The sequence below is a fragment of the Streptomyces marianii genome, assembly GCF_005795905.1.
Lineage (GTDB): Bacteria > Actinomycetota > Actinomycetes > Streptomycetales > Streptomycetaceae > Streptomyces > Streptomyces marianii.
Window position 1 is genome coordinate 4152556 of sequence record NZ_VAWE01000001.1, and the last position, 57671, is coordinate 4210226.

Genomic DNA, 57671 nt, shown 5'->3' on the forward strand with positions numbered 1-57671 from the left:
TCGCCGACTTGACCCTGGAGCCCTGGCCCGAGGCCGACGCGCCGCTGGCCCCCGGCCAGATCCGGGTACGGATGCGAGCGGCGGGACTCAACTTCCGCGACGTCCTGCTCGCCCTCGGCGTCATCCCGCCCGCCGTGGACGTCTCCGCCGAGAACCCCGGCCAGGGCGGCGAGGGAGCCGGCGTCGTCCTCGACATCGGCCCCGGCGTCACCGGACTGCGCCCCGGCGACCGGGTGATGGGCCTGTTCTCCGGTGTCGGCCCGGTCTCCGTGACCGACCACCGGCTCGTGTGCCGCGTCCCCGAGGGCTGGTCCTTCACCCAGGCGGCCGCGGTCCCCGTCACGTACCTCACCGCCTACTACGGTCTGGTCGACCTCGCCGGACTGCGCGCCGGGGAGTCGGTCCTCGTGCACGCGGGCACCGGCGGCGTCGGCACGGCCGCGCTCCAGATCGCCCGCCACCTCGGCGCCCGCGCCTGGTCCACGGCCAGCCCCGCCAAGTGGGACGTGCTGCGCGCCGCTGGCCTCGCCGAGGACCGGATCGCCTCCTCCCGGAGCCTGGACTTCGAGGAGCGCTTCCGGACCACCACCGGCGGCGAGGGCTTCGACGTGGTGCTCAACTCCCTCGCGGGCGAGTACGTCGACGCCTCGCTGCGGCTGCTGCCGCGCGGCGGCCGCTTCCTGGAGATGGGCAAGACCGACCGGCGCGACCCGGCCGCCGTCGCCGCCGCGCACCCGGGCGTCAACTACCGGGCGTACGACGTGCGCGAGCCCGGACCCGACCGCATCCAGGAGATGCTGACCGCCCTGCTCGGCCTCTTCGAACAGGGCGCCCTCCAGGCGCCGCCGGTCTCCGTCTGGGACGTGCGCCGCGCCCCCGACGCCTTCCGTCACCTCGCCGAGGCCCGGCACATCGGCAAGGTCGTCCTCGCCCTCCCGGACGAGACCGGCCCCTGGGACCCGTCCCGGGCCGTCCTGATCACCGGCGGCCTCGGCTGGCTCGGCCGGCTGACCGCCCGCCACCTGGTGACCGACCACGGGGTGCGGCAGTTGGTCCTGCTGGGGCGCAGCGCGGCGACGGCCGCGTCCGGCGAGACCGCCGACGCACTCGACGAACTGCGCGACCTGGGCGCCGAGGTGCACACGGCGGTGTGCGACGCCGCCGACCGTGACGCGCTCGCCGCCACCCTGGCGGATCTCGCCGCGCGCGGTGTCCGCGTCGGCGGCGTGGTCCACGCGGCAGGCGTCCTGGACGACGGCCTCCTCACCTCCCTGACAACCGAGAAGCTCGACCGCACGCTGCGCGCCAAGGTGGACGCCGCGCTGCACCTGCACGAGCTGACGGACAGTCTCGACCTGAGCGCGTTCGTCGCCTTCTCCTCAATCGCCGGCACCCTCGGCTCGGCGGGCCAGGCGGGTTACGCCGCCGGGAACGCCTTCCTGGACGGCCTGATGGAGCGGCGCCGCGCCGCCGGACGGCCGGGTCTGTCGGTGGTCTGGGGCCTGTGGGAGGGCTCTGGCGGCATGGGCAGCGGCCTGACCGACACCGACCTCGCGCGCATGGCCCGTACGGGTGTGGCGCCGCTGCCGGTGAAGCACGGCCTGGCAATGCTGGACGCGGCGCTGCGCCGCGATGTGCCGGTGGCGGTCGCCGCGGAGTGGAACGCGGACGGTCTGCGCGCCCGCAGCGCCGCCGGTACGCTCCCGCCGCTACTGCGGTCCCTGGTCCCGGCCTCGGCGCCCGCACCGGCCGCTGCCGCCGCGCCCGCGCCGGTACGAGTTCTCGCGCCGCGCCCGGCGCGGCCGGCGGGCGACCTGATGGAGGTGGTGCGCCGGGAGATCGCGACGGTCTTGGGCCATGCCTCCGCCGAGGCGGTCGACATCCACGGCGTCTTCGACCAGATCGGCTTCGACTCCCTCACCGCCGTCGAACTGCGCAACCGCCTCACCAAGACCACCGGCATCAAACTCCCCGCCACCTTCATCTACGACTGGCCCACCCCCACCGACCTCGTCGACCACCTCCACACCCAACTCGGCCACCCCACCCAGGAATCGGCCCAGGAGACGGCCACGACGGCCACGGCGGCCGAGGCGGCGCTCGACGAGATCGTCCGGCTCGCCGCCGAGCTCACCGAGGAGCCGCTCAGCGACCTGCTGCGCGACGCCGCGCGCGACCGTCTGCACGGTGTGCTCGCCGCCATGGGCACCGGCGCGGGCGGCGGTGCCGCGTGACCACCGCCGCCCGCACCTCGGCGCGCTGCCTGCGCGCCTTCCACCCCCGGCCGGACGCCGCCGCCCGCCTCGTGTGCTTCCCGCACGCGGGCGGCACCGCCCGGGCCTTCGCGGAGCTGTCGGCCGCGCTCCCGGCGGACATCGCCGTGGACGCCGTCCAGTACCCGGGCCGGCACGAGCGCCGCTCCGACCCCCACCCCGGGCAGATCGCGGCCCTGGCCGACGAGGTGGCCCGGGCCCTCACGGACCGCGCCGACGACCGGCCGCTGTTCCTCGCGGGCCTCAGCATGGGCGCCCTGGTGGCGTTCGAGACCGCCCGTCGGCTCGCCGCGACGGACGCCGCGACCCGGCTGATCGTCTCGGCCGCGCTGCCGCCGTCCCACGACTGGCAGGAGCGCGACCTGGACGCGTGCACCGACGCCGAGATCGTCGCCGAGCTGCGCCGGCTCGGCGGGGTCCCCGAGGAGCTGCTCATCGACGAGGAGGTCCTGCGGCACGTGATCGACCTGCTCCGCACCGACCACCGCGCCCTGCGCCGCTACGGCTGCCCGGCCGACGCCACCCTGTCGGTCCCGGTCACGGTGCTCCTCGGCAACGCCGACCCGAAGGCCGACGTCGTCCGGACGCGCGGCTGGGCGGACCACACCACCGGCGCCGCGCACACCGAGGTGCTGCCCGGCGGCCACTTCGCCCTGGCCGACCCGGCCACCGGCGCGGCCCGCCGGCTCACCGAGCTGATCCGGGCGGACCTCACGTGACCAGCCGCCCCGACACCACCCCCACCCGTCATCGACCCCCCACCCCCACGTCCCTGAGAGGAGACGCCATGCAGGCAGCCCCCGCCGAGCTGGTGCGAGAGATCTACCGAGCGGGCTGCGAAGGCCGCGTCCCCCGCCTGCCCACCGACCTGACGGCCCTGGAGGACGCGGCACGGAAGGTGATGACGCCGGCGCGAGCGGATACGTCATCGGCAACGCGGGGACGGGCCGCACGGGCCGGGAGAACCGGGAGGCGTTCGACCGCCACCGGCTCGTGCCCCGCATGCTGCGCGGCGTCAGCACGCGCGACCTGTCGGTCTCCCTCTTCGGCCGCCGCCTGCCCGCCCCGGTCCTGCTCGCGCCGATCGCCTCGCAGACCGTGGTCCACCCGGAGGGCGAACTCGCCACCGTCCGGGGCGCGTCGGACGCGAACGTGCCGGTCGTCCTGTCCACCGGCTCCTCCCACAGCCTGGAGGAGGTGGCCGAGGCCGCCGCCCCGGAGGGCGAGCGCTGGTTCCAGTTCTACTGGCCGTCGGACCGGGCGGTCGCGGAGTCCCTGGTGCGCCGCGCGGAGGCCGCCGGCTACACCGCGCTCGTCCTCACGGTCGACGCGCCCGCCTTTGGCTACCGGCCGACGGACCTGGACCACGGCTACCTTCCGTTCCTGCACGGCGCGGGTCTCGCCAACTTCACCTCGGACCCCGTCTTCCGGGCGGGCCTGCCGGCTGGCGCCGACGGCCGGGCCGTCGTCGAGCACTGGGCGCGGGTCTTCGGCAATCCGTCGCTGACCTGGGACGACCTGCCGTGGCTGCGGGAACTGACCCGGCTGCCGATCCTCCTCAAGGGCATCCTCCACCCGGGCGACGCCCGCCGGGCCCGCGCGTACGGCGTCGACGGCCTGGTCGTCTCCAACCACGGCGGGCGTCAGCTCGACGGCTCGGTCGCGGCGCTCGACGCGCTGCCCGCCGTGCGCGCCGCCGTCGGTCCCGACGTCCCGGTCCTCCTCGACTCGGGGGTGCGCACGGGCAGCGACGTCCTGAAGGCGCTGGCGCTCGGCGCGGACGCGGTGCTCTACGGCCGCCCGTACCTCTACGGGCTCGCCCTGGACGGCCGGGACGGCGTGGCGCACGTCCTCACGTGCCTGCTCGCCGAACTGGATCTCGCGCTGGCCCTGGCCGGCTGCCCGACCGTCGCCGACGTCACCAGCGACCTGCTCCTGCCGGCCGGAGGTGAGCGCCGATGACCACGGCGACCGCGACGAACCCGACCATGACCACGACCACGTACAAGCCCGGGCACGGCGGCTGGATCCGCCAATACCACGAGCCGGGCGGGGACGGCCCCACCCTGGTCTGCTTCCCGCACGCGGGCGGCTCGGCGGCCACGTACCACTCCCTCTCGGCGAAGCTGTCCGCCGGGAACCGGGTGCTGCTCGTGCAGTACCCCGGCCGCCAGGACCGCCTGGCCGAACAGCCCCTGGAGGACCTGCGGCAGCTCGCCGACCAGGTCGTGGAAGCGCTCACCCCGTGGCTCGACGGCCCGCTGGTGCTCTTCGGGCACAGCATGGGCTCCGTCCTCGCCTGCCACCGCCTGGGCCTGTCTCCCTGGCCAGGCCCGCTACCTCTTCCGCCCCGCGAGCCATGCCCGGGGCACGAACACCGTCACCAACTTCCTCGCCCGTACCAAGCGCACCCCCGGGACACCGGCCCTGGTGATGGGCCGGACCCGTGCAACCTGGCTCGTCGACGCCGTCGAGGCCCGCATGTACCTGCCCACGCTGATGGCCGCCGCCGGCCTGACCACTCTGCGTTCGATCGACCGGATCCTGCCCTACGTCCGCAACCTGCCGCCCGACCAGGCCGCCGCCATGTTGAGGGAGCTGTAGATGACCAGCAGCCTCGACCGCGAGGATCACATCGCCAAGCTCCGTATCCACCGCCCGTCTGTCCCCGACGCCGAGGTCTACGAGGTACTGGCCGCGCTGGACGCCTCCGGCCTCGTATCCGAGGTCGAACCCCTCGTCGCCCAGTCCACCGGCCGCAACCGGACACTCACCGTGCGAGCGCTGTTCCTGGGCATGTGGCTGGCCGCCGCGCGCAACAGTGGCACGGTGACCCTCACAGCGGTGGCCAACCTGCTCTTCTTCGGCCTGTCCGACAAGGTGCGCGAGCAGCTCGGCATCTCTCGCTATGCCGACCACTACCGGGGCTTCGAAGCCGGTTACCACGTCGTCCGCCGCCTCTTCCACCGCATCAAGAGCGCGGTGGACCCCTCGCCGGTGCCCAAGAACCACCGCCTGGACCGCGAGCTCGTCGCCCGCCTCTTCAGCGAGGCCGACCTCGACGAACTCGCCGGCAAGCACTCGCTCATGGTGCGGGTCGCCAACCGGATCACCGTCATGTCCCTCCTCGATGCCCACCCCCTGCTGGAAGGCCGCTGGAACGGTTCGGTAGCCCTGGACGCCACGGTCATCGGCACGTACGCGAAAGGCATGTCGGCCAACAGCCCGGTCACGGCGAGCGACCCCGACGCCGGCTGGTACGTCCGCACCGCCAAGCACAAGGACCCCCTCGTGACCGACGCACCGCCACAGGAGCGGGTCAAGAAGCGCCTGTACGGCTACGACGCCTGCCTCGTCGTAGCCCGTGACCCCAGCCACGACGGCGCACCGCTGCCCGACGGCTCGGCCAACCTCGGCGTCGTCCCTTCCCTGATCGTCGCCTTCTCCCTCGACAAGCCCAGCCACCGCCCTGCCGAAGTCGCCCTCGAAGCCCTCCAGCACGATCCCCGCTACCCCCGCCGCTACCTCGCCGGCGACCGCCTCTACCCCGACGAGAAGCCGGACAAGTCCCAGCCCCCCATCCGCGCCCTGGGCTACCAGCCCGTCTACGACTACGCGAAGGATCAGCTCGGCGTGCAGGCCCAGTTCGCCGGGGCCGAACTCATCGAGGGCAACTGGTACCGCCCTTCCATGCCCCAGTCCCTCAAGGACGCCACCAAGGACCTCGTCGTCAATAAGATCGACAAGCAGACCTGGATCAACCGGATCCGGCAGCACACCATCTACCCCTTCCTGCCCAAACAGCGCGCCGATGCCGAAGGCCACCGCCGCATGATGTGCCCCGCCGAAGCCAACCGCGGCCAGTGCTCCCTCAAGCCCTACACCCTCGGCCGGGGCATCCACCTGCCCCTCATCGACCTCGCCCCCGCCCCGCCGGCTCACCCCTCGCCTGCACCCAGCGCACCATCACCCTCCCGCCCGAGGCCGGCGCCCAGCTCTGGCAGCCCCTCCAGTACGGCACCGCGGAATGGCAGCGCGTCTACTTCCGGCTCCGCAACGCCATCGAGGGCATGAACGGCTTCGGCAAAGACCCCCTCTACGAACACCTGGAGTCCGGCGGCACCCGCCGCATTCGCGGCATCGCCGCCCAGGCCTTCCTCCTGGCCTTCCAGCTCGCCCATGCCAACAAACGCAAACTCGCCACCTGGGCCGGCAGCATCGTTCTCCACGGCGAACCAACCCCACCGTCGGCCCACCCGCCGCCGCAACACCAAACCCTCGGGCACCCGGACCCCAAGGGATACCTCACCAAGGCGACCGCATAGTCGAGGTCACACCTCAGTCAGCCACGTGAAGCTCGACAACCGAAGACGCGAAACCCGACTGCCCGGCGGCTCCCCAGCCGCCGGGCAGTCACGCGTGCAAGCCGCACCACACCCCACCTGACCAGCACAGAAAAGCGAAACAGTCGGCATCGTGATCACGATGCCGACTGTTTCGTCGGTGCTACCAGGACACTTTCGTCGGTATCCCTTGGTGCGCGAGGGGGGAGTTGAACCCCCACGCCCTTGCGGGCACTGGAACCTGAATCCAGCGCGTCTGCCTATTCCGCCACCCGCGCATTTGGGTGTTTGCCCCCTGCTCCCTCACCTGTTCGGTGCGAGCGCCTGGCGACATGCAGAAGATTAGCACGGTGCGGAGGGTGGATTCACATCCGTTGTTTCGGGCGGCTCCCGGCGGCGGAGAACACAGCAGAGGCCTGCCGGGCACACCGCGCACCGCCTCCGGTGCCGGGCCCCGGGCACCGCCTCGGCCGCGTGAGGGGCACCCTCACCGGCCCCCGCGACGTTGAAGGAGCGAAGGCGGCGGACGGGCACCGGCCACACAAGCGGAACCCGCGGAGGAGAAGAGGCAGGGCTGGAGGACGAGGACACGGACAACCGGAGAGGGACAGACGAGGAACGCAGCGCGGCCGCCGGCACTTCTCCCGGGTGCACCTCCCCCCGCTCCCCCGGGGTGCACCCCGAGTGCGGGACACTGTCAGGAGGCCGCCTCTACGATCCGTGTGAGAGGTGACACTCATCGACGGGGCAGACAAGGGGAACCAGCCGATTTCCCGACGCGTGGATACGATCAGTAAGCAGTACCAGGACGACATCGACGGAGGAGGTGCCCCATGGGAGTTCTGAAGCGTTTCGAGCAGCGGCTCGAAGGTCTGGTCAACGGCACCTTCGCCAAGGTCTTCAAGTCCGAGGTCCAACCGGTCGAGATCGCGGGCGCCCTCCAGCGCGAGTGCGACAACAACGCGACCATCTGGAACCGGGACCGCACGGTCGTCCCCAACGACTTCATCGTGGAGCTGAGCGCGCCCGACTACGAGCGACTCAGCCCTTACTCCGGCCAGCTCGGCGACGAGCTCTCCGGACTGGTCCGGGACTACGCCAAGCAGCAGCGCTACACCTTCATGGGCCCGATCAAGGTCCATCTGGAGAAGGCCGACGACCTCGACACCGGTCTGTACCGGGTGCGCAGCCGCACCCTCGCGTCGAGTACGTCACAGTCGCCCGACCGCGCCCACGCCGGCCCGGAGGCGGGTCACCCGGGCGCCCCGCAGGGTGCCCAGCGCGGCGGGTACGGCTACCCTCCTGTCGGTGCACCTCCCATGCCGCCCGCTCCGCCGCCCGGCGGAGGCAGGCCCGGCCCGGGAGCAGCCCATGGCGGGCGTCCGACGGCACCCGGTCCGACGCCGGGCGCCCCGGTGCGCCGCTGGATCGAGATCAACGGCACACGCCACCAGATCTCCCGCCCGACGATGGTGCTGGGCCGCAGCACCGACGCCGACGTGCGGATCGACGACCCCGGCGTCTCCCGCCGGCACTGCGAGATCCGGACCGGAACGCCCTCGACGATCCAGGATCTCGGGTCCACCAACGGCATCGTGGTGGACGGGCAGCACACCACCCGCGCTACGCTCCGCGACGGCTCGCGGATCGTCGTGGGCAGCACCACCATCGTTTACCGGCAAGCCGAAGGGTGAAGCGGGGGCAATGTCAGAGCTGACCCTGACGGTCATGCGGCTGGGTTTCCTGGCCGTTCTGTGGCTGTTCGTCATCGTGGCCGTCCAGGTCATCCGTAGCGACCTGTTCGGCACCCGCGTCACGCAGCGCGGCTCGCGCCGCAACGCCGACGCGCGGCCGCAGCAGGCCGCGCGCCAGGCGGCCGCGCCTCCGCAGCAGCGCCAGCAGGCGACGCGCCAGCGCCGGGGGGCGCCCACGAAGCTGGTCGTCACCGAAGGCTCACTCACCGGCACCACGGTCGCGCTGCAGGGGCAGACGATCACGCTGGGCCGTGCGCACGATTCCACGATCGTGCTGGACGACGACTACGCCTCCAGCCGGCATGCCAGGATCTACCCGGACCGTGACGGCCAGTGGATCGTCGAGGACCTCGGGTCCACCAACGGCACGTATCTCGACCGGACCCGGCTCACCACCCCGACACCGATTCCGCCGGGCGCGCCGATCCGCATCGGCAAGACCGTCATCGAGCTGCGGAAGTAGTACGACAATGAGCGAGCGGAGCGAGCGAGCCGCGGCGGTCCGCACGGACCCCGCAGCGGTCCCGGCGACGGACCGGGGCAGGCTCCCGACCGGAGGGTGGGCAGTGTGGCTCGAGACCGGCTGTACCCCGAGGCAGCGTCGACAGGGCAGGTGCACATGAGTCTGTCACTGCGCTTCGCCGCCGGATCGCACAAGGGCATGATCCGGGAGGGCAACGAGGACTCCGGTTACGCCGGTCCGCGCCTTCTCGCGATCGCCGACGGCATGGGCGGCCAGGCGGCCGGCGAGGTCGCCTCGTCGGAGGTCATCTCCACGCTCGTCCAGCTCGACGACGACATCCCTGGCTCGGACATCCTCACCTCGCTCGGTACCGCCGTGCAGCGGGCCAACGAGCAGCTGCGCCTGATGGTCGAGGAGGACCCCCAGCTCGAGGGCATGGGCACCACCCTGACCGCGCTGCTGTGGACCGGGCAGCGGCTCGGCCTCGTACACGTCGGCGACTCCCGCGCGTACCTGCTCCGGGACGGGGTGCTGACCCAGATCACGCAGGACCACACGTGGGTGCAGCGGCTCGTCGACGAGGGCCGGATCACCGAGGAGGAGGCCACCACCCACCCGCAGCGCGCCCTGCTGATGCGCGCGCTGGGTAGTGGCGACCACGTCGAGCCCGATCTCTCCATCCGCGAGGTGAGGGCCGGCGACCGCTATCTGATCTGCTCCGACGGACTGTCCGGTGTCGTGTCCCACCAGACGCTGGAGGAGGCCCTCGCCAGCTACCAGGGCCCGCAGGAGACCGTGCAGGAGCTGATCCAGCTCGCCCTGCGCGGCGGCGGCCCCGACAACATCACCTGCATCGTCGCGGACGTGCTCGACACGGACTCCGGCGACACCCTCGCCGGCGCGCTCAGCGACACCCCGGTCGTCGTCGGCGCCGTCGCCGAGAACCAGGCGCAGCTGGGTGACGGCGGAGCGATGCAGACCCCGGCCGGCCGCGCGTCCGGCCTCGGCCGGCCCGCCGCACCGCCGCAGGGAGGCGGCTTCGGTCCGCCCGGGAGCGGCGACGACGTCGGCTACGGCGGGATGCCGCCGGAGGGCGGCTACGGCGCGTACACGGACGAGGACTTCGTCAAGCCGCGCCGCGGCCGGAAGTGGCTGAAGAGATCCTTCTTCATCGCGCTCGCGCTGGGAGTCGTGGGCGGCGGCCTCTACGGCGGATACCGCTGGACGCAGACCCAGTACTACGTCGGCGCGAACGAGGACCACATCGCGCTGTACCGGGGCATCAGCCAGGACCTGGCCTGGCTCTCGCTCTCGAAGGTCGAGAAGGACCACCCCGAGATCGAACTCAAGTACCTGCCGCCCTACCAGCAGAAGCAGGTCAAGGAGACCATCACCGAGGGCAGCCTCGGCGATGCCCGCGACAAGATCCAGGAGCTCGGCGCACAGGCCGCCGTCTGCAAGAAGGACGAGCAGCGCCGGGCCGCCGCGGACCGGGCCGCGGGCACGCCGCCGGGCGAGGGCCAGGCCGGCGGTACGACCGGCACGCAGCCCTCGACCCAGTCCGCCCAGACCAAGCCGACCGCAGCGTCTCCCTCTCCGGGCCCCACCCTCTCGGAGGAGGAGCAGAAGCTGGCCTCGAACTGCGGCAAGCAGTAAGCACCCGTAGGGGGGCCTTTCTCCACCATGAGCGTTGTCACCAACACGACCACCATCGGCGCCATCGACGCACCGAGCCGCCGCAACACCGAGCTCGTGCTGCTCGCGTTCGCCGTCGCGATCCCGGTGTTCGCGTATCTCAACGTGGGCCTCGCGCTCGACGGCGAGGTGCCGTCCGGCATGCTCGGCTACGGGCTCGGCCTCGGGCTGATGGCGGCCGTCGCCCACATCGTCGTGCGGAAGTTCGCCAGGTACGCCGACCCGCTGCTGCTGCCCCTGGCGACGCTGCTCAACGGGCTCGGGCTGGTGCTGATCTGGCGGCTGGACCAGTCGCCGCGGCTGAACGCACGCCCCGACTTCGCCCCGCAGGCGACGAACCAGCTGATGTACTCGGCTCTCGGCATCGCGCTGTTCGTCGGCGTGCTGATGATCCTGAAGGACCACCGCGTCCTCCAGCGCTTCACGTACATCTCGATGGCGGCGGCGCTGGTCCTGCTGATCCTGCCGATCGTGCCCGGTCTCGGCGCCGACGTCTTCGGCGCGAAGATCTGGATCCGGGTGGGCGGGTTCTCCATCCAGCCCGGCGAGTTCGCGAAGATCGTCATCGCGGTCTTCTTCTCGGGCTACCTGATGGTGAAACGGGACGCGCTCGCCCTGGCCAGCCGCCGGTTCATGGGCCTGTACCTGCCGCGCGGCCGCGACCTCGGCCCGATCCTCACGATCTGGGCGATGAGCCTGCTCATCCTGGTCTTCGAGAACGACCTCGGCACCTCGCTGCTGTTCTTCGGCATGTTCGTGGTCATGCTGTACGTGGCCACCGAGCGGACGAGCTGGATCGTCATGGGCCTGCTGATGTCGGCGGGCGGCGCCGTGGTCGTCGCGCAGTTCGCGAGTCACGTCCAGTCCCGCGTCGCGGCCTGGCTCGACCCCTTCGGGTGCCTGGAGACCGCCCCCGAGGGCTCCAACATGATCAACGCCTGTGACCAGATGACCCAGGTCCTGATGTCGTTCGGTGCCGGCGGCACTCTCGGCACCGGCCTCGGTCAGGGCAACTCCGACCTCATCAGCTTCGCCGCGAACTCGGACTTCATCTTCGCCACCGTCGGCGAGGAGCTCGGCCTGACCGGCGTCATGGCGTTCCTGCTGCTGTACGGCCTGATCATCGAGCGCGGCATCCGCACGGCTCTGGCCGCCCGGGACCCGTTCGGCAAGCTGTTCGCCGTCGGTCTCTCCGGCGCCTTCGCCCTCCAGGTCTTCGTCGTGGCCGGCGGTGTGATGGGACTCATCCCGCTGACCGGTATGACCATGCCGTTCCTCGCGGCCGGTGGCTCCTCCGTCATCGCCAACTGGGCCCTGATCGGCATCCTCATCCGTATCAGCGACACCGCGCGCCGTCCGGCGCCGGCTCCCGCCCCGTCCCCCGATGCCGAGATGACCCAGGTGGTCCGACCGTGAACAAGCCCCTGCGCCGCATCGCGATCTTCTGCGGCCTCCTGGTCCTCGCCCTGCTCATCCGGGACAACTGGCTCCAGTACGTCCGCGCGGACGAGCTCAACACGCACAAGCTCAACCGCCGGGTGCAGATCGAGCGTTACGCCCACGAGCGCGGCAACATCATCGTCGACGGCAAGCCGATCACCGGCTCGGTCGAGACGAAGGGCAGCGACTTCACGTACAAGCGCACCTACACGAACGGCCCCATGTGGGCGCCCGTCACCGGATTCGCCTCGCAGGCCTTCGACGCCAACCAGATCGAGAAGCTCGAGGACGGGATACTGACCGGCAACGACGACCGGCTGTTCTTCGACCGCACGATGGCGATGTTCACGGGCGAGAAGAAGAAGGGCGGCGACGTCGTCACCACCCTGAACGGCAAGGCCCAGGAGGCCGCGTTCAAGGGACTCGGCGACAAGAAGGGCGCCGTCGCGGCGATCGACCCGCAGACCGGGAAGATCCTGGCGCTGGCCTCGACACCCTCGTACGACCCGTCGGTCTTCGCGGGCAACTCGCTCGAGGACTCCGAGAACCGCCAGGAGCTGCTCAACGACAAAGACAAGCCGATGGTGAACCGCGCACTGCGCGAGACCTACCCGCCCGGTTCCACGTTCAAGGTCGTCACCGCGGCCGCCGCGCTGGAGAACGGCGTGGTCGAGGACATCGACGCGCCGACGGACACCCCCGAGCCCTACCTGATCCCGCTCTCGCGGACGCCGATGAAGAACTCGCACGGCGGCTGCGAGAAGGCGAGCCTGAACGCGGCCATGGAGGTGTCCTGCAACTCCGTCTTCGCCAACCTCGGTGACAAGGTGACCCGGGACAAGATGGTGGAGATGGCCCAGAAGTTCGGCTTCAACAACGCCGAGATCGACACGCCGGTCCGGGCCTCCGCGTCCGTCTACAACAAGACCATGGACCGCGGCGGCAACGCGCTCTCCTCGATCGGCCAGTTCGACACCGCCACGACGCCGCTGCAGATGGCCATGGTCACCGCGGCGATCGCCAACGACGGCAAGCTCATGAAGCCGTACATGATCGACCAGCTGCGGGCGCCCAACCTGGACGTGATCCAGACCTTCGAGCCGGAGGAGATGAGCCGGCCGGTCTCGCAGGAGAACGCGCAGCTCCTCCAGCAGATGATGGAGAACGTCGTCGAGAAGGGCACCGGTACCAAGGCGCAGATCAACGACGTCACCGTCGGCGGCAAGACCGGTACCGCCCAGCACGGTGTCGGCAACAGCAAGCGCCCGTACGCCTGGTTCATCTCGTACGCCAAGACCGACAACGGTTCGCCGGTCGCGGTCGCCGTGGTCGTGGAGGACTCCAGCGGCACCGCGCGCGACGACATCAGCGGTGGCGGACTCGCCGCTCCGATCGCGCGTGACGTGATGAAGGCGGTGCTCGACGGCAAGGAGTGACGGATGTCACTGTCCTGGCCTCTTCCCGCCTCATACCCGCACAATGCGATACCGGTCGCGTATCAGGTCCCGGCCATGGGCGGATGAGGAGCCCCGTGGCCGGTAGCGTATGCGCGAACAGCACACCGCCGGAGCACACACACGGGTGCGGTCGGGACTGACGGAGAGGGCTGGAACAGTTATGGAAGAGCCGCGTCGCCTCGGCGGCCGGTACGAGCTGGGCTCGGTGCTCGGCCGTGGTGGCATGGCCGAGGTCTACCTCGCCCACGACACCCGGCTCGGTCGCACCGTTGCCGTGAAGACGCTGCGGGCGGACCTTGCCCGTGACCCGTCCTTCCAGGCCCGGTTCCGCCGTGAGGCCCAGTCGGCCGCCTCGCTGAATCATCCCGCGATCGTCGCCGTGTACGACACCGGCGAGGACTACGTGGACAGCGTCTCCATCCCGTACATCGTGATGGAGTACGTGGACGGTTCCACGCTCAGAGAGCTGCTGCACTCCGGGCGCAAGCTGCTGCCCGAGCGCACGCTCGAGATGACCATCGGCATCCTCCAGGCCCTCGAGTACTCGCACCGCAACGGCATCGTGCACCGCGACATCAAGCCGGCGAACGTCATGCTGACGCGCACCGGCCAGGTCAAGGTGATGGACTTCGGCATCGCGCGCGCCATGGGCGACTCCGGCATGACCATGACCCAGACCGCGGCCGTGATCGGCACCGCCCAGTACCTCTCTCCGGAACAGGCCAAGGGCGAGCAGGTCGACGCCCGGTCCGACCTGTACTCCACGGGCTGTCTGCTCTACGAGCTGCTGACGGTCCGGCCGCCCTTCGTCGGGGACTCCCCGGTGGCGGTCGCCTATCAGCACGTTCGGGAGGAGCCGCAGGCCCCGAGCGTCTTCGACCCCGAGATCACGCCCGAGATGGACGCGATCGTCCTGAAGGCGCTGGTAAAGGACCCGGACTACCGCTACCAGTCCGCCGACGAGATGCGGGCCGACATCGAGGCGTGCCTCGACGGCCAGCCGGTCGCGGCGACCGCGGCGATGGGCGCCGTCGGCTACGGCGGCGCGTACGGCGCCCAGCAGGGCCGCGGCGGCGACCAGCCGACGACGGCGCTGCGCCAGGCGGACCCTGGCGGTCAGACGTCGATGCTGCCGCCCATGAACCCGGACGACGGCGGATTCGGCGCGTACGACGACCGCCCGGACCGCCGCCGCCAGAAGAAGTCGAACACCTCCACGATCCTGCTCGTCGTCGCCGGCATCCTCGTGCTCGTCGGCGCGATCCTGATCGGCAAGGCGGTTTTCAGTCAGAACGAGGCCGGCGGCAAGGTCGGCGTGCCGCAGCTGGTCGGCAAGCCGTTCGAGGAAGCCAAACGCCTCGGCGAGAACGCCAAGGTCGAGGTCGCCCAGTCCGGCACGGACCGCTGCGACCAGCCCAAGGGCAGCGTTTGCAGCCAGACCCCGAACAGCGGTCAGATGAACCAGGGCGACACCGTCCAGGTGGTCGTCTCCGAGGGCGCGCCGCTGGTCAAGGTGCCGGACGTCACGAAGGACTCCGAAGAGGACGCCGTCAAGGAGCTGAAGGACAAGGGCTTCGAGGTCGAGACCGAGTCGGTCGAGTCCGACCAGGAGCGCGGCACGGTCGTCGAACAGGACCCCGAGGGCGGCACCCGGGTGGAGAAGGGTGAGACCGTCACCCTGAAGATCGCCAAGCAGGAGACGAAGCCCGTACCGGACGTGGTCGGTCAGCAGTTCGATCAGGCCAACCAGCAGCTGACGACCCTCGGGTACACGGTCGTACGGCAGGACGTCGACGGGGCCGAGCCGGCGGGCCAGATCATCGCCCAGGATCCGACTGCGGGCTCCAAGGAGGCCAAGGGCATCACGATCACACTGAAGGTCTCCAAGGGCCCGCAGACGCCTCAGGCCCAGGTGCCGGAGGTGCGGAACCGCACTCTGGGCGAGGCCAGGGCCCTGCTGCAGCAGGCCGGATTCAACAACATCCAGGTGCAGGGCGACCAGAACGACAACGCCCGGGTGATCCAGCAGACCCCCCAGCCGGGAACCCAGGGTGACCCCGCTCAGACCCAGGTGGTGCTGTTCACGCTCCCCGGTGGCGACGGCAACGACGGCGGGGGCAACAACGGCGGCGGATTCATCGGCGGGCGCGGCGACTGACCTCCCGGCCACCGCACGCCCGGAACTCGGGAAGAAGCCCCGGCGCCCATCAGGTGCCGGGGCTTTCCCATGTCCGACTGCGGTCCTCGAGCTCGCACGTGCGGGCCCCCGCCGCACCCGGTCGCGGGGCTCCCCGCCACGGCTCGCGGTGTCACGCTCGGGGCCCGGCGCCAAGCGCGCCGTGGCGTACGGTGGCGGGACTCAAAGGGGCGAGGTCACGACCTCCCGGCCCGCATGGGTCGGAGAAGCGCGGGTCACGGGACCGCGGAGTCGCTGCGCGCTCGCAGCGGCCTCGCTCACGACTGCCGCAGCTCCGCCGGCGGCGTGCGATCCCGGTCGACCTTCTCCGTGCGCTCGAGTTCGCCCCACACGATGTAGCGGTAGTCCGAGGTGTAGACCGGCGTGCAGGTCGTGAGCGTGATGTACCGGCCCGGCTTCGTCCGGCCCGACTCCTTCGGCACGGGCTGGAGCACGTCCACGTTGTACTTGGACGTCTCCTTGAGGTCCTTGAAGACCTTGTAGATGTACCAGGTGTCCACGGTCTCGAAGACGATCGAGTCGCCCGTCTTGATCTTGTGGATGTTGTGGAACTTGGCGCCGTGGCCGTCCCGGTGGGCGGCGAGGGTGAAGTTGCCCTGCTTGTCGGCCGGCAGAGCCGACGCGATGGGGTCGACGTAGTAGCCCGCCACCCCGTTGTTGAGGGTCTTGGGGTCGGTGCCCTTCTTGACCAGGACCTCGCCGTTGCTCATGGCGGGCACGTGCAGGAAGCCGATGCCGTCCTTGGTGTCGAGCGCACCGGGGCCCCCGGCCCAGCGGTCGCGGACGCGTTCGCCCTGCTCCGCGGCCTCACGGTCGGCGATGACGTTCGTCCACCACAGCGAGTAGACGACGAAGAGGGCCAGCACCAGCCCCGCGGTGATCAGCAGCTCGCCGAAGACACTGATGACGCCGGCGATCCGGCTGCGCGCACGTGCCACTGCACCTGTCCCTGTCCCAGTCCCTGTTGTTCTCTCGCCCGGAGCCACGCCCGTCCGTCAGCCGACGAGCGCGTCCGGCTTGCCCTTGCTGCGCGGGCGTTCGTCGACCATCTTGCCCCACACGATCATGCGGTACGTACTCGTGAACTCGGGCGTGCACGTCGTGAGCGTGATGTACCGGCCGGGCCCGGTGAAACCGGAGCCGGCCGGCACGGGAGCGATCACCCCGACGTTGGAGGGCGAGGTCTGCGGCAGGATGCTGTGCATCTCGTACGTGTAGTACGTGTCCTGCGTCTCGACGACGATCGGGTCGCCCTGTGCGAGCCGGTTGATGTACCGGAAGGGCTCGCCGTGGGTGTTGCGGTGCCCGGCGACCGCGAAGTTGCCCTGCTTGTCCTCGGGCATCGCCGTCTTGAGCCCGCCCTCGGCGTAGTGGCCGACCATACCCCGGTCCAGTACCCGGTGCTTGTCGATGCCCTCGGCGATCGGCACGACGACGTCGAGCTTGGGGATGTGCATGATGGCGAAGCCCTGGCCCGGTTCGAACGCGCCCGGGGCCCGGCCCTTCGCCCAATCGTCCTGGATCTTGTTCGCCGCGGCGTTGGCCTGCTGGCCGGCCAGGATGTTGGTCCACCACAGCTGGTACGTGACGAACAGCAGCATGAGGACGCCGATGGTGATGAACAGCTCGCCGAAGGCCCGGCTGGCGATCACGGCCGGGCTGTCCTTGGCCGCCCGGGCCGCCCGCCGAGCCTCCACGCGGGAGAGCGGGGCCCCCGTCTCCGAGGGTTTCGGCGTCGCGGGCGGGGCGGTCGGTGCCCGGCGTCTGCGGCCCCGTCCCCGTGCTCTGGCCGCCTTACGGCGCTCGGCGCGGCCTCCGGTGGGCCGCTCGGACTCCGAAGGGCCGCCGAGCACCCGGAGCGCCGCGGTCTCGTCCTCGGGCGGGAAGAACGGCGACGGCACGGCCGCGGTCGGACGGTCGGCTCCCGTCCCTGACGGCGCCGGGTACCCCTCCCCCGGCATGGAGCCGGTCCGGCCCCGGGCCCGCCCCCGGGACTGCTCCTGAACCTGGGTATCTTCCCGGCCCTGGGGATACGCCTGCTGTCCGTACCAGTCCTCCTGATACGCCGCGGCGTACCGGCCGTGGTCGGGCCACTCCTCCGGCGGGGACTGCTGCGGCCCGCGCTGCCCGGGAACATCCGGAGCGCGGTACCACTGCGGTCCCCCCTCGCCGTTCACGCCAGGGCCTTGCCCACCACCGGCGCGAGCCCTGCCGACCGGCCCACCGCCCCCTTGTCGCCGCATTCCACCAGCCAGTTGGCCAGCATCAGATGGCCGTGCTCGGTGAGCACCGACTCGGGGTGGAACTGCACACCCTCGACCCGCTTCAGCCTGTGGCGCAGGCCCATGATGATTCCGTCCTCCGTGCGGGCCGTGACCTCGAGCTCGTCCGGTACGGTCCCCGGCTCCGCCGCCAGCGAGTGGTAGCGGGTCGCCGTGAAGGGAGAGGGCAGCCCGGCGAACACGCCCTTGCCCTCGTGCCGCACGAGCGAGGTCTTGCCGTGGAGCAGTTCGGGCGCCCGGTCGACCACCCCGCCGTAGGCCACGGCCATCGACTGCATGCCGAGGCAGACACCGAAGACGGGGACGTCGGTGGCGGCGCAGTGACGGACCATCTCGATGCACACCCCGGCCTGTTCGGGGGCACCCGGCCCCGGGGACAGCAGCACCCCGTCGAAGCCGTCCTGCGCATGCGCAGTGGACACCTGGTCGTTGCGCACGACCTCGCACTCCGCGCCCAACTGGTAGAGATACTGGACGAGGTTGAAGACGAAGCTGTCGTAGTTGTCGACGACGAGAATCCGCGCGCTCACTGGCCGTCCACCGTCACGTCGTTGAACGGAAGCAGAGGCTCCGCCCAGGGGAACACGTACTGGAAGAGCACGTACACGACCGCGAGGACCAGCACGAGCGAGATGAACGCCCGCACCCACGCGTTGCCCGGCAGATGCCGCCAGATCCAGCCGTACATGCCGTCCCTTTCCTTTCGGTACGGGACCAGATTAGAGGGCGCGGGGGGCCTGTGGGTCAGCTGTGGAAAGCTTCCGGTTTGCCGTGGGTCACAGGCCGGGTGGCGTCGAGGTGCGCCCACACCACCAGCCGGTGGCTGCTGCCCCACTCGGGATCGCACGTGGTGAGGGTGAGGTAGCGGCCCGGTCCGTCGAATCCGGACTTCACCGGAACGGCGTCGATCACTCCCACGTCCCCGGGCACAGTGCGGTACGGCTTGTTCCGTATGCGGTAGGTGAACCACGTCGTCCCGTCGTTGAGGACGACCGCGTCGCCGGGACGCAGCCGCGGGAAGTCCTTGAACGGGTCCCCGTAGGTACGGCGGTGGCCGGCCACCGAGAAGTTCCCCGTCGCGCCGAGCCGGGCGCTGCCCGCATAGTGTCCGAGCCCCTTCTTCAGGGTTCCCGCCTCGGTGCCCTCCAGCACCGGCCACTCCCAGCCGGCGCCGAAGCGCGGCACGTACAGCACCGCGAAGGGCCGGCCGCGTTCGTACGGCTTCGCGGCCGGCGGGGCGGGATCCGCGGCGGGCGGCGAGACGGCGGGTCCGCTCGCCTCCGGTGCCGCAGACGGCGCCTGCGGTTGCCTCGCCCACTCCTCGTGGAGCCGGACGATCTCGTCGTCGGTCGCTCCCCCGGCCTTCACACCGGTCCAGAACAGCACGTACGCCACGAACAGCACGATCACCGCCCCCGTGGTGATGCATATCTCACTGAGCGTCCGGACGATCAGTCGCACCAACACGGGCCGGCCTCCCCAGGGGCTACTGCACGGGCTTCGCGTAGTGGAGATCCACTGTGCCCGAGTAGCCGGGGAGAGTCACCGCCTCGCGCTCGTCGACTTTCCAGCCCAGCCCGTACGCCTTCACGTAGAGCTGGTAGTTCTGGATCGCGGGGGAGGCGGTCAGCGCCCGCTTGAGCCGGTCCGGGTCGCCCACGGCGGTGACCTTGTACGGCGGTGAGTAGACCCTGCCCTGCAGGATCAGCGTGTTGCCCACGCAGCGCACGGCGCTGGTGGAGATCAGTCGCTGGTCCATGACCTGGATGCCACGGGCGCCGCCCTGCCAGAGGGCGTTGACCACGGCCTGCAGGTCCTGCTGGTGGATGACCAGGTCGTTGGCCTGCGGTTCCGGGTAACCGGGTGCCGCCTGGGCGTTCGGGGGAGCATCATTGAGAGTGACGGAGACCGCCCGGCCGCCGAGCTTCTCGGTCCCCGCGGCCGTCTCCAGGGCCCGGAGCTTCTCGTCCTCGGCCGCGGTGGAGCCGTCGTCGCGTCGGGCGAGGGCGTCGACGTCCTCGCGGACCGCCGACGTGGACTCGTCGAGTTCGGCGTTCTCGTGGCTGCGCTGCTGGATCAGGTCGGAGAGCCTCAACAGTGAGTCGTCGGTCCGGAGGTTGGTGCCCTTGGCCGTGTTGAAACTGGTGACGAAGATCATTCCGGCGAGCGCGAAAACGGCAGCGGTCAGCAACCGGACCGGTCGCCACGAGGAGCGACGGACCGGCTCACCGGGGGAGTCGGCAGAATTGCTCAACGTACCCTTACCCTTCAGGCGCTGCGGAAGGACTACGCTAACGGACGCCCGGGGGAGGACCAGGTCCCCCTCACCCCCGCCGGCGCCAGCCAAGTTTCCACTGCGCGGTCACGCAGCGCATCGACAGGAGAGTCCCTCGTGCCGAAGTCACGTATCCGCAAGAAAGCCGACTTCACGCCTCCGCCGTCCTCGAAGCAGGCGACGAGCATCAAACTGACCAACCGCAGCTGGGTCGCTCCCGTGATGCTGGCGCTGTTCCTGATCGGGCTGGCGTGGATCGTCGTCTTCTACGTCACCGACGGCTCGCTGCCCGTGAAGACCCTCGGCAACTGGAACATCGTGGTCGGCTTCGGCTTCATCGCGGGCGGCTTCGCCGTCTCCACCCAGTGGAAGTAGCGGCGACCGACAGTCGAGCCGGTGGACCGGCCGCTGTCAAGCTCTGCCCCCAAGTTATCCACAGCGTCGTCCACAGATGAGGAAAAGGTCTGACGATCTGTGGATAACCCTCCGGATGTTGACGCCGGTGTGACCACTGGGGCCGATCCAGCGACGATCGCCCACGCTGTGCGCCCCTTGTCCCTCCTGGGAAGACCCAGGTCAGGGACAGGGGGCACAGCTGTTCCCCACAAGGCGCACAAGATCCGCCACACGCTGTGGACAACTTTGGGGAAAGCTCAGGCTCAGGCGAGCAGCGACTGGGTCCTCAGCACGATGGACAGGACCGACGCGACCAGGACGAGAGCGCAGACACCGACCTGCACGAGCACCCGCCGCTCACGAGGAGCGTGCACCATGCCGAACGCGATCAGCGTGCCGCCGACCAGACCGCCGACGTGGGCCTCCCAGGAGATGCCGGGCATGGTGAAGGTGATGAGCAGGTTCAGCGCCAGGAGTGCGATCACCGGACGCAGGTCGTAGTCGAGCCGGCGCAGCAGGACGGCCGTGGCGCCGAGCAGGCCCCAGATCGCCCCGGAGGCGCCGAGCGCACCCTGGTTCGGCTCCGCCAGCAGATAGACCAGCGCGCTTCCCGCCAGTCCGGAGAGCAGATACAGCGCGAGATAGCGCGCCCGGCCGAGCGCTGCTTCCAGCGGGCCGCCCAGCCACCAGAGCCCCAGCATGTTGAAGGCGATGTGCCAGATCTCCTGGTGCAGGAACACCGACGTCACCAGGCGGTACCACTCACCGTCTGCGACTCCCACGACCTCCTGGATCCGCGGGTTGAACGCCAGCCCGATCAGATCGAGCCGGTCCGCGATGGTCCGGTCGGCGAGGACCGCGAGGAACACCGCGGCGTTGACACCCAGAAGGATCTTGGTGACGAGCCGAGGGTCACCCGAGGTGAGTTCTGCCCCCGCGATCGTACGGGGACGGCTCGCGGACGGGGCGTGTCCGGTACCCGAACCCGTACGCACGCACTCCGGGCACTGGAAGCCGACCGACGCGCTGACCATGCAGTCGGGGCAGATCGGCCGCTCACATCGGGTACAGCTGATACCGGTCTCCCGGCCCGGGTGCCGGTAGCAGCTGGGCAGCCCGTGTGCGGCCCGGGGCCGGTCCGGGCTTCCTGGCGCCTGATCCATGAGGTCCCCTCGTCTTCCGCGCGGGCTCCCGCGCAATGCTTCGCCCCGCTCGTCTTACGGACGAGCGGGGCGTAAAGGTTCCCGTACGGAACCGGGCCTCCGCAGCTGGTTCCCGCCGCAGCCCCTGAGGGTCAGCCCTGGCGGGTCTCGATCACGACGGACTCGATCACCACGTCGTTCAGCGGGCGGTCGGTGCGCGGGTTGGTCGGCGCCCCCGCGATGGCGTCCACGACCTTCCGGCTGGCCTCGTCCGTGACCTCGCCGAAGATCGTGTGCTTGCGGGTCAGCCAGGCGGTGGGGGCCACGGTGACGAAGAACTGCGAGCCGTTGGTGCCCGGGCCGGCATTGGCCATGGCCAGCAGGTAGGGCCGGTCGAAGGCCAGGTCGGGGTGGAACTCGTCGGCGAACTCGTACCCCGGGCCGCCGGTGCCGTTGCCCAGCGGATCGCCGCCCTGGATCATGAAGCCACTGATCACCCGGTGGAAGACCGTGCCGTCGTACAGCCTGTCCTTCGACTTCTTCCCGGTCGCCGGATGGGTCCACTCCCGCTCACCCGTGGCGAGCTCGACGAAGTTCTTCACCGTCTTCGGCGCGTGGTTCGGCAGAAGCCGGATGTCGATGTCGCCGTGGTTGGTCTTCAGGGTGGCGTGGAGCTGCTCGGCCACGTTCTGCCTTCCGTAAGTCTTCTCTGACGTCCTCAGATCCTCCCACGGGAGGGCCGTGGACGCGGAAAATGACCCGGATGCCCGTCCCGCATGCCGTGCCGTCCCCCAGCGGGCATGATTTCGAAAAGGGTGGAAAGGCGGATGGTGCCTTTGCTGGGTCGACAAACGCCCCAGACGCCCGCGAACGCCACCGAGGAGGAGGATCCCGTGACCCGCATGGACAGCGTGCGCGCCGCGACGGACACGGCCAAGGAGAGCGTGCTGCACGCCGCGGAAGCGGTGGCGCCCTACGCCGGCACGGCCAAGGACCAGACCGCGGTCTACGCCCACCAGGCTCGTGTCGCCCTCGAGCCCAAGGTGAAGAAGGCTGCTCGCCGGGCGCGTCATCAGGCCCGCGTCCAGTACAAGTCCCATGTCGCACCGCACGTTCCGCCGCAGATGGACGACGCGGCTCACCGGGCCGCCGTCATGACCCGGAATGCCGCACGTCAAGCGGCGGACTACACGACTCCGCGCCTCGAGCACGCCGTCGCGGTGGCGCAGCCCGTGGGGCAGGAGGCCGTCGCCCGGTCCGCCGCCGCCCTTGCCGCGCTGCGCGGTTCGGTCACGGCCGACGACATCAGGAAGCTCGCGAGGAAGAACGAGCGGCGTGCGAAGTGCGGTAGCGCCGCGAAGGGCGCGCTGGTGGTCGGCGCCGTCGCCGCGGGGCTGTTCGCCGTGTGGAAGTGGTGGGACAAGCAGGCCAACCCGGACTGGCTGGTGGAGCCTCCCGCCGCGACCGAGGTCCCGGACCGTTCACCGTCGTCGGTCGAGGGGAGCGATGAGTCGGTGCTTGACCCGGAGGTTCAGGCCAAGCAGACGGAGAACGAGGGGGAGTCGGATCGCGAGGACCGTCGCTGACGTTCCGGGACGCCCGTCACCGGCGCTCTGCCGGCAGGGCTGTCACCGGCCGGTCCTGCGGCGGCTGGTGATGGTCTTGCCGGAACGCTGGTGCGTGGCTTCGGCGGACCGTGGGGGGCTCCGATGACCGTCGCCCACCCTGGCCGGAGGGACTCCAGCCGGGCATTGCCGGAGGTTCCGTCGGCCTCGTTGAGCCGTGGGCGCAGGCCCTTCGCCTTCAGCGGTCCCGACAGTGCCGGCCCGCCTGCACCGATCGGCTTGGGCGGCAGAGGGTTCCGGCCGTCTCCGACCGTCCCGGCCACGCACGACATCGCTGGCGACGTGTGCTGCCGGACGGGCGGCGCCTGGCGGGCAGAGGGCTTCCCCGCGCCTCATGCCGCCGCCGGAACGCGCGCCTCGTCCTCGATGTACGAGGACTCCCGCCGCGCTTCGGCCGCGTCGTCGAGGGTGGGCACCTTCCGGACGGCGGGCGAGGCTCCGTGGGCCTCGGCGCGGATCCGCTGCTCGATGGTCGGCGGCAGAGCGCGGTCACGAGGCGTCCTCTGGCGCACCACCTGGTACCAGAAACCGTGCACGGCCATGGTCCCGTGCGTGCCCGCGGCGACCGCGGGCACCGGGTGCGGCCCAGCGAGATGCCCGTGCGCACCCGCTCTCCTCCCCACCCTTCGCGCACCGACGGGATGCTCGTGCGCACGCGCTCTGTTGCCCGCGCTCCGCGCGCCGGGGACGGTGGGCTTCTGCTCCCCCGGGCCCTCGGGCTGACGGGGACCGGCCGACTGCTCGGCGGCCTTGGCGGAGGGGGCGAAGCCGAGGGAGGTGAGCAGGGAGACGATCAGGGAGACGAAGGCGGTCCACAAAGAGGTGACCTTGACGGCGGCCATGGCTCCTCGCTTTCGGATTGGGCGTTTTACATACGTTCCTCATGATGTGGACGCACCTCGAAAATCGTGGGACCTCGGCGCCGGGTCGGCGGATCTTCCGATGAACACCACCCGTGCGGCCTACCGCCCCTGAGCCGCCGTCATACCGGAACCGAGCACCTCACCCCCTTCCCGCCTGCGGAAACAGCCCGTCCCGACGGCTCGGCTGGCGCCTAGCGCGGCGCCGCCCATCCCGCAACCCGGAACGGATGCCGGCCGCTGCTCCGGACGGGCGTCGGAGCGGGACACACGGCGGGGAGGCCGCCGTCCGGGCAGGGTGGGGTCCTGTGCACGGGGGATTCCCTGCGGCGGACCGCGCCGGGGCGGCCCCGTGCACGACTGGACGAGCGGCCCGGGAGGTGCACGCCCGCCGAGGCGCCACGGGGCACACCGGCCGCCCCCGCTCCGTCCCGCGCGCCGCCCGCCTCGACCGGGCTCCGCCCGCGCACCCGCAGCTCGTTCGGCACCCACGCGGCTCACCGGGCACCGGGGGATCCCGAGAAAAAACTCGGGCCCGCACGGCGTCGGGAACCAAGCGGCCTCGCACCACTCGCGGGCACCACCGTGCCCGTCGGCGGGCAGGCGAGATCGGCACGAAAAACGCCCCCTGAAACCACGTTTCCGCAGTTCAGAGGGCATTTGCCGAGTGGAGCCTAGGGGAGTCGAACCCCTGACATCTGCCATGCAAAGACAGCGCTCTACCAACTGAGCTAAGGCCCCGGAACGGAGACCAGAGTACCGGGTAACCCCCGGGATCTTCCAAAAGGATTAGGACTCCCGGTATTCGACCACTCTCCGTAGGATGCTCGTCGGGTTCGCACCAGCGAAGCCACGCCAGGGGAAGCGATGGGGAGACGCAACATGGATGCAGCACAGCAGGACGCGACCGCGAGAGCGAGAGAGCTGCAGCGCAGCTGGTACGGGGAGCCGCTGGGGGCGCTCTTCCGCCGGCTCATCGACGATCTGGGCCTGAACCAGGCCCGGCTTGCCGCGGTGCTCGGACTGTCGGCCCCGATGCTCTCCCAGCTGATGAGCGGCCAGCGCGCCAAGATCGGCAACCCGGCGGTCGTCCAGCGTGTCCAGGCCCTGCAGGAATTGGCCGGTCAGGTCGCCGACGGCAGCGTCAGCGCGGCCGAGGCCACGGACCGCATGGAAGAGATCAAGAAGTCCCAGGGCGGCTCCGTGCTCACCGGCACGGGGCAGTCCACGACGAGCTCGGGAGCTCCGACCGTGCGCCGGGTCGTGCGGGAGATCCAGTCGCTGCTCCGTTCGGTTGCGGCGGCGGGCGACATCATCGACGCGGCCGACTCGCTCGCCCCCACCCATCCGGAACTGGCAGAGTTCCTCAGGGTGTACGGCGCCGGGCGCACCGCGGAGGCGGTCGCCCACTACGAGTCGCACCAGAGCTGACCGAGGCGGGACGCGGGCGGGCGGGAAGCACACCGGACGAAGCGGGACGCCGGAACAGGGAACCGGGAGCGGGCGCAGCGCAATGGGTGAGGTCTTCGCTGGTCGGTACGAGCTGGTCGACCCGATCGGACGCGGTGGGGTCGGCGCCGTATGGCGCGCCTGGGACCATCGGCGGCGGCGTTACGTGGCCGCCAAGGTCCTGCAGCAGAGCGACGCCCACTCGCTGCTGCGCTTCGTCCGCGAGCAGGCCCTCCGCATCGATCATCCGCACGTCCTCGCCCCGGCCAGCTGGGCCGCGGACGACGACAAGGTGCTGTTCACCATGGATCTGGTGAGCGGCGGCTCGCTGGCGCACGTCATCGGCGACTACGGCCCGCTGCCACCGCGGTTCGTCTGCACCCTGCTGGACCAACTGCTCTCGGGACTCGCCGCGGTGCACGCCGAGGGGGTCGTGCACCGCGACATCAAGCCCGCGAACATCCTGCTGGAGGCCACCGGCACCGGGCGGCCGCATCTGCGGCTGTCCGACTTCGGCATCTCCATGCGGAAGGGCGAACCGCGGCTTACCGAGACGAACTACGTGGTGGGGACGCCCGGTTACTTCGCGCCCGAGCAGATGCTGGGCGCGGAGCCGGACTTTCCCGCCGACCTGTTCGCCTTGGGGCTCGTGGCCCTGTATCTGCTCCAGGGCCAGAAGCCCGACTCCCGGGCCCTGGTCGAGCATTTCGCCGCGCACGGCACCCCGGGTGCCCCGCAGGGTATTCCGGAACCCTTGTGGCAGGTCCTCGCCGGGCTGCTCCAGCCCGACCCGCACGCCCGCTTCCGCACGGCGACCGGTGCGCGGAAGGCCCTCACCTCGGCAGTCGAGCTGCTGCCAGAGCCCGCCGTCGACGACGAGCCGGTCGAGATCTTCGACCAACTGGGTCCGCTGCCCTCGGACTTCGGCCCCGACGGCCCGGCGGGACGCGGATCGGGCGGGCCGAGGACCGACGCCGCGCCGTCCGGGGAACCGACGGGCGGCCACACGAGCCGTACCGGCCGTACGGACCGCACCGGACAGGCGCAGCAAGCCGGACGGCGCGACGGCGCGGACTCCCGGTCGCGGCCACCCCAGCCCCAGCCGGATCCAGAGCCGCAGCCGCAGCAGACCGGACAGGCGCTCCAGGGCGAGCTCGGCTCCCACGGCTCGCAGGGGGCTGCCCTGCCGTCGCCGTCGGAGACCGGCTCCTTCCATCTGCCCCCGCCGCCCCAACGCCTGGCGCCGTCCCGGGCCGGGGACCTGCCGTCCGCCTCCGCGCCGCAGGGAACCCCCGGACCCCCCGTACCCACCCATGCCGGCCAGCCCCACGGGCATCAACCGCCTGCACCGGACTTCGCCCAGGCGCCGACCGCTGCGGTCCCGCACGAACAACCCCTCACCCGTCAGTACACCGGCCACGGCCCCCAGGTGCCGGGTCAGGCACATCCCGTGCCGTACGCGCCGCTCCATGCCCCGGCCCACGCCCCCTCGTCCGTGCCTCTGCCCACGGCGCGGAAACGACCGGGACCGCCCCAGAGGGTGGTGGTCCCGGTGCTGCTCGTCGCGCTGGTCTGCTTCGCGGTCGGGATCTGGGCCCTCGCCCAGGCCTGAGGACGGCGCGGGCACGAGCGGTCGCCGTGCCCGGCAGGCGGGTTCACCGGGCGGCAACCGGCTTCACTGGACGGCGGGCGGGCTCACCGGGCGGGAGGCGGACCGTAGTCCGTCCGTGCCGTACCGTCGGCCTGCCCCGTACCTCCCGGGTGACCGGATCCGGCGGCGGGCCCGTACCCGTGACCGTGTCCGTACGGAGAACCGGTCCCCGGGGGCTGCGTCCCACCGGGGCCGACCGGGAGACCGGGGGGGTGGAGCGGGGTGCCCGCCGGAACTGTGCCGCGCCCCTGCCCGGCTCCGGAGGACGGCCCGTCCTGCGGTGGTGCGGCAGCGCGCCGACGCGCCAGCAGCGTCCAGGCGCCCAGTCCCAGGACCAGCACCGTCCCCGTGCTCACTCCGGCCATGCCGACCAGCCGCATCGTGTCGCTCTGGTCGGCTTTCTCGCCCTCGGAGACGCCGAGATCGCCGACCGGCTCCGCGTACGGCGGCGCGGCCTTGGCCTCGCCCTCGACGTTGACCCGGAGCGTCACGCCGAACTGCTTCTTGCCGAACTTCTGCGCCAGTTGGGGATTCAGGCTGACGGCAAGGTAGTAGTCGCCCTTGAGCCGCATGCCTTCCACCTCGTCGCCGCTGCCGAACCGGTTCTCGTAGGCGACCTCCGGCAGCGGGTCCAGTACGGCCTGCTTCTGCCGACCGTCGTACGACCTCGTCCCGGCGTCCTCGACGAGACCGCGCACGGGGTTGTACAGCCTCATGGTCAGGGCCTCGCTGACGAAGGTGGAGCGCTCGGTGTTCGTGCTTCCCAGGGAGGCGGTCCCGAAGATCCGCTGCCCCCAGTCGACCTTGACCCGGTAGAAGTACGTGCGCCCCGCCTCCAGACGGCTGCTCCACTCGCCTTCGGCGATCTCGGTGGCGTCGTTGAACCCCGTTCCGCCGACGGCCTCCCTCACCCCGCCCCCGGGCAGTCCGGGTGAGGCGGAGGGCCACTCCGTGGGGGCCTCGGTGGGTCCCTGCTGCTTCAGCCCGGGTTCGGTGACATGGCGGATCTCCAGCTCCCAGTCCTCGGGGGCGGAGGCGCCAGCGGACGTGGAGGCCGCGTCTCCTGTCCTCTCCACGACCACGTTGTAGGCGCCGCCCTCCTGGCAGGTCGGGCGGCCGTTCCCGATCGTGCGGTGCGCGGTGGCGGCCAGCGGCCTGGCGAACCTCCCCGGCCCCACCTTGTCGTCGGCGCTGCCGCAGTCGGCGCCCTGGCCGTTCTGGAGGGTGACCTCGATGCCGGCGTTGTAGGCGAGCCCGGTCCCCGGGCCGGGGACGGCCACGACCGAGACGTACGCGTTCCGCTCGGCATCCAGATCGACGCGGAAGTTGAGCTTCCCGTCCGGCCCGATCGAGGAGCGGTAGGTCGTACCTGCCCTCAGCTCCTCGGCGTCGGAGCTGCTCTCCGCGCCCTCGATCCGCTGCGCGTCCGCGCCGAAGACATACGGGTCCGGCTGGTCGGCCGCCCGAGCCGGGCCGGTGGCCAGTGCCGCCGCCGCGCACACCGCCGCCGTCACGACCGGCCCCACCTGGCCCCTGCTGCGCTGCCTCATCTCCGCGCTTCCCCTTGTCGTCTCCGTCGTCGCCCCCGGGGACGCCGGCGCGCCCTTACGGCCCGTAACGGCGCTCACGGATCCCGCTCGCGATCCACCGGGCGGGACCGCCTGTCGCCGGGGCGGTCGTGGTGCCGGTCCATCCTGCCCCGCCGTCCGGGCCTCTGTCTTCGCGCGGCCCCGAATCACCGCCCTCGCCGCACGCGACCTGCAGAAAGAGCCGCGGGCACGGCGACTTCACTCATGCAAGCAACATATTTGCCTAAGTGAATTCGGGAGGGGATCCCGGAGCCCGGCGGCATGGACAGCACGGAGCCCCGGCCGCTCGGCGGCCGGGGCTCCGTCACTCTCAGACTGTCTGCGGTCTCACACACCCGAACCTGCGGGCACGGAGTCGGTCGCCTCCGTCCACAGATCCTGCTCGGCGCGATCCGCCTGGATCTGGCGGTACACGAGGAGCCCGCCGATGGCGGCCAGTGCGACCAGGAGAAGCTTCTTCACCGCGCGACCTCGTCTTTCCTTGACGTAGGGGACTTCTGGCGCCCGACTATACACACCGATCGATACCGATCGGTGACCTGCGTACACCTCGGCCGGAGCCCCTCGAGTGGCCAACTCTCCCTTCCGCCAACAGGGATGGCCTTCCCGTGCGCACCGCCGATCCCGCCACGGCACGTCACAGGGCGTGAACCGGCGGCCCCTGCCCCTCTCCTCCGCCGTCCCGCCCTGCGCACCGCCCCGGGCCGTCCGAAGCCCTCGGGTGGCGTCCCGCCGGGTGGTGTAGCCGATCAAGGTGCCGGAATCCGCAGGCCAAGGACGACGGCTCCGTCGGTCCAGGGGTTCAACTCGTCTCAGCAGGGCGCCTCGTGGGCTGCCGCCTCTGCGGAGATCATCAGCGGCCTCGTAACCGAACGCGCAACGCTTGATCCCCTACACCACGACGCGGGACGCGACCAGCCCTCGCGACCTCCCGGCGGATCACGGCGCCGGAGACTGTCCTCGGGCCCGTATCCGCCCGGCAGCCACCCGCCGGGACGGATACGCGGGGGATGCCGCCTCGACGACGTGGGCATGTATCGCGGTCCGCGAAGCGTCTGATGCGGTCCGGAAACGGACGGCCCCTGAAGTGCGCACCGCTCCTGGCTCCGCTCATGAGCGATCAGGGCCTGCCGCCCGACCTGGCCGGTCCACTCGTCGGCTGACGTCGGCTGTGCATGCCGAAGGCCCCCAACCATGATCGGCTGGGGGCCTTCGTGCTGGTGGGGCTAACAGGATTTGAACCTGTGGCCTCATCCTTATCAGGTCGGTCGCCGGGCACATTTCACCCCGGTCGCCTCATGCTCGCGCTGTTCCTACCTGCCGCACGTATCCGGGAGGGTTCGCCAACGATCAGCCGTGTTGGTGTCAGCCGTTGATGTCATCGCGACCTGGCGGTCTTGACACAACGCGCTACACGCCGAACGCGGCGGCTCCGAGCACTCCGGCGCCAGCGAGCATGAAGATGCCACCGATCACCCGGCAGGTAGTCACGCTGGCTGGCCAAGATCGATAGGCATAGGACATTGCCTGGAACCGTTCGGCCATCCTGCAGACGTTGGCCACTACTACGCCTCCGCCAACCAGGGCGCAGGTCCCCCACATCAGCTCGAACGCTTGACTGGTCACGCGGCGAGGATAGCCGTGGGTCGGCGTAGCGGCTTTGGGCGGGAGCTGCCATGGGGCGAGAGATCGGGGCCCGTACGCTGGTCAGCGAAATCGGGCAGTCTGTGGACCTGCCCGGTAATGGCCCGATGTGGGCCCCGATCTTCGAGGCTCGCCCCATGGTGGCTGCCTAAAGCCGTGGAGCCGACCGCCCCAGCCACAGCGGGCTACCGTCCACCGCATCAGGTGTGCTCGCTCCAGCCGCGCGGCCGGCGGAGCCGGGGCCCGGAGCGGGGCGGAGACAGGAGCGTCGGGGCCCGGCGCTGGAGCCGGGGCCGCGCGCGGCGAGCGGAGCGAGCCGCCTTGATCGAGGTAGAGAAACCTGTAACAGGTCCTAGCTGGTGCGACTGAGCGCGGTCAGGTGATCCAGGTACTCACGGCCCGTCGCCTCGTTGGCGAAGTCCCGATTGACGATGGCTGCAAGTTCGCGGCTGACCATGAGCAGGGACGGCAAGGACTGCCGGTCGCCCTTGAGCGCCCACTCGCCGTAGTTCACGGCCTGGTCCAAGTCGCCCTGCCTGGCTGCGACCACACCCAGCGTGATCCGCGCCTCCGCCATGCGCATCGGTGATCGCTCGGACCCGTCGAAGTCGGTGCCCGCCCGGATCACCTCTTGGGCCAGGTTCTCGGCGAACCGGTCCTCTCCGAGCAGCCGGTAGCAGTCCATCGCGTAGAAATCGAACTTCGCCGGGTCCACCACGAAGTGGTGATCCAGGTTCTCGGGGTACGGCATCCCCTCGAGGAGCTTGCGCCCTCGGTCCAATGCGACCTCCGTCTGTCGCCGGTCACCGAGCCTTGCCCAGCCCTTCGCCTCCTGGGCTGCGAGCTGCACAGCCACGCCATGCGAGGGAGCCGACTCCGCCCCGGCCTGGGACGCCGCGAGGATTCCGCGGTAGTCGCCGGTGGTCAGTGCGAACCAGGCGCGCATCTCGTGGGCCCAACCGGAGATCTCGGCGTTGCCAGACTCACGAGCTAAAGACAGGGCTGCCTTCCGGGTGCTCTCGGCTGCTGCCCGGTCGCCCATGTCGTACTCGACGCATCCGATCAGGAGCGCCAGCCAACCGGACAGGGTGAGCACTTCGCGGTGCTGGGCGAGCGTGAGCCGCTGGGACTGGAGCGCTGCGACACGCTTGAGCCACTGCCTGCCCTCTGCGGCGAGCTGCCCGCTCGGCAGGTACGGGTACTCGGAGCACAGCCGATCCGTAGTGATCCGGAGAGCGTCAAGCGTGGCGTTGTCGACGTCGGATGCCTGCAGCCTGCTGATGATGTCCAGAGTTTCCATGCCGCTGACGGCGGCGATCTCCGCGTTCCCGTCCCGCTGCCCGGCCACCGGGAAGATCGCGTGGGTGACGGTGCCGAAGGTGGCCGCGATGATCGGTTGGTAGAAGTCGCTCGGCATGACCTCGCCGGACTCCCACCGCTTCCACTGGCGCACCATGCTGGAGCCCTCTGGCAGCGGCTTCGGCGAGTGGGCACGCAGCGCGGCGACCACTTCAGCCTGTGACCATTGCCGGGCCTCTCGCTCCGAGGCGATCCGTCGCGCCCATGTCGGCCGTTCATCGCTCATCTGCTGCCCTCCCGTCGGGGTGCTTGCCTTCGAGTCTGGCACTCGGAGCGCTGGTGACACGGGGGGTGACAGGGGGTTGGCACCAAGGCTGTCCCCCAGTGACACCACGCCTGTCCCTAGTTACTCGGTCGCGCGGCCCGCATGGTGGATCACCTGTCAGGCCTCTCGCTCCGAGGCGATCCGTCGCGCCCATGTCGGCCGTTCATCGCTCATCTGCTGCCCTCCCGTCGGGGTGCTTGCCTTCGAGTCTGGCACTCGGAGCGCTGGTGACACGGGGGGTGACAGGGGGTTGGCACCAAGGCTGTCCCCCAGTGACACCACGCCTGTCCCTAGTTACTCGGTCGCGCGGCCCGCATGGTGGATCACCTGTCAGGCACAGCTCGGGGACTGGGCGCGCTTCTCCAACTCGGCCACTCGGGCGGCAAGTTGCTGAATCTCGGAGTGGATGGCGTTGATCTCATCTCGGTTAACCGGCCCGCTGGTCTCCTGCCCGGCCCCGTCTTCGCTCGGCCGGTCCTGCACGAAGTACCCGCGCGTCGGCACAGAGACGATCACACCCTCATCAGCAAGCACCTTGAGCGCGTTGCCCACGGTCACCGTCGTGACCTTGAACCGGTCCGCCAGGTCACGCAGTGATGCGAGCCGGTGCCCTGCCGGGAGCGGGGTGCTCTCGATCTCGTCGCGCAAGGCGTCGGCGATCTGCACCTTCTTGGGCCTGGGGTCGTGGGCTTCAACCGTCATGAGCCGAGACTACCGACCATGGCGACATAGCACAGCCTATGTCGCGCTAACACTTGTGCTCTACTCTGCCCTATAGCAAGCTATGTCATGCGGCTAGGCCGCATGCCCGGAGGGCGACGCATCTACCGCCAAGCAGTCCGCCGCCCTCCTTCGTCCCTTGAAGGGAGCTTCCATCATGCCCGCGACGCTCTTCGTCTCGCACCCTGCGCCGTTAACCGCTCCGCTCTCGTGTACGGATGACGGCGTGGTCTACCTGCCGTCACCATGTCAGGCGTGCGGGTCCGCCCCGAGCTGGGGCTGGATGAAGGTGGATGGCATCGGCGTCCTGATACACGACACCGCCGACCGGGAGCGCTGCCCGGTGGCCGTGCCCTTCGACTGGGAGACCGGCAAGCCGCTGGCCTCGCTCGCCGGGGCGGTGGCGGCATGACTGCCTCGATCGTTCCTCTCGTCTCCGGTCCGGCTCCCGTGCAGCCGCCCGTCCTGCGGGCTCCGGACACTCCGCTGGGCCGTGCCCGGCTGGCTCGGGGCTGGTCTCAGATCAAGGTCGTGCGGGCACTGATGCTCCTGGCCGATCACTGGGGCTGGGACATCGCTGCCGAGAACTCGCTCAAGGTCTTCATCTCCCGCTGGGAGAACGACACCCACCGCCCGGGACAGACGTATCAGGTCCTGCTCTGCGCGATCTTCCGTGCCACCCCAGCCGAACTCGGCTTCACCCGTCCCGCCGCCGCGTCCACGCTCACCGAACGGGTCGCCGCTCTGGAATCGGTGATCGAGGGCCTCACGGAGCGGCTCGGGGAGGTGGCTGCGTGACTGAGCCTGCTCTGTCCTCGGCGGCCGTGGCCGACACTGCGGCCGCCGTGGGCGTGAACCCCCTGACCCTCATCGACATGCTGCGGGTCGCCAACTCGCCCCGCTTCGAGCGCTGGAAGGAACAGGTCCGACGCACGGGCGGCTGTGCCCAGCCCATCCATCTGTCCGGCCACTCCCGCACCGTGGACACGCGCACCGGCGAGTTCTTCGAATACTCCACCAGCAGCGAACCGGGAGGACGGCTGCGGATCGCCTGCGGCAACCGCCGTGCCTCGCGCTGCCCGTCCTGCGCCTGGACCTACGCCGGGGACACCTACCACCTGATCATGTCCGGCCTCGTCGGTGGCAAGGGCATCCCCGACACCGTGGCCGAGCAGCCCCGCGTGTTCGCCACGCTCACCGCCCCCTCGTTCGGCCCGGTCCACAACCGCCCCGACTCCGGCCGCTGCCGCTGCGGCATCCAGCACCAGGACGACGATCCCGCCCTCGGTACGGCGATCAACCCGGAGCGCTACGACTACGCCGAGGCGGTGCTGTGGAACAACCACGCCGGGCAGCTGTGGCAGCGCTTCACCATCTACCTGCGCCGTGAAGTCGCCGCCCGCGCCGGACTCACGCAGGCAGCCTGCAAGGAAGTCGCCCGGGTCTCGTTCGGGAAGGTCGCCGAGTTCCAGAAGCGCGGCGCGGTCCACTTCCATGCGGTCATCCGCATCGACGGACCGGACGGGCCCGACACCCCGGCTCCGGCCTGGGCCACCGTCGAACTCCTCGACGACGCGATCCGGGCCGCCGCCGCCCGCGCCACCGTCCCGGTCCCGGCCGCCGGCCGATTCCCCGCCCGGACCCTGCGCTGGGGAACACAGATCGACGTCCAGCCCATCGGCTCTCTCGAAGGCCAGGCCGACGTCAGCGAACGGGCCGTGGGCGCCTACGTCGCCAAGTACGCCACCAAGGCCGCAGAGACCACCGGCACCCTCGACCGCCGCATCGGAGAGCTCCGGGAACTCGACCTCCACCCCGACCTGCCCGACCACACCCGGCGCCTGATCGAAGCCTGCTGGGACCTGGATGCGCACTATCCGGATCGGCTGCTGGCGCACTGGTCCCACATGCTCGGCTTCCGCGGCCACTTCTCCACCAAGACGCCCCGCTACTCGACCACTCTCGGAGCCCTGCGCGGAGCACGGGCCGACTGGCGCGCCCAAGAGGAACGCCGTGAGAAGGGCCTGCCCGCCCTCGACCAGGACGACGACGAGACAGAGGACACCACCCTCGTGATCGCGCACTGGGAGTACGCCGGACAAGGACACACCCCCGGCGAATCCTGGCTCGCCCAGAACATCGCCCAGGAGATCAAACAGAACCGCGAACTTGCCCGAGAGATCCGCGCCGAACTGGAGGGGGACGGCTGGGATGACTGATGAGCTGCTGACCGTCCCAGAGGTGATGGCTCGACTCAAGGTGGGCCGGACGGCTGTCTACGACCTGATTCGGACGCGGCGTCTGCCCTCGCTGACCATAGGCCGTTGCCGTCGCATCCCTGCGGACGGACTGCGCGCATACCTGGCCTCCCGTCTGGAGGAGGTCGCCTGATGGCCAAGCGTCGCCCCAACGGCGGGGGCACCATCACCAAGCGCAAGGACGGCCGGTATCAGGGCGCCGCCTACGTAACCAACACCGACGGTCACCGGGTGCGGAAGTTCGTCTACGGCTCTACGTACGACGAAGCGGCGGAGAAGCTGGGCAGGCTCCAGGACCAGGAGCGCAACGGCGTTCCGGTGCCATCGCGCAGCTGGACGGTCGGGGAGTGGCTGGCCTACTGGCTGGAGCACATCGTGAAGCCGAGCCGCGAGTACAACACCTACGCGAAGTACGAGTCCAAGGTCCGGCTGTACCTTCTGCCCCACCTGGGCAAGAAGCCCATGGTCCGGCTCACTCCCGCGCAGGTCCGTACGTTCATGACGGCGCTGGAGCATCGCGAGGGAGTGCCGGCGGCCACCCGTTTCGAGGTTCTGCGGGTGCTCCGCAACGCGTTGAACCGTGCGCGGCTGGAAGAGCTGCTGACCCGCAATGTCGCCGAGCTGGTGGACATGCCGAAGGTGAGCAAGGGGGAGGGCAAGCCATGGTCGGCGCGCGAGGCGATCGAGTTCCTGCGTTCGGCTCGGGCTCATCGGCTCTACGCGGCCTGCGTCCTCGTCCTGGTGCTCGGGCTGCGACGGAGTGAGGTCCTCGGCCTGCGCTGGCAGGACATCGACTTCGACCGCCACCAGTTCACACCGGTCAAGCAGGTGCAGCGCACCGATGGCGGCCTGGTCCTGAAAGACCTCAAAACCGAATCGTCTCAGGCCGCGCTGCCCCTGCCCAAGTTCTGTGCGAGCGCGCTGGAGGAGCGGAGACACCTGCAAGAGCTGGAACGGAAGATCGCTGGTGACGCCTGGCAGCAGGCGCCGGGAGAGGACCTGATCTTCTCGGAGCGCCATGGCGGCATGATCGAGCCCCGCGGCTTCTCCCGCACCTTCGACGCTCTGATCAAACGCTCTGGGCTGCGACGGATCACGGTGCGGCTGGCCCGGCACACATGCGGGACGCTGCTCGCCTTCCTCAAGGTGCACCCCAAGGTCGCGCAGGCGATCCTCCGGCACAGCCAGATCAGCATGACGCTCGACATCTACACGCACGTGGTGGACGACGATCAGCGGGAGGCAGCGGCCATGCTGGCCGATCTTCTGGAAGATCCGCTCATCGGCTGATGTCAGCCGTAGATGTCAAAGGCCCCCAACCATGATCGGCTGGGGGCCTTCGTGCTGGTGGGGCTAACAGGATTTGAACCTGTGGCCTCATCCTTATCAGGGATGCGCTCTAACCAACTGAGCTATAGCCCCGCCGCGCTGCGCGCTGACCCCTGAAGGTTAGCGCACGTGGGGGGCAGTCCCAAAATCGGTTATCCACCCCCCGGGACCTCGGGCTATTCGTCCTCGGCCAGCGTGAGCTCGACTCCGCCCACGAACCCGGCGGAGAGGTTGTAGATGAAGGCTCCCAGCGTCGCCAGCGCCGTGGCCAGCACCACGTCGATGACCGCGATCACCGATGTGAAGAGGAGGACGCGGGGGAGCGAGAGGAACGACTGGAGGTCGAAGCCGTTGCTCTCGTTCGAGCCCGTCGCCTCGCTGATCGTCCCGCCGACCGTCGAGAAGACGCCCATGGCGTCCATGACCATCCACAGCACTGCCGCGGCGACGATCGTGCAGATGCCCAGGGCGATCGAGAGCAGGAAGCTGACCTTCATCACCGACCACGGGTCGGCCTTGGCCACCCGCAGACGGGCCTTGCGCGTACGGGGCTGTGTGGTCGCCCCGGTGCGCGGCCGGCGGACAGCCGCACCCGCGGCCGTCTGCTGTCCAGCATGCTGCTGGCCGCCCTGCGCCCCCCCGGGAGGGGAGGGGTACGCCTGGGGCGGGTGGTACGGCTGGGTTCCCTGCTGCACCGCTTGCTCCCCACCATAGGTTTCGTGCGGGGGCTGCGGCCCCCGGGTGTCGGTCACGGCCGTCCCCCTGCCCTCGGCGGGGGCGCCCCCAGCCGGGGAGTGCGAGGCGGAGCCACTGGCACCGTTCGTTCCAGAAGCGTCGCCGGCAGCGGCCGATCCGGCGCCGGTGGCTCCACTCACGCTCTACTCCTCGTCGTGCTCTCCGGCCGAGGGCTCCGCGCCCTGGCCGTTCTCGGCGGCCGCGGTGACCTCGGGGGCCCCGGCCTCGGCGCCCTCTCCGGCGTCGTCGGCCCCGTCGACCTCCTCGGCCTCGCGACCGGCCTCCGCGTTGCGCGCGATGCCCACGACGGCGTCCCGCTTGCCGAGGTTGATCAGTTGGACGCCCATGGTGTCACGGCCCGTCTCCCTGACTTCATTGACTCGCGTACGAATCACACCACCGGACAACGTGATGGCGAGGATCTCGTCGGTCTCCTCGACCACCAGCGCGCCGACCAGCGAACCGCGGTCCTCCACGATCTTGGCGGCCTTGATGCCGAGGCCACCGCGGCCCTGGACGCGGTACTCGTCGACGGCGGTCCGCTTGGCGTACCCGCCGTCCGTGGCAGTGAACACGAAAGTACCGGGCCGCACCACATTCATCGAGAGGAGCTCGTCGCCCTCGCGGAAACTCATGCCCTTCACACCCGACGTGGCACGGCCCATCGGGCGCAGCGCCTCGTCCGTCGCGGTGAACCGGATCGACTGGGCCTTCCTGCTGATCAGCAGCAGGTCGTCCTCGGCCGACACCAGTTCGGCACCGATCAACTCGTCATCGCCGCCGGCCTCCGTCTCGCGGAGGTTGATCGCGATGACACCGCCGGAGCGCGGGGAGTCGTAGTCCTTCAGCGGGGTCTTCTTCACCAGGCCCGCCTTGGTGGCCAGGACCAGGTAGGGGGCAGCCTCGTAGTCGCGGATCGCGAGGATCTCGGCGATCTGCTCGTCCGGCTGGAAGGCCAGCAGGTTGGCGACGTGCTGGCCGCGGGCCTCGCGGCCGGCGTCCGGCAGCTCGTACGCCTTGGCCCGGTAGACCCGTCCCTTGTTGGTGAAGAACAGCAGCCAGTGGTGCGTGGTGGAGACGAAGAAGTGGTCGACGATGTCGTCTTCCTTGAGCTTCGTGCCCCGGACGCCCTTGCCGCCGCGCTTCTGCGAGCGGTAGTCGTCGGTCTTCGTGCGCTTCACATAGCCGCCACGCGTGATCGTGACGACGATGTCCTCCTCGGCGATCAGGTCCTCGATGGACATGTCGCCGTCGAAGGGCACGAGCTTGGAGCGCCGGTCGTCGCCGAACTTCTCGACGAGGGCGGCCAGTTCCTCACTGACGATGCCGCGCTGCTTCTCGGGGGAGGCGAGGATCCGGTTGTACTCGTTGATCTTCGCCTGGAGCTCGTCGTGCTCCTGCACGATCTTCTGGCGCTCCAGGGCGGCCAGCCGGCGCAGCTGCATCTCGAGGATCGCGTTGGCCTGGATCTCGTCGATCTCCAGCAGGCCCATCAGGCCCTCGCGCGCGACCTCGACCGTCTCGCTGCGCCGGATCAGCGCGATGACCTCGTCGATCGCGTCGAGCGCCTTGAGCAGACCGCGCAGGATGTGGGCGCGCTCCTCGGCCTTGCGCAGCCGGAACTTCGTCCGGCGGACGATGACCTCGATCTGGTGCGTCACCCAGTGGCGGATGAACGCGTCCAGCGACAGCGTCCGCGGCACCCCGTCGACCAGCGCCAGCATGTTGGCGCCGAAGTTCGTCTGCAGGTCGGTGTGCTTGTACAGGTTGTTGAGGACGACCTTGGCGACGGCGTCGCGCTTCAGCACGATGACGAGGCGCTGACCCGTGCGGGACGAGGTCTCGTCACGGACGTCGGCGATGCCGCCGATCTTGCCGTCCTTCACCAGGTCGGCGATCTTCTGCGCGAGGTTGTCCGGGTTGACCTGGTACGGAAGCTCCGTGACCACCAGGCACTGGCGGTTCTGGATCTCCTCGACCTCGACGACCGCGCGCATCGTGATGGAGCCGCGGCCGGTGCGGTACGCCTCCTCGATGCCCTTGCGGCCCACGACCAGCGCACCGGTCGGGAAGTCCGGGCCCTTGATCCGCTCGATCAGCGCGTCGAGGAGCTCCTCGTGGGTGGCCTCCGGGTGCTCCAGGGCCCACTGGGCTCCGGCCGCGACCTCGCGCAGATTGTGCGGCGGGATGTTGGTGGCCATGCCGACGGCGATTCCGGCGCTGCCGTTGACCAGCAGGTTCGGGAAACGCGACGGCAGGACCGTCGGCTCCTGGTTGCGGCCGTCGTAGTTGTCCTGGAAGTCGACGGTCTCCTCGTCGATGTCCCGGAGCATCTCCATGGACAGCGGCGCCATCTTGCACTCGGTGTAGCGCATGGCGGCCGCCGGGTCGTTGCCCGGGGAGCCGAAGTTTCCGTTCGAGTCCACCAGCGGCATCCGCATCGACCACGGCTGCGCGAGACGGACCAGCGCGTCGTAGATCGAGGAGTCGCCGTGCGGGTGGTACGTACCCATGACGTCACCGACGACGCGGGCGCACTTGTAGAAGCCCTTCTCGGGCCGGTACCCGCCGTCGTACATGGCGTACAGCACACGGCGGTGGACGGGCTTGAGGCCGTCCCGCACGTCGGGCAGCGCACGCGACACGATGACGGACATCGCGTAGTCGAGGTAGGAGCGCTGCATCTCCGTCTCGAGCCCGACGGGCTCGATCCGCAGCTGCGGGCCTTCCTCTTCGGTGCCGGTGGGGACGGGAGCGGGGGTGTCCCCGGTGGGGACGGGAGAGGTCTCGTCGGCCATTGCTGGTCTTCAGTCCTTTCGAGCGGTCAGCTGAGACCGACTCAGATGTCGAGGAAGCGGACGTCCTTGGCGTTGCGCTGGATGAAGGAGCGCCGTGCCTCGACGTCCTCGCCCATCAGCACCGAGAACAGGTCGTCCGCCTGCGCGGCGTCGTCCAGCGTGACCTGGCCCAGGACGCGGTGCTCCTGGTCCATCGTCGTCACACGCAGCTCCTCGGCGTTCATCTCACCGAGACCCTTGAAGCGCTGGATCGAGTCTTCCTTGATCCGCTTGCCCTGCTGCTTGCCGAGTTCGACGAGGGCGTCGCGCTCACGGTCCGAGTACGCGTACTCGAAGTCGTCACGGCCCCACTTGATCTTGTAGAGCGGGGGACGGGACAGGTACACGTGGCCCGCCTCGACCAGCGGCCGCATGAAGCGGAAGAGGAAGGTCAGCAGCAGGGTGTTGATGTGCTGGCCGTCGACGTCGGCGTCCGCCATCAGGATGATCTTGTGATAACGAAGTTTCTCGATGTCGAAGTCTTCGTGGATACCAGTGCCGAAGGCGGAGATCAGTGCCTGGACCTCGGTGTTCTGGAGGATCTTGTCGACCCGCGCCTTCTCCACGTTCAGGATCTTGCCTCGGATCGGCAGGATGGCCTGGTACATCGGGTTGCGGCCGGACTTGGCCGAGCCGCCGGCGGAGTCACCCTCGACGATGAAGATCTCGCACTTGGTGGGGTCGTTCGACTGGCAGTCGGACAGCTTGCCCGGCAGCGAGGCGCTCTCCAGCAGGCCCTTGCGGCGCGTCAGGTCGCGGGCCTTGCGGGCGGCGACACGGGCCGTGGCGGCCTGGATGCCCTTGCGGACGATGTCCGCGGCCTCGTTGGGGTTCCGGTCGAACCAGTCGGTGAGGTGCTCGTTGACCACCTTCTGGACGAAGGTCTTCGCCTCCGTGTTGCCCAGCTTGGTCTTGGTCTGGCCCTCGAACTGGGGCTCGCCCAGCTTGACCGAGATGATCGCGGTCAGGCCTTCGCGGATGTCCTCACCGGTGAGGTTGTCGTCCTTCTCGCGCAGCAGCTTCCGGTCCCTGGCGTAACGGTTGACCAGACCCGTGAGCGCGGCGCGGAAGCCCTCCTCGTGGGTACCGCCCTCGTGCGTGTGGATCGTGTTCGCGAAGGAGTAGACACCCTCGCTGTACTGCGAGTTCCACTGCATCGCGACCTCGACGGACAGCAGCCGCTCCTTGTCCTCGGCCTCGATGTCGATGACCGTGGGGTGGATCAGCTCGCCCTTGCGCGAGTTCAGGTACGTCACGAAGTCGACGATGCCGCCCTCGTAGTGGTACTTGACGGTGCGCGCCTGAGGCTCGGCCGCCGCCTCCGCGTCCGGGTCGTCCGCGCCGACGGTCGCCTTCGCGGACTCGCGCTCGTCCGTCAGCGTGAGGGTCAGGCCCTTGTTGAGGAAGGCCATCTCCTGGAAGCGGCGCGAGAGCGTCTCGAAGGAGTACTCCGTCGTCTCGAAGATGTCCGGGTCGGCCCAGAAGGTGACCGTGGTTCCCGAGTCCTCGACCGGTTCGTGCTTCGCCAGCGGCGCGGTGGGCACACCCGTCTTGTAGTCCTGCGTCCACCGGTAGCCGTCGCGCTTGATATCCACCGAGACCCTGGTGGAGAGCGCGTTGACGACGCTCACGCCCACGCCGTGCAGACCGCCGGACACGGCGTAGCCGCCGCCTCCGAACTTGCCGCCCGCGTGCAGGACGGTGAGGACGACCTCGACGGCCGGCTTCTTCTCCACTGGGTGGATGTCGACGGGGATGCCACGGCCGTTGTCCACGACCTTGACCCCGCCGTCGGCGAGGATCGTCACGTCGATCGTGTCCGCATGCCCGGCCAGGGCCTCGTCCACGGAGTTGTCGACGACCTCCTGGACGAGGTGATGAAGACCACGCTCACCGGTCGACCCGATGTACATGCCGGGGCGCTTGCGGACCGCGTCCAGACCCTCGAGGACGGTGATCGCGCTGGCGTCGTACGACGACGGCCCCAGGCCCTCGCGGGCCTCGTCGGCGGCAGTGGAAGGAATGTTCTCGTTGGGGTTGCCGGAATCGGCCACGAAGCGCCCTTTCTGGCACAGCACAAACCGTTCTCCGGGCAAGCCGGACCGGCTGCGTCGTTCGGCTGTAATCGACGTGTCCCGCACAGTGGCGGGATTCTCTACCAGTCTACCGGTACCGCAGACACGAATGGGGGTTTGCCGGTACCTGAGTCCGCATGTGCCGCCCTCAACGGGCGGCTGCCGACTCCCCATATTCGGGAAGGGCCTCCAAGAGGCTCACACGGGCTTTGAGAGCTTCGGCCTGTCAACCTCCGGCTACGGTGAGGGACACCCCCTGCGCCCCACAAGCACCACCGCTCCCGAGAACGGGCCGACCGACGGCGCGGTCATGCCGACCGGAGGCGCATCGGGAGCACCGAGAAGGCACCTGACCTGCGACGATGATCGTCCTCGGTCAACTCGAGGTCTCGCGGCAGAGAGGTGGAGGGCGCGGGTGGGCACGGCGTTCCCCGGCAGGCGTCCCGTCCGGCTCCGGGGACATCGGGGCACCGCGCCCCGGAGTCGTGCCCGCCGGGCGGCCGTCCCCGGCCCGGGGACCGTGCCCGGAGTCGCGGGAACCCGGCCGCCGGGCGGCGTTCGGTGGGAGGGAGCGACTCGTGCGGGTGATGCGTACCACTTCACGACGACCAGTTCACGACGCCAGCGAGTCACCACGGCCGTCGCCCGTGGTGACCTGTTGCGTCCGGGACGGGTCGAGGCCCCGACCCGCCGGCGGGCTCAGCCGTAGGTGTCGCCGGGGCCCGCACTGCCGGGCGCGCGCAGGGGGCCGAAGCGGCGGGCGGGGCCGCCCGGGCCCAGAACCTTGATCATGAGGACCGTGCCCTGGCCGAGGTCCTCGTTCAGCCGGGCCACGAGCCGGGGCGCGAGGAGCCGCAGTTGGGTCGCCCACGCCGTCGAGTCGCACTGGACGGTGAGGACGCGCTCGTCGGGATCCTCGTCGTACCGCAGCGGAACGCAGTGCTTCGCCAGGTCCTCACCCACGATCTGCGGCCAGCGGCCCATCACTCCGCCCACCGCCGCGGGCGTCTCCCAGCCCCGCTCCGTGATCAGCCGGTTGATCGCCGCGCCCAGCGGCAAGGGGTCCCGGCCGTCCGCACGTGCGCCGGACCGCAGCCCGCCGCCGCGCCTGGCCTGGCGTTTCTCCTGAGCGGCCGCGCCCCGGGCACGGGCCTGCTCCTTTGCCGCACGCAGCGCCACACGCGCGAGATCAACACCGGAGGGCTCGGGCACCGGGTTCGGCGCCGGCCCGGACAGCGGGCCGGTCCCGGACAACGGCGAAATCTCGCTCCCGCTCATACGCGCTCCACCGATCCGTCCGCGACCCTGTACCGCGCCCCCGCCAGTACCCCCGGAACGTCGTCGTCCACCGCTGCCGTCACCAGCACCTGTTCGCCCGGGGCCACCAGTTCCGCCAGCCGCTCCCGCCGCCGGGCGTCGAGTTCGGCGAACACGTCGTCGAGCACCAGCACGGGTTCGTCGCCCTCGGCCCGCAGCAGGTCGTAGGAGGCCAGCCGCAGCGCGAGCGCGTAGGACCAGCACTCGCCGTGGCTGGCATAGCCCTTCGCCGGCATCTCGCCCAGCTTGAGCAGGAGCTCGTCGCGGTGCGGTCCGACGAGCGTGACCCCGCGCTCGATCTCCTGCTTGCGCGACTCGCCCAGCGCGGCCACGAGCTGCTCGCACAGCTCCTCGCGCGACCGGGCCGGGCCGCCGCCCGCCGACCCGCGGTACTCCAGCGTGACCGGACCACCCCCGGGAGCCAGCTGCTCGTAAGCCTTGTCGGTCAGCGGCTGCAGGGTGGCGATCAGATCCAGCCTTCGTGCCAGCAGCTCCGCTCCGGCCCGGGCCAGGTGCTGGTCCCAGACGTCCAGGGTCGACAGGTCCATGGAGCGGCCGCCGTGCCGACGCGCCATCGCCGCCGACTTCAGCAGGGTGTTGCGCTGTTTGAGCACCCGCTCGTAGTCCGACCGCACCCCGGCCATACGAGGAGAGCGTGCCGTGATCAGTTCGTCCAGGAAGCGCCGGCGTTCGCCGGGATCGCCCTTCACCAGGGCCAGGTCCTCCGGCGCGAACAGCACGGTCCTGACGATCCCCAGCACGTCCCTGGGCCTGACCTGCGAGGATCTGTTGATCCGCGCCCGGTTCGCCTTCCCCGGGTTGAGCTCCAGCTCGATGAGCTGGGACCGCTCCCCCTGGGCGACTGCGGCCCTGATGACCGCCCGTTCCGCCCCCATCCGCACCAGCGGCGCATCCGAGGCGACGCGGTGGCTGCCGAGCGTCGCGAGATAGCCGACGGCTTCCACCAGATTGGTCTTGCCCTGCCCGTTGGCCCCCACGAAAGCGGTGACGCCCGGCTCGAGCGGGACCTCGACCCGGGCGTACGAGCGGAAGTCGGCGAGCGACAGATGCGTGACATGCATATTGGACGCCGACCTCCCCCGGCCTACCGCTCATTGCTCCAGGACAGACCGTTTTCCGCAGTCTGTGGATGACTAGTTGCTCTCGACCGCGTGCCCGCCGAACTGGTTCCGCAGGGCGGCGATCATCTTCATCTGCGGGGAGTCGTCCTGACGGGACGCGAACCGCGCGAACAGCGATGCGGTGATCGCCGGGAGCGGCACCGCGTTGTCGATCGCGGCTTCCACGGTCCACCGGCCCTCGCCGGAGTCCTGCGCGTAGCCGCGGATCTTCTCCAGGTGCTCGTCGTCGTCCAGCGCGTTGACCGCGAGGTCGAGCAGCCAGGAGCGGATGACCGTGCCCTCCTGCCACGAGCGGAAGACCTCGCGCACATCGGTGACGGAGTCGACCTTCTCCAGCAGCTCCCAGCCCTCGGCGTAGGCCTGCATCATGGCGTACTCGATGCCGTTGTGGACCATCTTCGCGAAGTGGCCGGCGCCGACCTTGCCCGCGTGCACCGCGCCGTACTCGCCCTCCGGCTTCAGCGCGTCGAAGACCGGCTGCACCTTGGCGACGTTCTCTTCCGAGCCGCCGTACATCAGCGCATAGCCGTTCTCCAGGCCCCAGACGCCTCCCGACACACCACAGTCGACGAAGCCGATGCCCTTGATTCCCAGCTCGACGGCATGCCTCTCGTCATCCGTCCACCGGGAGTTGCCGCCGTCGACGACCACGTCACCGGGCGACAGCAGCCCGGCCAGCTCGTCGATGGTGGCCTGGGTCGCGGCGCCGGCGGGGACCATCACCCACACCACCCGCGGACCCTCGAGCCTGTCCACGAGTGCCTCGAGGCTGGGGACATCGGAGAGGTCCGGGTTGCGGTCGTAACCAATGACGGTGTGGCCTGCGCGGCGGATACGCTCGCGCATGTTGCCGCCCATCTTGCCGAGGCCGACGAGACCGAGCTCCATCAGAAAGAATCCTTACGGTGTGGTGTTTCGTACCCGCGTCCGAGCCTACGCCGGGGCACGGGCACACACCTGTGGGGTTCAGCGCTCATAAGTACAGGCCGGGCAAGGGCTGAGCGGTCCGGCACTCCGGCCGGACCGGGGCTCAGCCGCTGAGGCGCACCGGCATGATCAGGTACTTGTACGCCTCGTCCGCCTCCGCGTCCACGGCGGGCTTGCCGCTGAGCAGCGCCGGCTTGGTGGAGGTGGTGAAGGAGAGCTGCGCGACCGGGGAGTCGATGGCGCTGAGCCCGTCCAGCAGGAACGTCGGGTTGAAGGCGATCGAGATGTCGTCGCCATCCAACTGGGCGTCCACCCGCTCCACGGCCTGTGCGTCGTCGCTGGAACCCGCCTCCAGGATCAGTACGCCCTGCTCGAAGCTGAGCCGGACCGGGGTGTTGCGCTCGGCGACCAGGGCGACGCGCTTGACGGCCTCGACGAACGGGGCGGTCTCGATCACGGCCACCGAGTTGAACTCGGTGGGGAAGAGCGTCCGGTACTTCGGCAGGTCGCCTTCGAGCAGTCGCGTGGTCGTCCGCCGCCCGGCGCCCTCGAAACCGATCAGACCCTCCCCGGCACCCGAGCCGGACAGCGCCAACGTGACGGTGTCGCCGCTGGTCAGGGCCTTGGCGGTGTCGAGCAGTGTTTTGGCGGGCACCAGGGCGACCGCGGAGGCGTCCGGGGATTCCGGCTTCCACAGGAACTCGCGAACCGCAAAGCGGTAGCGGTCGGTGGAGGCCAGGGTGACGGTGTCCCCCTCGATCTCGATCCGCACGCCGGTAAGCACGGGCAGCGTGTCGTCGCGGCCGGCGGCGATGGCGACCTGGGCGGCGGCCGAGGCGAAGACCTCGCCGGGGACGGTGCCGGTCGCGGTGGGCATCTGGGGCAGCGCCGGGTACTCCTCCACAGGAAGGGTGTGGAGGGTGAAGCGGGAGGAGCCGCAGACCACGGTCGCCCGTACACCGTCTGTGGAAATCTCCACCGGGCGGTTCGGGAGGGCGCGGCAGATGTCGGCGAGAAGGCGGCCGGAGACGAGGACCGTCCCGTCCTCCTCGACCTCGGCCTCGACCGAGACCCTGGCGGAGACCTCGTAGTCGAAGCTGGAGAAGCTGAGCGCGCCGTCCTCCGCCTTCAGAAGAAGGCCCGCGAGAACGGGCGCCGGCGGACGTGCCGGGAGGCTCCGGGCCACCCACGCCACCGCCTCCGCGAGTACATCGCGTTCCACCCGGATCTTCACCGGAACCGCCTCCTGCTGTTGCTCGCTCGCCCTGCCGGCCTTCTTCGGCACACGGCACCCCGACCGGTGGTGGGGGCCGATGCCGGAGAACAGTCTGACGCACCGCACCGACACTCGGTGCGGCTCGGGGTCAAGTCGGGACGAGAGGCAGCCGGGGCTCCGGCAGCGAGTTGTACACAGGCCCCTCTTCGGAGCCAATTCCCCGGTATCTCTGAGTGGGAGTAGTAGTAGGGGCTGTGGAAACCGTGGATAACGCCATACACGCAGGTCAGACCCTGTTTTTTATCCACGGGCCCTGTGGGTGGGAGCAGTGGACAACCGGGGTGCGCTGTGGACACCGGAAAGTTCTGCACACCCGATGCACAGGTCATAGGGACTTCTCCCCAGCGCCGTCCCCAGCTTTACCCACGTTCCCCACAGCCCAACCCCGCGTCATGGTGTGACGCCTTTCACTCGCTCCAGTGAGCTCGGGTGTTTCGTTGCCGAACAGTGGACAGGGGTGTGGAGAAGCTGTGGGCAACGCCGCCGTGCCTGTGGGCCGGGTGGGGACAACGCGGATCCCGCCCTGTGGACGGCCTGTGCGTCCACAGCCTGTGGAGCACGGTTGGACACAAATCCACACCCGGCTGACCTGCCATGATCAAGTCCAGTCCATCGCTCCTGTGGACGCGATCTGGACAACTCACAGGTCCCCAGGCTGTGGACGGAAGATTCTTCCCACTTCTGTGGAGAACGGCCGCGTCGCGTCACCTATTCGAACAGCGTGAGGGCGTCAGGGTGTCGGCGGCGAGGAGTAGGCAGGGGAGGACGGGCGGGAGCGGGCCGGATGCGGCGTGCGCCGGGAGCGGACGTCGAGGCGCCGGGCGGCGGGCCGTCCGGCCGGCGCCCACCGGCCGTGCGGGGATCGGAGCCGCACGGGCGGCGGCGACGGCCGTGCAAGCCGCCCGGCCGCCGCGGTACGGGGGCGGGTGCGGAGGGAAGCCGCATCCGCCCCGATCGGATCCTGCGGGCGCTGCGGCAGCCCGCGGGCGCCCGTGGGCGCCCACGGGGGCTTGCGCAGTGTCCCGGGCGGCGCAGTGTCCCGGGCGCGGCCGCGCCCGGTCTCCTCAGCCGTTCTTGATGCGGTTGGTGAGCTCGGTGACCTGGTTGTAGATGGAGCGTCGCTCGGCCATCAGCGCGCGGATCTTCCGGTCCGCGTGCATCACCGTCGTGTGGTCCCGCCCGCCGAACTGTGCACCGATCTTCGGCAGCGACAGATCCGTGAGCTCCCGGCACAGGTACATGGCGATCTGACGCGCGGTCACGAGGACCCGGCTGCGCGAGGAACCGCAGAGGTCCTCCACCGTCAGCCCGAAGTAGTCGGCGGTCGCCGCCATGATCGCGCTCGCGGTGATCTCCGGAGCGGTGTCCTCCCCGCCCGGGATGAGGTCCTTCAGGACGATCTCGGTGAGGCCGAGGTCCACCGGCTGCCGGTTCAGGCTCGCGAACGCCGTGACCCGGATCAGCGCGCCCTCCAGCTCGCGGATGTTCCGCGAGATCCGGGAGGCGATGAACTCCAGCACCTCCGGCGGCGCGTTGAGCTGTTCCTGTACCGCCTTCTTGCGCAGGATCGCGATGCGGGTCTCCAGCTCCGGCGGCTGGACGTCGGTGGTGAGACCCCATTCGAAGCGGTTCCGCAGCCGGTCCTCCAGGGTCATCAGCTGCTTGGGCGGCCGGTCGGAGGACAGCACGATCTGCTTGTTGGCGTTGTGGAGCGTGTTGAAGGTGTGGAAGAACTCCTCCTGCGTCGACTCCTTGCTCGCCAGGAACTGGATGTCGTCGACCAGCAGGATGTCCACGTCGCGGTAGCGCTTGCGGAAGGTGTCGCCCTTGCCGTCGCGGATCGAGTTGATGAACTCGTTGGTGAACTCCTCCGAGCTCACGTACCGCACCCGGGTGCCGGGATAGAGGCTGCGTGCGTAGTGCCCGATGGCGTGCAGAAGATGGGTCTTGCCGAGCCCCGACTCCCCGTAGATGAAGAGGGGGTTGTACGCCTTCGCCGGTGCCTCGGCGACCGCGACGGCGGCCGCGTGGGCGAACCGGTTGGACGCCCCGATGACGAAGGTGTCGAAGAGGTACTTGGGGTTGAGCCGGGCGTGCGGCTCCCCGGGGCCCGGGGCCGGCGCGGGCTGCGCGCCGAGGGGACCGGGCGCGCCGCTGCCACCGGGCGCACCCGGAACCGGCGCTCCGACCCCTGGACCGCCGTGCCGAGGGGCCCCGGGCTCCGGGAGTTCGTGCCGGTCGTGGCGCTGGTGGTCGTACTGCCCGCGGTCGGGCATGGGCGAGCGGTAGTCGTGCTGCGGCTGCGGGGGGCGGGCCGTGGCGTAGGGGTCGCGCTCCTGGAAGCCGCCGAGCCGGGGCTGCTGCCAGGACAGGTCCTCCTGGGTGCGCGGCCAGGCTCCGGGCTCCGGGCGCTGCTGCTGGTACTCGGGATAGGCGGGGCGGGCGCCGGGCAGGCCGTCGTCCCCGGACCGGTGGCCGTAGCCGTCGTAGGCGTCAGCGTGGCGCGGCTCGTCGTGCTGCGCGCCCTGGTAGCGGGACGGCTGCTGCACGGGCGGCGCCGGCGCGGCGACGGGCTCGGCCGCGGAGTCGTCGACGGTGATCGCGATCCGGATCGGGCGTCCGCACTCGCGGCTGAGGGTGTCGCTGATCAGCGGCGCCAGCCGGCCCTCGAGCACGCGCTTGCCCCATTCGTTGGGGACGGCGAGGAGAGCGGTGTCGGCCACCAGCGCCAGTGGCTGGCAGCGTTCGATCCACTGCTTGTCCTTGGGCTCGATGCCCTGCTGGCCTTCTCCGAGAAGCTGTTCCAGCACGCGTGGCCACACTGCGGCAAGATCGGCAGGTACGTCAGCCACAAGGCACGCTCTCTCACAGGTCCCACGAATGTGTGGTTCTCGGGACGGGTCGGTCAGGCCCGGCAGGCGGGTAGGAAAGGAATTCGAGTCCAGTCACGGTAGTCAGGGCGACCCGTACGGTTCAAGTTGTTGTCCACAGCCTGTGTACAGCCGGCGCTGCAGTGACCCTGGTTTGACCGGATGGCGTAGCCGCGCGTACCGTAACCAGGTCGAGTTGTCGATGGCTGCTGCCGCCTGCCTCCGATGGGCAAAGATCACGATCAGTAGATCACGATCGGTGATTGTGAAGCGGTGCACTCGGGCGTATTGCGAGCTACTCGTGGGCGCACGGTGACAGCCAGGCGATGCCCCGCCACCACACGAATCATTACTGGAGCCCCCGAGTGAGCAAGCGCACCTTCCAGCCGAACAACCGTCGTCGCGCGAAGACCCACGGCTTCCGGCTGCGGATGCGCACCCGTGCCGGCCGCGCGATTCTCGCGTCCCGCCGTAGCAAGGGTCGCGCCCGCCTGTCCGCCTGATCTGCAGCACAGGTCATGACGTGCTGCCTACCGAAAATCGGCTGAGGCGGCGCGAGGACTTCGCGACCGCGGTACGCCGGGGACGCCGGGCCGGACGCCCGCTTCTCGTCGTCCATCTTCGCAGCGGTTCAACGGACCCGCACGCGCCTGGGGAGAGCGCTTCCCCGACGCGTGCGGGTTTCGTCGTGAGCAAGGCGGTAGGTGGTGCGGTGGTGCGGAACCGGGTGAAGCGTCGGCTTCGCCACCTGATGCGCGAACGACTGTCCGAGCTGCCCCCCGGTAGCCTGGTGGTCGTACGGGCGCTGCCCGGAGCGGGCGACGCCGAGCACGCACAGCTGGCCCGAGACCTGGACGCCGCTCTCCAGCGGCTGCAGGGAGGGGGCGCGCGATGAAGTACCCGCTGCTGGCTCTGATCAAGCTGTACCAGTGGACGATCAGCCCGCTGCTGGGCCCCGTCTGCCGGTACTACCCGTCGTGCTCCCACTACGGGTACACCGCCATCGACCGGCACGGCGCGGTGAAAGGCACGGCACTGACCGCCTGGCGCATCCTGCGGTGCAACCCGTGGTCGCCCGGCGGTGTGGACCATGTCCCTCCCCGTAAACGACCTCGTTGGCACGAGCTGCTGCGCGACCACCTGCGCGGCGGCAAGGGCGGGCAACCCCCTGAGACCAGCCCGGCCGCAGAGACCTCGCCCAATGCTCAAGGAGCCTGATTAGTGGACACGATTGCCAGTCTCTTCAGCTTTATCACCACACCCGTCTCCTGGATCATCGTCCAGTTCCACAAGTTGTACGGGGCGATCTTCGGCCCGGACACGGGCTGGGCATGGGGACTGTCCATCGTGTCCCTGGTGGTGGTCATCCGTATCTGCCTGATCCCGCTCTTCGTGAAGCAGATCAAGTCGATGCGGAACATGCAGGCGCTCCAGCCCAAGATGAAGGCGATCCAGGAGCGCTACAAGAACGACCGACAGCGTCAGTCCGAAGAGATGATGAAGCTGTACAAGGACACGGGTACCAACCCGCTGTCCTCGTGTCTGCCCATCCTCGCGCAGTCGCCGTTCTTCTTCGCGCTGTACCACGTGCTGAGCAAGATCGCCTCGGGTGACACCATCGGCGTCCTCAACCAGGAGCTGGTGAACAGCGCGCGCGAGGCCCACATCTTCGGTGCCCCGATCGCCGCGAAGTTCATGGACTCCGAGGAGAAGGTCGCGGCGCTCAGCGCCTCTCTGACGGACGTCCGGGTCGTCACCGCGATCATGATCGTCCTGATGTCCGCGTCCCAGTTCTACACGCAGCGCCAGCTGATGCAGAAGAACGTGGACCTCACGGTCAAGACGCCGTACATGCAGCAGCAGAAGATGTTGATGTACATCTTCCCGCTGATCTTCGCCGTCACGGGTATCAACTTCCCGGTCGGTGTCCTCGTCTACTGGCTGACCACCAACGTGTGGACCATGGGCCAGCAGATGTACGTGATCAACCAGAACCCGACGCCCGGTTCCAAGGCGCAGGACAACTACCTGCAGCGTCTGCTGAAGAGCGTCAGCTCTCACGGCGAGGTTCGTGGTCGTCGCAGGCGTTCGGTCGTCCAGGCCATCGTGGCCAAGGGCGCGGACCGCAACGACAACGAGCGCAAGTTCTTCGCGGGCCTGGCGAAGGCGGGCTTCGCGGCTCAGGCGGACGGCACCGTGATCAAGAGTGACACGGTCACGGCGGATGCCGAAGCCGGTTCCGCCGCCCGGCGTCAGCAGCCCAAGCGTCAGAGCAAGGCCCAGCGCCAGTCGGGCGGTACCCATCAGACGGGCGAGGCCAAGCCTTCGCTTGAGAAGCAGCAGGACACACCGCCGAAGCCGGCGGGCAAGAGCTCTCCCGCTACCCCTCGCCAAGCCAAGTCCGGACAGCGCAAGGGCTCGCAGCGGCCCAAGCACCCGTCGTCCAAGAAGTAAGAAGGAGTCCATCCGTGACGGAAGGCACCACCTCCGCCGCCGCTGAGGGTGGCGACACCCTGTCCCGCCTGGAGCAGGAGGGGGAGATCGCCGCTGACTACCTCGAGGGTCTGCTCGACATCGCCGATCTCGACGGCGACATCGACATGGACGTCGAGGCGGATCGGGCCTCGGTATCGATCATCAGCGACTCGGGCAGCCGTGATCTGCAGAAGCTCGTGGGCCGCGATGGCGAGGTGCTCGAGGCGCTCCAGGAGCTGACCCGGCTCGCCGTGCACCGGGAGACCGGGGACCGCAGCCGCCTGATGCTGGACATCGCGGGATTCCGGGCGAAGAAGCGTGCCGAACTCGCGGAGCTCGGCGCCAAGGCCGCGGCTGAGGTCAAGAACACGGGTGAGCCCGTGAAGATGAAGCCGATGACCCCGTTCGAGCGGAAGGTCGTTCACGACGCGGTCGCGGCCGCCGGTCTGCGCAGCGAGTCCGAGGGCGAGGAGCCGCAGCGCTTCGTCGTCGTCCTCCCTGCCTGACCTGCAGCGTTCTGTCGGCCCCGTCTGTTCGCAGGCGGGGCCGAATTTTGTCAGCCTGATAATTCAGCCATTACAGCGCGGTGCGGTACGGAAGGACGGTTCCGGTGACGGAGGCAGCAGAGCTTCCCCAGGCGCCAGAAGAGGCGCGGACGGTATTCGGTGAGTTCTTCCCTGAGGCCGTCAGGTACGCGGAGCTGCTCGCGGACGCGGGAGTCAAGCGCGGCCTGATCGGGCCCCGCGAGGTGCCGCGACTGTGGGAGCGGCACCTGCTGAACTGTGCGGTGCTGTCCGAGGTCGTCCCGGAGGGGGTGACAGTGTGCGACGTGGGTTCCGGCGCGGGGCTGCCGGGCATTCCGCTGGCCCTGGTCCGGCCCGACCTCAAGATCACTCTTCTGGAGCCGCTGCTGCGTCGTACGAACTTCCTTCAGGAAGTCGTGGAGCTGCTGGGTCTGGACCATGTCACGGTGGTGCGTGGCCGGGCCGAGGAAATGCTCGGCAAGCTGCCCCCAGTGCATGTGGTCACCGCGCGCGCCGTGGCACCTCTGGACCGGTTGGCCGGTTGGGGCGTACCGCTGCTGCGGCCCTATGGGGAGATGCTTGCTCTCAAGGGCGACACCGCCCAGGAAGAGCTCGACGGGGCACGGGCGGCGCTGAGTAAGCTCGGCGTGGTGGAGACCTCCGTGGTTCAGGTCGGACAGGGAATCGTCGACCCCTTGTCCACGGTGGTCCGTGTCGAGGTCGGGGAGAGTCCGGGCGGGGTGCGGTTCGCCGCCAAGAGGGCCAAGGCCGCCCGCGCCGGCCGCGTCCGTCGTCGCCGCTGAGCTGTTCCGTCACTGCTGTCCGATTGCGGCGTTGCATCCCCGGTACGTACGCATTTCGGAGTGTCGTAACGATGTGACCCCGCGGCGTGTGCATCGTGTTTCACGTGAAACGTCGCTCACTGCTGCAGGGAATCATCAGCCGTGGCCGTGCGGCCGCCGCGCCGCGTGACCGCAAGCCGCTCGCGAGGGTTACTGACTTGTCCACAGAGGTGGAATTCTCCACAGAACCACCGGCCTCGCTGGTTCGGGACCCCGAAACCATGGCAGGCTCTGTTCATCGCGAGCCTGAAGTCGAGGAGAGTGAATCCTTGCGGTCCGACGCCAACATCGCGGGACCGATGACCGATCCGGTCCCTGGTCCCCGTACCGAATCGGCGGGGGAGGATGTTTCACGTGAAACACCGCCGCCGATGGACGACACCCCCATTGGTCGTGCTGCCCAACTGGCGGTGGAGGCTCTGGGCCGTGCCGGTGAGGGTCTTCCCCGACCTGAGCAGACGCGCGTCATGGTCGTCGCCAACCAGAAGGGTGGGGTGGGCAAGACGACGACGACGGTCAATCTTGCTGCCTCGCTCGCGCTGCACGGCGCGCGTGTCCTTGTGATCGACCTCGACCCGCAGGGCAACGCATCGACGGCCCTGGGTATCGACCACCATGCGGAAGTGCCCTCGATCTATGACGTTCTTGTCGAGAGCAAGCCGCTCTCCGACGTGGTCCAGCCGGTCCCGGACGTCGAAGGACTCTTCTGTGCCCCGGCCACCATCGATCTCGCCGGTGCGGAGATCGAGTTGGTGTCCCTGGTAGCACGGGAGAGCAGGTTGCAGCGAGCGATCCAGGCGTATGAACAGCCGCTGGACTACATCCTGATCGACTGTCCGCCGTCGCTCGGCCTGCTGACCGTCAACGCGCTCGTGGCGGGTGCCGAGGTGCTGATCCCGATCCAGTGCGAGTACTACGCGCTGGAGGGGCTGGGGCAGCTCCTGAGGAACGTCGACCTGGTGCGTGGACATCTCAACCCCGCGCTCCATGTCTCCACGATTCTGCTCACCATGTATGACGGTCGCACCAGGCTCGCCTCCCAGGTCGCGGAGGAGGTGCGCAGCCACTTCGGCGATGAGGTGCTGCGAACGAGCATTCCGCGATCCGTCCGCATCTCCGAGGCGCCCAGCTATGGGCAGACCGTTCTCACCTACGACCCGGGCTCCAGTGGCTCGCTGTCGTATCTTGAGGCTGCCCGTGAGATCGCGCTGCGCGGTGTGGGGATCCACTATGAGGCCCATCCCGCCCATGTGCTCAGCCAGAACAGCCAGCAGAGTTTGTCGGAGGGGATCCAGTGAGCGAGCGACGTAGAGGTCTGGGGCGTGGGCTCGGTGCACTGATCCCGGCAGCTCCACAGGAGAGGCCGGGTCCTTCGGATGCGGGGGCAGGCTCCCCGGTTCTGACGACGGACCGCGGTGTGGCCGCGGCTAAGGTCACCACGCTGCCTGCCGGCCCCCTCACGCCGGAGCAGCGTGTGGCCGAGCCGGAGCCGGAGACCCTCTCCGAGCCTGGCCCGGCCGGTGCGCACTTCGCCGAGGTGCCGCTGGACGCCATCACTCCGAACCCTCGGCAGCCGCGCGAGGTGTTCGACGAGGACGCGCTCGCTGAGCTGGTGACCTCCATCAAGGAAGTGGGTCTTCTTCAGCCGGTCGTCGTACGGCAACTGGGAACCGAGCGGTACGAGCTCATCATGGGAGAGCGTCGCTGGCGCGCCTGCCGAGAGGCGGGCCTCGAGCGCATCCCTGCGATCGTGCGGGCAACCGACGACGAGAAGCTTCTTCTGGACGCCCTTCTGGAGAATCTTCACCGGGCTCAGCTGAACCCGCTGGAAGAGGCGGCCGCCTATGACCAGTTGCTGAAGGACTTCAACTGCACCCACGACCAGCTGGCCGACCGGATCGGACGCTCGCGTCCTCAGGTCTCCAACACACTGCGACTGCTCCGTCTCTCCCCTCCCGTGCAGCGACGGGTGGCGGCCGGCGTGCTGTCCGCCGGTCATGCCAGGGCACTGCTCTCGGTGGAGGACTCGGAGGAGCAGGACAAGCTGGCCCACCGTATCGTGGCCGAGGGCCTCTCGGTGCGAGCCGTGGAGGAGATCGTGACCCTGATGGGGTCCCGTCCGAAGAGCACGCCGAAGTCCAAGGGCCCGCGTGCCGGCGCACGCCTGTCCCCCGCGCTCACCGATCTCGCATCCCGTCTCTCTGACCGCTTCGAGACCCGAGTGAAGGTCGACCTCGGTCAGAAGAAGGGCAAGATCGTCGTAGAGTTCGCCTCGATAGAGGATCTCGACCGCATCCTCGGCACGCTCGCCCCGGGTGAGGGGCGGGTCATGGAGCAGGAGCTCTCCGAAGAGGTCGAGGAAGAGGAGGCCTGAGACTTCCCCTCAGCCTATCGGGGCGGATCGTGTCCGGTTCTCAGCGGACACGATCCGCCCTTTGCCGTCTCACAGTAGGCGTGTCCCCGCTGGGTGGATACGATGCGTTCTGGTATGGCGCATCCACCTTGACCCATCTCAGAGGAAGGCGAGCCATGCGATCGGTGAGCCGCGGCCACCTACTGACAGCCGGACTGGGCATTGGCGCGGTCGGCGGATTCATCGGCAGCCTGCTCCGGGAGCGGAGCGAGCTGTCCGCTGCTCTTGGCGCGGCAGTCGAAGGAAGTGAGGAACAGCCTTCATGGGCCGTCGGCTCGTCCCGCTCACGCTGGACAACCTTTCAGACCTCCCCAAGCGCTGCCGAGCCTGTGTCTTCTGGGAGCTTGACCCAGTCAGCGGAGAAGCAGCAGTAAAGGCGGGCAGACCCGAGCTCGAGAAGGAGGCCTGGATCTCGGCCGTCCTGCTCGAGTGGGGATCGTGCGGCCGTGTCGTCTACGTCGACGACGTGCCCGTCGGCTTCGTGCTCTACGCGCCACCTGCCTACGTTCCGCGTTCGACCGCCTTCCCCACCAGTCCGGTCTCCCCTGATGCCGTGCAGCTGATGACTGCATGGATCACTCCCGGCTACCAGGGGCAGGGACTGGGGCGAGTGATGGTGCAGACAGTCGCCAAGGATTTGCTTCGTCGGGGCTTCAAGGCGATCGAGGCATTCGGGGACGCCCGCTGGACCGAGCCGGCCTGTGTGCTGCCGGCCGATCATCTCTTGGCGGTCGGCTTCAAGACCGTCCGCCCGCATCCCACTCACCCCAGGCTGAGGCTGGAGCTGCGTACGACGCTCTCCTGGAAGGAGGACGTGGAGCTGGCTCTCGACCGGCTTCTGGGCGCGGTACAGAAGGAGCCGGCTCTGCGACCGCTGTAGGTGTTCCGGGGAGCGGCGGACGCAGAGACACCGAATGGGCCAACCCGCTGGGGTTGGCCCATTCGTGTTTCACGTGAAACGAAGGGCGTCAGGCCTTCGTGACCTCATCGCCGATGAAGGCATCGAGCTCACGGACGAGCATGGCCTTCGGCTTGGCGCCGACGATCGTCTGGGCGACCTCACCGTTCTGGTACACGTTCAGCGTTGGGATGGACATGACGCCGTACTTGGCGGCCGTGGCCGGGTTCTCGTCGATGTTGAGCTTGACGACCTCGAGCTTCTCGCCGTGCTCGGCAGCGATGGCCTCCAGCGAAGGAGCGATCTGGCGGCACGGCCCGCACCACTCGGCCCAGAAGTCGACGAGCACGGGCTTGTCGCTCTTGAGGACTTCCTCTTCGAAGGTCGCATCGGTCACGGTCTTGAGGGCCACGGTGGACTCCTTAGCTTGCAGGGTGGGGTGGGGTCGAGAGGGTGTCAGACGGTCGCTGCCGCGGACTTCTCCTCGTCCGCGAGGGCAGCGAGGAAGCGCTCGGCATCCAGGGCGGCGGAGCAGCCGGTACCCGCAGCGGTAATGGCCTGCCGGTAGGTGTGGTCGACCACGTCGCCGGCGCCGAAGACACCGGTGAGGTTCGTTCGGGTCGACGGAGCATCCACCCGCAGATAGCCCTCTTCGTCCAGCTCCAGCTGACCCTTGAAGAGCTCGGTGCGCGGGTCGTGGCCGACGGCGATGAACAGTCCTGTGACCGACAGCTCGCTCGTCTCACAGGTCTTGGTGTTGCGCAGGGTCAGGCCCGTGAGCTTCTGCTCGCCGTGGATCTCCGACACTTCGCTGTCCCAGGCGAACTTGATCTTCGGGTCGGCGAAGGCCCGCTCCTGCATGGCCTTGGACGCA

General features: G+C 69.6%; 54 protein-coding genes, 3 tRNA genes and 1 pseudogene (2 of these 58 only partly in view). 31 read left to right on the plus strand and 27 right to left on the minus strand.

Features of this window, described 5'->3' with window-relative positions; translation table 11 throughout:
* The 7 genes and pseudogenes from FEF34_RS18565 to FEF34_RS18585 form a co-directional block, all read left to right on the plus strand.
* Positions 1-2234 carry the 3' end of a type I polyketide synthase gene (locus tag FEF34_RS18565; RefSeq protein ID WP_456114792.1) on the plus strand. It extends 4402 nt beyond the left edge of the window, so 2234 of the gene's 6636 nt are visible here — the last part of the coding sequence; its start codon lies beyond the left edge, outside the window; its stop codon occupies positions 2232-2234.
* Entirely contained in the window at positions 2231-2992 is a 762-nt protein-coding gene (locus FEF34_RS18570) for a thioesterase II family protein (protein ID WP_138054170.1), read from the plus strand. The genes FEF34_RS18565 and FEF34_RS18570 overlap by 4 nt, the downstream gene beginning before the upstream one ends.
* Positions 2993-3200: 208 nt before the next feature.
* A complete protein-coding gene (locus FEF34_RS18575) occupies positions 3201-4235 on the plus strand; it encodes an alpha-hydroxy-acid oxidizing protein (protein WP_325063673.1) in 1035 nt (344 codons plus the stop codon).
* Between the two features lie 26 nt (positions 4236-4261).
* Positions 4262-4561 (plus strand): annotated as a pseudogene (locus tag FEF34_RS42945) (thioesterase II family protein); the annotation flags it as partial.
* 145 nt (positions 4562-4706) lie between these two features.
* A complete protein-coding gene (locus FEF34_RS42950; protein ID WP_234042452.1) occupies positions 4707-4877 on the plus strand; it encodes a hypothetical protein in 171 nt (56 codons plus the stop codon).
* Complete coding sequence (locus tag FEF34_RS42955) at positions 4878-6347, plus strand: hypothetical protein (protein WP_234042453.1); 1470 nt, start codon at positions 4878-4880, stop codon at positions 6345-6347.
* On the plus strand, positions 6344-6598 hold the full coding sequence (locus FEF34_RS18585; RefSeq protein WP_138054171.1) for a hypothetical protein: 255 nt from the start codon (positions 6344-6346) through the stop codon (positions 6596-6598). Before FEF34_RS42955 ends, FEF34_RS18585 begins: the two co-directional genes overlap by 4 nt.
* A gap of 209 nt (positions 6599-6807) precedes the next feature.
* Here the strand turns inward: FEF34_RS18585 and FEF34_RS18590 are convergent.
* Positions 6808-6894: transfer RNA gene (locus tag FEF34_RS18590), tRNA-Leu, on the minus strand.
* A gap of 555 nt (positions 6895-7449) precedes the next feature.
* Here FEF34_RS18590 and FEF34_RS18595 point away from each other — a divergent pair.
* The 6 genes from FEF34_RS18595 (at position 7450) to pknB (ending at position 15583) form a co-directional block, all read left to right on the plus strand.
* Positions 7450-8310 (plus strand): FhaA domain-containing protein, encoded by an 861-nt coding sequence (locus tag FEF34_RS18595; protein WP_138054172.1) that lies wholly within the window; start codon positions 7450-7452, stop codon positions 8308-8310.
* A gap of 10 nt (positions 8311-8320) precedes the next feature.
* Entirely contained in the window at positions 8321-8833 is a 513-nt protein-coding gene (locus tag FEF34_RS18600) for an FHA domain-containing protein FhaB/FipA (protein WP_138054173.1), read from the plus strand.
* 156 nt (positions 8834-8989) lie between these two features.
* Positions 8990-10489 (plus strand): PP2C family protein-serine/threonine phosphatase, encoded by a 1500-nt coding sequence (locus tag FEF34_RS18605; protein WP_138054174.1) that lies wholly within the window; start codon positions 8990-8992, stop codon positions 10487-10489.
* Between the two features lie 27 nt (positions 10490-10516).
* Entirely contained in the window at positions 10517-11944 is a 1428-nt protein-coding gene (locus FEF34_RS18610; protein WP_138054175.1) for an FtsW/RodA/SpoVE family cell cycle protein, read from the plus strand.
* On the plus strand, positions 11941-13404 hold the full coding sequence (locus FEF34_RS18615) for a peptidoglycan D,D-transpeptidase FtsI family protein (RefSeq protein ID WP_138054176.1): 1464 nt from the start codon (positions 11941-11943) through the stop codon (positions 13402-13404). The genes FEF34_RS18610 and FEF34_RS18615 overlap by 4 nt, the downstream gene beginning before the upstream one ends.
* 181 nt (positions 13405-13585) lie before the next feature.
* Positions 13586-15583: a Stk1 family PASTA domain-containing Ser/Thr kinase gene (pknB, locus tag FEF34_RS18620; RefSeq protein WP_138054177.1), complete on the plus strand. Its 1998-nt coding sequence runs from the start codon at positions 13586-13588 to the stop codon at positions 15581-15583.
* Positions 15584-15879: 296 nt separating this feature from the next.
* On the opposite strand, the gene FEF34_RS18625 is transcribed toward pknB, so the two are convergent.
* From FEF34_RS18625 to FEF34_RS18645, 6 genes are read right to left on the minus strand one after another with little or no spacing between them, the layout of a single operon-like run.
* On the minus strand, positions 15880-16560 hold the full coding sequence (locus FEF34_RS18625) for a class E sortase (RefSeq protein ID WP_138054178.1): 681 nt from the start codon (positions 16558-16560) through the stop codon (positions 15880-15882).
* A gap of 57 nt (positions 16561-16617) precedes the next feature.
* The gene (locus tag FEF34_RS18630) at positions 16618-17799 is read right to left on the minus strand and encodes a class E sortase (protein WP_138054179.1); all 1182 of its coding nucleotides are present in this window, start codon (positions 17797-17799) and stop codon (positions 16618-16620) included.
* Positions 17796-18434 (minus strand): aminodeoxychorismate/anthranilate synthase component II, encoded by a 639-nt coding sequence (locus tag FEF34_RS18635; RefSeq protein ID WP_138054180.1) that lies wholly within the window; start codon positions 18432-18434, stop codon positions 17796-17798. Before FEF34_RS18635 ends, FEF34_RS18630 begins: the two co-directional genes overlap by 4 nt.
* The gene (locus FEF34_RS41320) at positions 18431-18592 is read right to left on the minus strand and encodes a hypothetical protein (protein ID WP_093655650.1); all 162 of its coding nucleotides are present in this window, start codon (positions 18590-18592) and stop codon (positions 18431-18433) included. Before FEF34_RS41320 ends, FEF34_RS18635 begins: the two co-directional genes overlap by 4 nt.
* Before the next feature lie 56 nt (positions 18593-18648).
* A complete protein-coding gene (locus tag FEF34_RS18640; protein ID WP_138054181.1) occupies positions 18649-19371 on the minus strand; it encodes a class E sortase in 723 nt (240 codons plus the stop codon).
* Positions 19372-19390: 19 nt separating this feature from the next.
* A complete protein-coding gene (locus FEF34_RS18645) occupies positions 19391-20158 on the minus strand; it encodes a DUF881 domain-containing protein (RefSeq protein ID WP_171053006.1) in 768 nt (255 codons plus the stop codon).
* 138 nt (positions 20159-20296) lie between these two features.
* Here FEF34_RS18645 and crgA point away from each other — a divergent pair, with 138 nt between their 5' ends.
* Positions 20297-20554 (plus strand): cell division protein CrgA, encoded by a 258-nt coding sequence (gene crgA / locus FEF34_RS18650; RefSeq protein WP_138054182.1) that lies wholly within the window; start codon positions 20297-20299, stop codon positions 20552-20554.
* Positions 20555-20838: 284 nt separating this feature from the next.
* Here the strand turns inward: crgA and FEF34_RS18655 are convergent, their stop codons facing one another.
* Both FEF34_RS18655 and FEF34_RS18660 read right to left on the minus strand, forming a co-directional pair.
* Complete coding sequence (locus tag FEF34_RS18655) at positions 20839-21738, minus strand: rhomboid family intramembrane serine protease (protein ID WP_138054183.1); 900 nt, start codon at positions 21736-21738, stop codon at positions 20839-20841.
* A gap of 131 nt (positions 21739-21869) precedes the next feature.
* On the minus strand, positions 21870-22403 hold the full coding sequence (locus tag FEF34_RS18660) for a peptidylprolyl isomerase (RefSeq protein WP_138054184.1): 534 nt from the start codon (positions 22401-22403) through the stop codon (positions 21870-21872).
* A gap of 207 nt (positions 22404-22610) precedes the next feature.
* On the opposite strand from FEF34_RS18660, the gene FEF34_RS18665 reads away from it, so the two are divergent.
* Complete coding sequence (locus FEF34_RS18665) at positions 22611-23303, plus strand: DUF5324 family protein (RefSeq protein ID WP_138054185.1); 693 nt, start codon at positions 22611-22613, stop codon at positions 23301-23303.
* 371 nt (positions 23304-23674) lie between these two features.
* Here the strand turns inward: FEF34_RS18665 and FEF34_RS18670 are convergent, their stop codons facing one another.
* On the minus strand, positions 23675-24184 hold the full coding sequence (locus FEF34_RS18670) for a DUF6344 domain-containing protein (RefSeq protein WP_138054186.1): 510 nt from the start codon (positions 24182-24184) through the stop codon (positions 23675-23677).
* Between the two features lie 686 nt (positions 24185-24870).
* Positions 24871-24943: transfer RNA gene (locus FEF34_RS18675), tRNA-Ala, on the minus strand.
* 141 nt (positions 24944-25084) lie between these two features.
* Here FEF34_RS18675 and FEF34_RS18680 point away from each other — a divergent pair.
* A complete protein-coding gene (locus tag FEF34_RS18680; protein ID WP_138054187.1) occupies positions 25085-25633 on the plus strand; it encodes a helix-turn-helix domain-containing protein in 549 nt (182 codons plus the stop codon).
* A gap of 82 nt (positions 25634-25715) precedes the next feature.
* The gene (locus tag FEF34_RS18685) at positions 25716-27263 is read left to right on the plus strand and encodes a serine/threonine-protein kinase (protein WP_138054188.1); all 1548 of its coding nucleotides are present in this window, start codon (positions 25716-25718) and stop codon (positions 27261-27263) included.
* Between the two features lie 83 nt (positions 27264-27346).
* Here FEF34_RS18685 and FEF34_RS18690 read toward each other — a convergent pair whose 3' ends face one another.
* The 5 genes from FEF34_RS18690 to FEF34_RS18710 all read right to left on the minus strand — a co-directional run bounded on the left by FEF34_RS18690 (position 27347) and on the right by FEF34_RS18710 (position 32861).
* Positions 27347-28852 carry a hypothetical protein gene (locus tag FEF34_RS18690; RefSeq protein ID WP_267905229.1) on the minus strand — a complete coding sequence of 502 codons (1506 nt, stop codon included), beginning with the start codon at positions 28850-28852 and terminating at the stop codon, positions 27347-27349.
* A 366-nt stretch (positions 28853-29218) separates the two neighbouring features.
* Positions 29219-29353, minus strand: a complete 135-nt coding sequence (locus FEF34_RS42960) for a DLW-39 family protein (RefSeq protein ID WP_003958712.1) — start codon at positions 29351-29353, stop codon at positions 29219-29221.
* 948 nt (positions 29354-30301) lie between these two features.
* Positions 30302-30517 carry a hypothetical protein gene (locus tag FEF34_RS18700; protein WP_138054190.1) on the minus strand — a complete coding sequence of 72 codons (216 nt, stop codon included), beginning with the start codon at positions 30515-30517 and terminating at the stop codon, positions 30302-30304.
* Positions 30518-30887: 370 nt separating this feature from the next.
* Entirely contained in the window at positions 30888-32120 is a 1233-nt protein-coding gene (locus tag FEF34_RS18705) for an XRE family transcriptional regulator (protein ID WP_138054191.1), read from the minus strand.
* A 369-nt stretch (positions 32121-32489) separates the two neighbouring features.
* Positions 32490-32861, minus strand: coding sequence for a GntR family transcriptional regulator (locus FEF34_RS18710; protein ID WP_138054192.1), 372 nt, complete (start codon positions 32859-32861; stop codon positions 32490-32492).
* A 301-nt stretch (positions 32862-33162) separates the two neighbouring features.
* On the opposite strand from FEF34_RS18710, the gene FEF34_RS43700 reads away from it, so the two are divergent.
* From FEF34_RS43700 to FEF34_RS18730, 5 genes are read left to right on the plus strand one after another with little or no spacing between them, the layout of a single operon-like run.
* A complete protein-coding gene (locus tag FEF34_RS43700) occupies positions 33163-33291 on the plus strand; it encodes a hypothetical protein (RefSeq protein WP_267905230.1) in 129 nt (42 codons plus the stop codon).
* The gene (locus FEF34_RS18715; RefSeq protein WP_017946351.1) at positions 33288-33677 is read left to right on the plus strand and encodes a helix-turn-helix domain-containing protein; all 390 of its coding nucleotides are present in this window, start codon (positions 33288-33290) and stop codon (positions 33675-33677) included. Before FEF34_RS43700 ends, FEF34_RS18715 begins: the two co-directional genes overlap by 4 nt.
* Before the next feature lie 26 nt (positions 33678-33703).
* Positions 33704-35098 carry a replication initiator protein RepSA gene (gene repSA / locus FEF34_RS18720; protein ID WP_138057576.1) on the plus strand — a complete coding sequence of 465 codons (1395 nt, stop codon included), beginning with the start codon at positions 33704-33706 and terminating at the stop codon, positions 35096-35098.
* Complete coding sequence (locus tag FEF34_RS18725) at positions 35091-35270, plus strand: helix-turn-helix domain-containing protein (RefSeq protein ID WP_017946349.1); 180 nt, start codon at positions 35091-35093, stop codon at positions 35268-35270. The genes repSA and FEF34_RS18725 overlap by 8 nt, the downstream gene beginning before the upstream one ends.
* Positions 35270-36427 (plus strand): tyrosine-type recombinase/integrase, encoded by a 1158-nt coding sequence (locus FEF34_RS18730; RefSeq protein ID WP_138054193.1) that lies wholly within the window; start codon positions 35270-35272, stop codon positions 36425-36427. Before FEF34_RS18725 ends, FEF34_RS18730 begins: the two co-directional genes overlap by 1 nt.
* Positions 36428-36482: 55 nt before the next feature.
* Here FEF34_RS18730 and FEF34_RS18735 read toward each other — a convergent pair.
* From FEF34_RS18735 to dnaA, 9 genes are all read right to left on the minus strand, one after another.
* A tRNA-Ile gene (locus FEF34_RS18735) sits at positions 36483-36559 on the minus strand.
* Between the two features lie 83 nt (positions 36560-36642).
* The gene (locus FEF34_RS18740) at positions 36643-37218 is read right to left on the minus strand and encodes a DUF3566 domain-containing protein (protein WP_138054194.1); all 576 of its coding nucleotides are present in this window, start codon (positions 37216-37218) and stop codon (positions 36643-36645) included.
* 126 nt (positions 37219-37344) lie between these two features.
* Positions 37345-39999: a DNA gyrase subunit A gene (gyrA, locus tag FEF34_RS18745; protein ID WP_138054195.1), complete on the minus strand. Its 2655-nt coding sequence runs from the start codon at positions 39997-39999 to the stop codon at positions 37345-37347.
* A gap of 41 nt (positions 40000-40040) precedes the next feature.
* Positions 40041-42116, minus strand: coding sequence for a DNA topoisomerase (ATP-hydrolyzing) subunit B (gene gyrB / locus FEF34_RS18750; protein ID WP_138054196.1), 2076 nt, complete (start codon positions 42114-42116; stop codon positions 40041-40043).
* Between the two features lie 696 nt (positions 42117-42812).
* Positions 42813-43391: a DUF721 domain-containing protein gene (locus FEF34_RS18755; protein WP_171053007.1), complete on the minus strand. Its 579-nt coding sequence runs from the start codon at positions 43389-43391 to the stop codon at positions 42813-42815.
* The gene (gene recF, locus FEF34_RS18760) at positions 43388-44512 is read right to left on the minus strand and encodes a DNA replication/repair protein RecF (protein ID WP_138054197.1); all 1125 of its coding nucleotides are present in this window, start codon (positions 44510-44512) and stop codon (positions 43388-43390) included. Before recF ends, FEF34_RS18755 begins: the two co-directional genes overlap by 4 nt.
* 72 nt (positions 44513-44584) lie before the next feature.
* Positions 44585-45460, minus strand: coding sequence for a phosphogluconate dehydrogenase (NAD(+)-dependent, decarboxylating) (gnd, locus tag FEF34_RS18765; RefSeq protein WP_138054198.1), 876 nt, complete (start codon positions 45458-45460; stop codon positions 44585-44587).
* A gap of 142 nt (positions 45461-45602) precedes the next feature.
* Positions 45603-46733, minus strand: a complete 1131-nt coding sequence (gene dnaN, locus FEF34_RS18770) for a DNA polymerase III subunit beta (RefSeq protein ID WP_138057578.1) — start codon at positions 46731-46733, stop codon at positions 45603-45605.
* Positions 46734-47839: 1106 nt separating this feature from the next.
* Positions 47840-49627 (minus strand): chromosomal replication initiator protein DnaA, encoded by a 1788-nt coding sequence (gene dnaA, locus FEF34_RS18780; protein WP_138054199.1) that lies wholly within the window; start codon positions 49625-49627, stop codon positions 47840-47842.
* A gap of 383 nt (positions 49628-50010) precedes the next feature.
* Between dnaA and rpmH the strand changes: the two genes are divergently transcribed.
* From rpmH to FEF34_RS18830, 9 genes are all read left to right on the plus strand, one after another.
* Entirely contained in the window at positions 50011-50148 is a 138-nt protein-coding gene (rpmH, locus tag FEF34_RS18790; protein WP_003956500.1) for a 50S ribosomal protein L34, read from the plus strand.
* A 20-nt stretch (positions 50149-50168) separates the two neighbouring features.
* Positions 50169-50540: a ribonuclease P protein component gene (rnpA, locus tag FEF34_RS18795; protein ID WP_138054200.1), complete on the plus strand. Its 372-nt coding sequence runs from the start codon at positions 50169-50171 to the stop codon at positions 50538-50540.
* On the plus strand, positions 50537-50863 hold the full coding sequence (yidD, locus tag FEF34_RS18800) for a membrane protein insertion efficiency factor YidD (RefSeq protein WP_109295069.1): 327 nt from the start codon (positions 50537-50539) through the stop codon (positions 50861-50863). Before rnpA ends, yidD begins: the two co-directional genes overlap by 4 nt.
* Positions 50864-50866: 3 nt before the next feature.
* On the plus strand, positions 50867-52099 hold the full coding sequence (gene yidC, locus FEF34_RS18805) for a membrane protein insertase YidC (RefSeq protein ID WP_138054201.1): 1233 nt from the start codon (positions 50867-50869) through the stop codon (positions 52097-52099).
* A gap of 14 nt (positions 52100-52113) precedes the next feature.
* Positions 52114-52626, plus strand: coding sequence for a Jag family protein (locus tag FEF34_RS18810; protein WP_138054202.1), 513 nt, complete (start codon positions 52114-52116; stop codon positions 52624-52626).
* A gap of 104 nt (positions 52627-52730) precedes the next feature.
* Positions 52731-53447, plus strand: coding sequence for a 16S rRNA (guanine(527)-N(7))-methyltransferase RsmG (rsmG, locus tag FEF34_RS18815; protein WP_138054203.1), 717 nt, complete (start codon positions 52731-52733; stop codon positions 53445-53447).
* A gap of 260 nt (positions 53448-53707) precedes the next feature.
* Positions 53708-54784 carry a ParA family protein gene (locus FEF34_RS18820; RefSeq protein ID WP_138057579.1) on the plus strand — a complete coding sequence of 359 codons (1077 nt, stop codon included), beginning with the start codon at positions 53708-53710 and terminating at the stop codon, positions 54782-54784.
* The gene (locus tag FEF34_RS18825; RefSeq protein ID WP_171053008.1) at positions 54781-55860 is read left to right on the plus strand and encodes a ParB/RepB/Spo0J family partition protein; all 1080 of its coding nucleotides are present in this window, start codon (positions 54781-54783) and stop codon (positions 55858-55860) included. Before FEF34_RS18820 ends, FEF34_RS18825 begins: the two co-directional genes overlap by 4 nt.
* Before the next feature lie 301 nt (positions 55861-56161).
* Positions 56162-56779: a GNAT family N-acetyltransferase gene (locus FEF34_RS18830; RefSeq protein ID WP_138054205.1), complete on the plus strand. Its 618-nt coding sequence runs from the start codon at positions 56162-56164 to the stop codon at positions 56777-56779.
* Between the two features lie 88 nt (positions 56780-56867).
* Here FEF34_RS18830 and trxA read toward each other — a convergent pair whose 3' ends face one another.
* Both trxA and trxB read right to left on the minus strand, forming a co-directional pair.
* Positions 56868-57209 (minus strand): thioredoxin, encoded by a 342-nt coding sequence (trxA, locus tag FEF34_RS18835; RefSeq protein WP_093655607.1) that lies wholly within the window; start codon positions 57207-57209, stop codon positions 56868-56870.
* A gap of 44 nt (positions 57210-57253) precedes the next feature.
* On the minus strand, positions 57254-57671 hold the final stretch of the coding sequence (trxB, locus tag FEF34_RS18840) for a thioredoxin-disulfide reductase (protein WP_138054206.1). The gene runs 545 nt beyond the window's last position; only the last 418 of its 963 coding nucleotides appear in the window; its start codon lies beyond the right edge, outside the window — the gene reads right to left on this strand; it ends in the stop codon at positions 57254-57256.

Coding starts and splice junctions, on each gene's coding strand:
- FEF34_RS18830 (WP_138054205.1), top strand. CDS start 56,162: ATGGGCCGTCGGCTCGTCCCGCTCACGCTGGACAACCTTTCAGACCTC.
- FEF34_RS42950 (WP_234042452.1), top strand. CDS start 4,707: ATGGGCCGGACCCGTGCAACCTGGCTCGTCGACGCCGTCGAGGCCCGC.
- FEF34_RS18680 (WP_138054187.1), top strand. CDS start 25,085: ATGGATGCAGCACAGCAGGACGCGACCGCGAGAGCGAGAGAGCTGCAG.
- gnd (WP_138054198.1), bottom strand. CDS start 45,460: ATGGAGCTCGGTCTCGTCGGCCTCGGCAAGATGGGCGGCAACATGCGC.
- FEF34_RS18725 (WP_017946349.1), top strand. CDS start 35,091: ATGACTGATGAGCTGCTGACCGTCCCAGAGGTGATGGCTCGACTCAAG.
- yidD (WP_109295069.1), top strand. CDS start 50,537: ATGAAGTACCCGCTGCTGGCTCTGATCAAGCTGTACCAGTGGACGATC.
- FEF34_RS18705 (WP_138054191.1), bottom strand. CDS start 32,120: ATGAGCGATGAACGGCCGACATGGGCGCGACGGATCGCCTCGGAGCGA.
- FEF34_RS18655 (WP_138054183.1), bottom strand. CDS start 21,738: ATGGATCAGGCGCCAGGAAGCCCGGACCGGCCCCGGGCCGCACACGGG.
- FEF34_RS18600 (WP_138054173.1), top strand. CDS start 8,321: ATGTCAGAGCTGACCCTGACGGTCATGCGGCTGGGTTTCCTGGCCGTT.
- FEF34_RS18685 (WP_138054188.1), top strand. CDS start 25,716: ATGGGTGAGGTCTTCGCTGGTCGGTACGAGCTGGTCGACCCGATCGGA.
- gyrA (WP_138054195.1), bottom strand. CDS start 39,999: ATGGCCGACGAGACCTCTCCCGTCCCCACCGGGGACACCCCCGCTCCC.
- FEF34_RS18595 (WP_138054172.1), top strand. CDS start 7,450: ATGGGAGTTCTGAAGCGTTTCGAGCAGCGGCTCGAAGGTCTGGTCAAC.
- FEF34_RS18755 (WP_171053007.1), bottom strand. CDS start 43,391: ATGAGCGGGAGCGAGATTTCGCCGTTGTCCGGGACCGGCCCGCTGTCC.
- FEF34_RS43700 (WP_267905230.1), top strand. CDS start 33,163: ATGAAGGTGGATGGCATCGGCGTCCTGATACACGACACCGCCGACCGG.
- FEF34_RS18610 (WP_138054175.1), top strand. CDS start 10,517: ATGAGCGTTGTCACCAACACGACCACCATCGGCGCCATCGACGCACCG.
- pknB (WP_138054177.1), top strand. CDS start 13,586: ATGGAAGAGCCGCGTCGCCTCGGCGGCCGGTACGAGCTGGGCTCGGTG.
- FEF34_RS18730 (WP_138054193.1), top strand. CDS start 35,270: ATGGCCAAGCGTCGCCCCAACGGCGGGGGCACCATCACCAAGCGCAAG.
- FEF34_RS18670 (WP_138054186.1), bottom strand. CDS start 24,184: ATGGCCGCCGTCAAGGTCACCTCTTTGTGGACCGCCTTCGTCTCCCTG.
- FEF34_RS18690 (WP_267905229.1), bottom strand. CDS start 28,852: ATGAGGCAGCGCAGCAGGGGCCAGGTGGGGCCGGTCGTGACGGCGGCG.
- FEF34_RS18820 (WP_138057579.1), top strand. CDS start 53,708: ATGGCAGGCTCTGTTCATCGCGAGCCTGAAGTCGAGGAGAGTGAATCC.
- recF (WP_138054197.1), bottom strand. CDS start 44,512: ATGCATGTCACGCATCTGTCGCTCGCCGACTTCCGCTCGTACGCCCGG.
- FEF34_RS18715 (WP_017946351.1), top strand. CDS start 33,288: ATGACTGCCTCGATCGTTCCTCTCGTCTCCGGTCCGGCTCCCGTGCAG.
- FEF34_RS18605 (WP_138054174.1), top strand. CDS start 8,990: ATGAGTCTGTCACTGCGCTTCGCCGCCGGATCGCACAAGGGCATGATC.
- FEF34_RS41320 (WP_093655650.1), bottom strand. CDS start 18,592: ATGTACGGCTGGATCTGGCGGCATCTGCCGGGCAACGCGTGGGTGCGG.
- FEF34_RS18710 (WP_138054192.1), bottom strand. CDS start 32,861: ATGACGGTTGAAGCCCACGACCCCAGGCCCAAGAAGGTGCAGATCGCC.
- FEF34_RS42955 (WP_234042453.1), top strand. CDS start 4,878: ATGACCAGCAGCCTCGACCGCGAGGATCACATCGCCAAGCTCCGTATC.
- FEF34_RS18585 (WP_138054171.1), top strand. CDS start 6,344: ATGAACGGCTTCGGCAAAGACCCCCTCTACGAACACCTGGAGTCCGGC.